The sequence below is a fragment of the Streptomyces sp. NPDC048275 genome (assembly GCF_040652275.1).
GTDB lineage: Bacteria > Actinomycetota > Actinomycetes > Streptomycetales > Streptomycetaceae > Streptomyces.
Genome location: NZ_JBEZLR010000022.1, coordinates 57672 through 108444, shown reverse-complemented (window position 1 = coordinate 108444; position 50773 = coordinate 57672). Strand labels below are relative to the sequence as shown.

Annotated in this window: 46 protein-coding genes and 7 pseudogenes (1 of these 53 running past the window's edge); 23 read left to right on the top strand and 30 right to left on the bottom strand. The window is 70.0% G+C overall.

What is annotated here, in order from left to right; all coding sequences use genetic code 11:
• Both AB0D57_RS16205 and AB0D57_RS16200 read right to left on the bottom strand, forming a co-directional pair.
• A pseudogene (locus AB0D57_RS16205) lies at positions 1–191 on the bottom strand (hypothetical protein); the annotation flags it as partial.
• Between the two features lie 621 nt (positions 192–812).
• A complete protein-coding gene (locus tag AB0D57_RS16200) occupies positions 813–2363 on the bottom strand; it encodes an MFS transporter (protein WP_362072170.1) in 1551 nt (516 codons plus the stop codon).
• 66 nt (positions 2364–2429) lie between these two features.
• Between AB0D57_RS16200 and AB0D57_RS16195 the strand changes: the two genes are divergently transcribed.
• Positions 2430–2831, top strand: coding sequence for a helix-turn-helix domain-containing protein (locus AB0D57_RS16195; protein WP_266473687.1), 402 nt, complete (start codon positions 2430–2432; stop codon positions 2829–2831).
• 57 nt (positions 2832–2888) lie between these two features.
• Here the strand turns inward: AB0D57_RS16195 and AB0D57_RS16190 are convergent, their stop codons facing one another.
• From AB0D57_RS16190 to AB0D57_RS16175, 4 genes are all read right to left on the bottom strand, one after another.
• Positions 2889–3311, bottom strand: coding sequence for an acyl-CoA thioesterase (locus AB0D57_RS16190; RefSeq protein WP_362072167.1), 423 nt, complete (start codon positions 3309–3311; stop codon positions 2889–2891).
• A gap of 58 nt (positions 3312–3369) precedes the next feature.
• Positions 3370–4008 (bottom strand): hypothetical protein, encoded by a 639-nt coding sequence (locus AB0D57_RS16185; RefSeq protein ID WP_362072165.1) that lies wholly within the window; start codon positions 4006–4008, stop codon positions 3370–3372.
• Between the two features lie 50 nt (positions 4009–4058).
• Positions 4059–4658, bottom strand: a complete 600-nt coding sequence (locus AB0D57_RS16180) for a histidine phosphatase family protein (protein WP_362072163.1) — start codon at positions 4656–4658, stop codon at positions 4059–4061.
• Between the two features lie 323 nt (positions 4659–4981).
• Entirely contained in the window at positions 4982–6190 is a 1209-nt protein-coding gene (locus tag AB0D57_RS16175) for a pyridoxal phosphate-dependent aminotransferase (RefSeq protein ID WP_362072160.1), read from the bottom strand.
• A gap of 86 nt (positions 6191–6276) precedes the next feature.
• Here AB0D57_RS16175 and AB0D57_RS16170 point away from each other — a divergent pair, with 86 nt between their 5' ends.
• Complete coding sequence (locus AB0D57_RS16170) at positions 6277–6909, top strand: helix-turn-helix domain-containing protein (RefSeq protein WP_362072158.1); 633 nt, start codon at positions 6277–6279, stop codon at positions 6907–6909.
• 1083 nt (positions 6910–7992) lie between these two features.
• Positions 7993–9204: an FAD-dependent oxidoreductase gene (locus AB0D57_RS16165; protein WP_362072156.1), complete on the top strand. Its 1212-nt coding sequence runs from the start codon at positions 7993–7995 to the stop codon at positions 9202–9204.
• 458 nt (positions 9205–9662) lie between these two features.
• Here the strand turns inward: AB0D57_RS16165 and AB0D57_RS16160 are convergent, their stop codons facing one another.
• The 3 genes from AB0D57_RS16160 to AB0D57_RS16150 are packed head-to-tail and all read right to left on the bottom strand — an operon-like array spanning position 9663 to position 13299.
• The gene (locus AB0D57_RS16160) at positions 9663–10499 is read right to left on the bottom strand and encodes a hypothetical protein (protein WP_362072154.1); all 837 of its coding nucleotides are present in this window, start codon (positions 10497–10499) and stop codon (positions 9663–9665) included.
• Positions 10499–11764 carry a VWA domain-containing protein gene (locus AB0D57_RS16155; RefSeq protein WP_362072152.1) on the bottom strand — a complete coding sequence of 422 codons (1266 nt, stop codon included), beginning with the start codon at positions 11762–11764 and terminating at the stop codon, positions 10499–10501. The genes AB0D57_RS16160 and AB0D57_RS16155 overlap by 1 nt, the downstream gene beginning before the upstream one ends.
• 32 nt (positions 11765–11796) lie before the next feature.
• Positions 11797–13299 (bottom strand): IucA/IucC family protein, encoded by a 1503-nt coding sequence (locus AB0D57_RS16150; protein ID WP_362072150.1) that lies wholly within the window; start codon positions 13297–13299, stop codon positions 11797–11799.
• Between the two features lie 114 nt (positions 13300–13413).
• Between AB0D57_RS16150 and AB0D57_RS16145 the strand changes: the two genes are divergently transcribed.
• The gene (locus AB0D57_RS16145; RefSeq protein WP_362072147.1) at positions 13414–14928 is read left to right on the top strand and encodes an IucA/IucC family protein; all 1515 of its coding nucleotides are present in this window, start codon (positions 13414–13416) and stop codon (positions 14926–14928) included.
• A 259-nt stretch (positions 14929–15187) separates the two neighbouring features.
• Here AB0D57_RS16145 and AB0D57_RS16140 read toward each other — a convergent pair whose 3' ends face one another.
• Entirely contained in the window at positions 15188–15760 is a 573-nt protein-coding gene (locus AB0D57_RS16140; RefSeq protein WP_362072145.1) for an ester cyclase, read from the bottom strand.
• Between the two features lie 162 nt (positions 15761–15922).
• Here AB0D57_RS16140 and AB0D57_RS16135 point away from each other — a divergent pair, with 162 nt between their 5' ends.
• On the top strand, positions 15923–16534 hold the full coding sequence (locus tag AB0D57_RS16135) for a TetR family transcriptional regulator (RefSeq protein ID WP_362072143.1): 612 nt from the start codon (positions 15923–15925) through the stop codon (positions 16532–16534).
• A gap of 266 nt (positions 16535–16800) precedes the next feature.
• Here the strand turns inward: AB0D57_RS16135 and AB0D57_RS16130 are convergent, their stop codons facing one another.
• The 4 genes from AB0D57_RS16130 to AB0D57_RS16115 all read right to left on the bottom strand — a co-directional run bounded on the left by AB0D57_RS16130 (position 16801) and on the right by AB0D57_RS16115 (position 20026).
• A complete protein-coding gene (locus AB0D57_RS16130; protein WP_362072184.1) occupies positions 16801–17088 on the bottom strand; it encodes an ANTAR domain-containing protein in 288 nt (95 codons plus the stop codon).
• Between the two features lie 200 nt (positions 17089–17288).
• Positions 17289–17660, bottom strand: a complete 372-nt coding sequence (locus tag AB0D57_RS16125; protein WP_362072141.1) for a winged helix-turn-helix domain-containing protein — start codon at positions 17658–17660, stop codon at positions 17289–17291.
• Between the two features lie 399 nt (positions 17661–18059).
• Entirely contained in the window at positions 18060–19088 is a 1029-nt protein-coding gene (locus AB0D57_RS16120) for an SDR family oxidoreductase (protein WP_362072139.1), read from the bottom strand.
• Between the two features lie 65 nt (positions 19089–19153).
• A complete protein-coding gene (locus AB0D57_RS16115) occupies positions 19154–20026 on the bottom strand; it encodes an SDR family oxidoreductase (RefSeq protein WP_362072137.1) in 873 nt (290 codons plus the stop codon).
• Between the two features lie 473 nt (positions 20027–20499).
• On the opposite strand from AB0D57_RS16115, the gene AB0D57_RS16110 reads away from it, so the two are divergent.
• The 3 genes and pseudogenes from AB0D57_RS16110 to ligD all read left to right on the top strand — a co-directional run bounded on the left by AB0D57_RS16110 (position 20500) and on the right by ligD (position 22210).
• Entirely contained in the window at positions 20500–20823 is a 324-nt protein-coding gene (locus tag AB0D57_RS16110; protein ID WP_362072182.1) for a DUF6479 family protein, read from the top strand.
• Between the two features lie 63 nt (positions 20824–20886).
• Positions 20887–21069: pseudogene (locus AB0D57_RS16105) on the top strand (uracil-DNA glycosylase); the annotation flags it as partial.
• 118 nt (positions 21070–21187) lie between these two features.
• Positions 21188–22210 carry a non-homologous end-joining DNA ligase gene (ligD, locus tag AB0D57_RS16100; protein ID WP_362072135.1) on the top strand — a complete coding sequence of 341 codons (1023 nt, stop codon included), beginning with the start codon at positions 21188–21190 and terminating at the stop codon, positions 22208–22210.
• A 393-nt stretch (positions 22211–22603) separates the two neighbouring features.
• On the opposite strand, the gene AB0D57_RS16095 is transcribed toward ligD, so the two are convergent.
• Positions 22604–23167 carry a hemerythrin domain-containing protein gene (locus tag AB0D57_RS16095; protein WP_362072133.1) on the bottom strand — a complete coding sequence of 188 codons (564 nt, stop codon included), beginning with the start codon at positions 23165–23167 and terminating at the stop codon, positions 22604–22606.
• 237 nt (positions 23168–23404) lie between these two features.
• On the opposite strand from AB0D57_RS16095, the gene AB0D57_RS16090 reads away from it, so the two are divergent.
• Positions 23405–23944, top strand: a complete 540-nt coding sequence (locus AB0D57_RS16090) for a hypothetical protein (RefSeq protein WP_362072131.1) — start codon at positions 23405–23407, stop codon at positions 23942–23944.
• A 232-nt stretch (positions 23945–24176) separates the two neighbouring features.
• Here the strand turns inward: AB0D57_RS16090 and AB0D57_RS16085 are convergent, their stop codons facing one another.
• The gene (locus AB0D57_RS16085) at positions 24177–24503 is read right to left on the bottom strand and encodes a plasmid stabilization protein (protein WP_362072129.1); all 327 of its coding nucleotides are present in this window, start codon (positions 24501–24503) and stop codon (positions 24177–24179) included.
• A 74-nt stretch (positions 24504–24577) separates the two neighbouring features.
• A complete protein-coding gene (locus AB0D57_RS16080) occupies positions 24578–24994 on the bottom strand; it encodes a CBS domain-containing protein (RefSeq protein WP_362072127.1) in 417 nt (138 codons plus the stop codon).
• A 637-nt stretch (positions 24995–25631) separates the two neighbouring features.
• Here AB0D57_RS16080 and AB0D57_RS16075 point away from each other — a divergent pair.
• Positions 25632–25883 (top strand): annotated as a pseudogene (locus AB0D57_RS16075) (IS630 family transposase); the annotation flags it as partial.
• Here AB0D57_RS16075 and AB0D57_RS16070 read toward each other — a convergent pair.
• The 5 genes and pseudogenes from AB0D57_RS16070 to AB0D57_RS16050 form a co-directional block, all read right to left on the bottom strand.
• On the bottom strand, positions 25884–26351 hold the full coding sequence (locus tag AB0D57_RS16070; RefSeq protein ID WP_362072180.1) for a GNAT family N-acetyltransferase: 468 nt from the start codon (positions 26349–26351) through the stop codon (positions 25884–25886).
• A 491-nt stretch (positions 26352–26842) separates the two neighbouring features.
• Positions 26843–27514 (bottom strand): HAD family hydrolase, encoded by a 672-nt coding sequence (locus tag AB0D57_RS16065; RefSeq protein ID WP_362072125.1) that lies wholly within the window; start codon positions 27512–27514, stop codon positions 26843–26845.
• Positions 27515–27533: 19 nt separating this feature from the next.
• On the bottom strand, positions 27534–28499 hold the full coding sequence (locus AB0D57_RS16060; protein WP_362072123.1) for an LLM class F420-dependent oxidoreductase: 966 nt from the start codon (positions 28497–28499) through the stop codon (positions 27534–27536).
• A gap of 67 nt (positions 28500–28566) precedes the next feature.
• Positions 28567–28914 (bottom strand): hypothetical protein, encoded by a 348-nt coding sequence (locus AB0D57_RS16055; protein WP_362072121.1) that lies wholly within the window; start codon positions 28912–28914, stop codon positions 28567–28569.
• Positions 28915–28919: 5 nt separating this feature from the next.
• Positions 28920–29033: pseudogene (locus AB0D57_RS16050) on the bottom strand (polysulfide reductase); the annotation flags it as partial.
• A 515-nt stretch (positions 29034–29548) separates the two neighbouring features.
• On the opposite strand from AB0D57_RS16050, the pseudogene AB0D57_RS16045 reads away from it, so the two are divergent.
• Positions 29549–29638: pseudogene (locus AB0D57_RS16045) on the top strand (NADPH-dependent oxidoreductase); the annotation flags it as partial.
• 462 nt (positions 29639–30100) lie between these two features.
• Here AB0D57_RS16045 and AB0D57_RS16040 read toward each other — a convergent pair.
• Complete coding sequence (locus AB0D57_RS16040) at positions 30101–31657, bottom strand: CYTH and CHAD domain-containing protein (RefSeq protein ID WP_362072119.1); 1557 nt, start codon at positions 31655–31657, stop codon at positions 30101–30103.
• A gap of 178 nt (positions 31658–31835) precedes the next feature.
• Between AB0D57_RS16040 and AB0D57_RS16035 the strand changes: the two genes are divergently transcribed.
• Complete coding sequence (locus AB0D57_RS16035) at positions 31836–33062, top strand: peptide ligase PGM1-related protein (protein ID WP_362072117.1); 1227 nt, start codon at positions 31836–31838, stop codon at positions 33060–33062.
• 182 nt (positions 33063–33244) lie between these two features.
• Here the strand turns inward: AB0D57_RS16035 and AB0D57_RS16030 are convergent, their stop codons facing one another.
• The 3 genes and pseudogenes from AB0D57_RS16030 to AB0D57_RS16020 form a co-directional block, all read right to left on the bottom strand.
• The gene (locus tag AB0D57_RS16030) at positions 33245–33511 is read right to left on the bottom strand and encodes a DUF4235 domain-containing protein (protein WP_362072115.1); all 267 of its coding nucleotides are present in this window, start codon (positions 33509–33511) and stop codon (positions 33245–33247) included.
• 483 nt (positions 33512–33994) lie between these two features.
• Positions 33995–35059 carry a YihY/virulence factor BrkB family protein gene (locus AB0D57_RS16025; RefSeq protein ID WP_362072178.1) on the bottom strand — a complete coding sequence of 355 codons (1065 nt, stop codon included), beginning with the start codon at positions 35057–35059 and terminating at the stop codon, positions 33995–33997.
• A gap of 306 nt (positions 35060–35365) precedes the next feature.
• A pseudogene (locus AB0D57_RS16020) lies at positions 35366–35455 on the bottom strand (hypothetical protein); the annotation flags it as partial.
• A gap of 217 nt (positions 35456–35672) precedes the next feature.
• Between AB0D57_RS16020 and AB0D57_RS16015 the strand changes: the two are divergent.
• Both AB0D57_RS16015 and AB0D57_RS16010 read left to right on the top strand, forming a co-directional pair.
• A complete protein-coding gene (locus tag AB0D57_RS16015; RefSeq protein WP_362072113.1) occupies positions 35673–36587 on the top strand; it encodes a HipA family kinase in 915 nt (304 codons plus the stop codon).
• A complete protein-coding gene (locus AB0D57_RS16010) occupies positions 36584–36865 on the top strand; it encodes a SelT/SelW/SelH family protein (protein ID WP_362072111.1) in 282 nt (93 codons plus the stop codon). Before AB0D57_RS16015 ends, AB0D57_RS16010 begins: the two co-directional genes overlap by 4 nt.
• Before the next feature lie 12 nt (positions 36866–36877).
• Here AB0D57_RS16010 and aceB read toward each other — a convergent pair whose 3' ends face one another.
• Both aceB and AB0D57_RS16000 read right to left on the bottom strand, forming a co-directional pair.
• Positions 36878–38503 carry a malate synthase A gene (aceB, locus tag AB0D57_RS16005; protein WP_362072109.1) on the bottom strand — a complete coding sequence of 542 codons (1626 nt, stop codon included), beginning with the start codon at positions 38501–38503 and terminating at the stop codon, positions 36878–36880.
• A 133-nt stretch (positions 38504–38636) separates the two neighbouring features.
• Entirely contained in the window at positions 38637–39236 is a 600-nt protein-coding gene (locus AB0D57_RS16000; RefSeq protein ID WP_362072107.1) for a nucleotidyltransferase family protein, read from the bottom strand.
• Positions 39237–39467: 231 nt separating this feature from the next.
• Here AB0D57_RS16000 and AB0D57_RS15995 point away from each other — a divergent pair, with 231 nt between their 5' ends.
• On the top strand, positions 39468–39782 hold the full coding sequence (locus tag AB0D57_RS15995) for a DUF5955 family protein (RefSeq protein WP_362072105.1): 315 nt from the start codon (positions 39468–39470) through the stop codon (positions 39780–39782).
• Positions 39783–39898: 116 nt separating this feature from the next.
• On the opposite strand, the gene AB0D57_RS15990 is transcribed toward AB0D57_RS15995, so the two are convergent.
• Complete coding sequence (locus AB0D57_RS15990) at positions 39899–40708, bottom strand: IclR family transcriptional regulator (protein ID WP_362072103.1); 810 nt, start codon at positions 40706–40708, stop codon at positions 39899–39901.
• A 277-nt stretch (positions 40709–40985) separates the two neighbouring features.
• Between AB0D57_RS15990 and allB the strand changes: the two genes are divergently transcribed.
• Together allB and alc are read left to right on the top strand one after the other, a co-directional pair.
• Positions 40986–42323, top strand: coding sequence for an allantoinase AllB (allB, locus tag AB0D57_RS15985; RefSeq protein ID WP_362072101.1), 1338 nt, complete (start codon positions 40986–40988; stop codon positions 42321–42323).
• 51 nt (positions 42324–42374) lie between these two features.
• Positions 42375–43490 carry an allantoicase gene (alc, locus tag AB0D57_RS15980; RefSeq protein ID WP_362072099.1) on the top strand — a complete coding sequence of 372 codons (1116 nt, stop codon included), beginning with the start codon at positions 42375–42377 and terminating at the stop codon, positions 43488–43490.
• A gap of 172 nt (positions 43491–43662) precedes the next feature.
• Here alc and AB0D57_RS15975 read toward each other — a convergent pair whose 3' ends face one another.
• Positions 43663–44412: an SDR family oxidoreductase gene (locus AB0D57_RS15975; protein WP_362072097.1), complete on the bottom strand. Its 750-nt coding sequence runs from the start codon at positions 44410–44412 to the stop codon at positions 43663–43665.
• A gap of 244 nt (positions 44413–44656) precedes the next feature.
• On the opposite strand from AB0D57_RS15975, the gene AB0D57_RS15970 reads away from it, so the two are divergent.
• From AB0D57_RS15970 to AB0D57_RS15945, 6 genes and pseudogenes are all read left to right on the top strand, one after another.
• Entirely contained in the window at positions 44657–45265 is a 609-nt protein-coding gene (locus AB0D57_RS15970) for a dihydrofolate reductase family protein (protein ID WP_362072095.1), read from the top strand.
• A 197-nt stretch (positions 45266–45462) separates the two neighbouring features.
• Positions 45463–46875, top strand: coding sequence for an alpha/beta hydrolase (locus tag AB0D57_RS15965; RefSeq protein WP_362072093.1), 1413 nt, complete (start codon positions 45463–45465; stop codon positions 46873–46875).
• 180 nt (positions 46876–47055) lie between these two features.
• Positions 47056–47961, top strand: coding sequence for a DMT family transporter (locus AB0D57_RS15960; protein WP_362072091.1), 906 nt, complete (start codon positions 47056–47058; stop codon positions 47959–47961).
• 80 nt (positions 47962–48041) lie between these two features.
• A pseudogene (locus AB0D57_RS15955) lies at positions 48042–48209 on the top strand (ribonuclease); the annotation flags it as partial.
• Between the two features lie 277 nt (positions 48210–48486).
• Positions 48487–49473, top strand: coding sequence for a hypothetical protein (locus AB0D57_RS15950; protein WP_362072089.1), 987 nt, complete (start codon positions 48487–48489; stop codon positions 49471–49473).
• Positions 49474–49584: 111 nt separating this feature from the next.
• Positions 49585–50773, top strand: the 5' portion of a protein-coding gene (locus AB0D57_RS15945) for an HSP90 family protein (protein ID WP_362072087.1). 704 nt of this gene lie beyond the right edge of the window; the window shows 1189 of its 1893 coding nt (coding positions 1–1189); it begins with the start codon at positions 49585–49587; the stop codon falls past the right edge of the window.

Here is a 50773-nt window from a genome sequence, read left to right as displayed (position 1 = left end):
GGGAGACCGGCGAGTGCGCTGAAGGAGAGGTTCGCGAGATATACCTGCTTGCCCTGATGCAGGAGGGAGAGAGCCAACGGCAGGCCGGAGTAGATGTCGAAGCCGCCACCCGCGCCCGCGACGAGGATCCGTTCGGCATCGTCGAGCCGGGTGAAGAGCGGGTTGGAGTGGAGGGACGTCCTGACGATCATTGTCCGGGGACCCGGCCTCGGGCGCTCCCGATTTCTCGACGCGACGACGGAGCCACGGAGTAACCGGAATCAAGACCTCTGACCCTCGACCGCCCAGAGTCAACCTGTTGCGGTGATGGCCCTGACTGGCGCCCGCTCATGAGACGTCTGTAGCAGATCGCAGAAGGAGATGCCCGGCGCACCGCCCTCCCTCTCCCACAGCTCGCGAAGTCCGGGAGCCGTGCTTCCCGTGTGGCAGTCGCTCAGGGCGGGGACGTCCACGGACAGGGGCGGGAGGACGACCGGCTCCCCGATGTCGCCCACGCGCCGCAGGTGTCCAGGAGGGACTTGTAGTCGCTCGGCAGTTGCGTACCCAGCGCGGCTTCCGCCGCCGCCCAGTCAATGCGCTCTTCGCCCCGGTGCTCCGCGGGGACTATCCGAAGCGGAGCTTCAACATCGGCATGAATGGTCATAGCTCTGGCTCCTTGAGTGCGGCGACCGCTCACAGTAACCACAGGGTCTGACGCGGCGCCGGACCAGATCAACCCGCCTGCAGAGCGGTCTGGCCCGGTGGTTGGTTGAGGGCGATCGGGTGCCAACGGCACCCGGTCGATTCGAGGGCCGAGGTGATCTGTCGGTGGGTCAGGTGTTCTGGCGCCGCAGGCGCTCGTTCTGGGAGGCGTTCGCGTGGGACCTGCGGCCGGCCTCGGGTGTCTCCTCCGTCGCCGGGGTGCTCTCTTCCTCCGCGGTAAAGACGCGTCCCGGCCGCAGCAGCACCGCAGCCAGCACCAGCGCGGCCGCGGTGATCCCCATGCTCACGGTGAACGCCAGCCGATAGCCGTCCGCCGTCGCCGCGACCAGTCGCTCGCCCTCGCCGAGCAGCCGCTCCGTACGGCTTGCCGCCAGCGTCGTGAGGACCGCCAGGCCCAGTGAACCACCCACCACCTGCGTGGTGTTGAAGAGCCCGGAGGCCAGTCCCGCGTCCTCCTCGCGGGCGCCCGACATGGCGAGCCCTGTGACTGCGGGCATCGCCGCCGCGAAACCGGCGGCCAGGAGGAGCAGCGGAGGCAGGACGTCGGCGACGTACGTGCCGTCGGCCGGGGCCCGGCTCAACAGCGCCATGCCCGCGGTGATGAGGACGAGCCCGGCGAGCAGCACCCGGTACGGGCCGAAGCGGGCGATCGTCCGCGCCGACAGGCTCAGCATCAGCACCCCGATCGCGATCGGCGCGGGCAGGAACGCCGTGCCGGTGAGCAACTCGCTGTAGCCCAGGACACGTTGGAGATAGAGCGCGCCGATGAACTGGAACCCGTACATTCCCGCGATCATCAGGATCTGGACGCCGTTCGCACCCGTCAGGGCGCGGGAGCGGAAGAGTCGCAGTCGCAGCAGGGGGCGTGCGGCCCACGCCTGCCGCACGGTGAAGCCGGTGAAGAGAGCGAGCGACACGGCGGCGAGCGCGAGCGTGACGCCCAGCGTGCGGTCGCCGGCGCCGACGATCGCGTACACGGTCAGCATCAGCGCGCTCGTGACCAGCGCCGCCCCGGGGTAGTCGGCGCCCTTGCCGAGGCCGACTCCCTTGTCGGTGGCGAGGATACGCAGCGCGGCGACCAACGCCACCATCCCGATCGGCAGGTTGATCAGGAAGATCCAGTGCCAGCCGATCGCCTGCGTCAGCGCCCCGCCGAGGAAGGTGCCGAGCGCCCCGCCCGCCGCGCCGACCGCGCTGAACACCGCGATGGCGCGGGCCTGTTCGCGAGGCTCGGGGAAGAGCGAGACCAGCATGCCGAGGACGACGGCCGAGGTCATCGCCCCGCCGACACCCTGCAGCGCGCGGGCCGCGACCAGCATGCCCTGGCTGGTGGCGACCCCGCACAGTACGGACGCCGCGGTGAACACGGCGAGCCCGGCGACGAACATCCGCTTGCGGCCCACCAGGTCCCCGAGCCGCCCCACGAGCAGGAGCAGCCCGCCGAACGGAATCAGATACGCGTTCACGACCCAGGCGAGGCCGGGACCCGAGAAGCCGAGGTCGCTCTGGATCGCGGGCATCGCGACCGTGACGATGTTCCCGTCCAGGATCGTCATCAGCGTGCCCGCGCAGAGCACGACCAGGGACGCCCAGCGGGAGTATGTTCGTGGTGCCGGTGACGCGGTGGGGAAATGCATGGCGATGACCTCGGCGTTCTCCATAGGTGCACGGCTTGTAACGGGGTACATCGTGGGTGACCATGGAGTTCGGCATAAGGAGGCACTTCGATGTCCCAGAGGAACACCGGTGTTACCGCGCAGGCAGTGCTCGCGCAGGCGTGCCCGGTCCGCGAAGTTCTTGACAGGGTCGCCGGGAAATGGAGCGTGCTGATCATCGTGGCGGCCGCCCACGGCCCGATCCGGTTCACCGAACTGGAGCGCAGCGTGGAGGGCATCAGCCGCCGCATGCTGTCCCTCACCCTGCGCAATCTGGAGCGCGACGGACTCGTCACGCGCACCGTCCATCCGACGGTGCCGCCGAAGGTGGAGTACGAACTCACCCCCGTTGCCCGCGAGTTGCACGAGACGCTGCTGTCCCTGACGGACTGGGCGGAGCGGCACCGCGTCACGATCGCCGAGTCGCGAGCGGCCTACGACGTCCAGCACCGGCCGGAGCTGCTGGACGCGTAGGCCGCACCTCGGCTCTACGGGGTGGCCAATGCCTCGGTCAGGACACGGCCAGACCGGTCAGAGGCCCAATATCAGCGGGTCGGTGGCCAGCGCCCGGAAGTACTCCCGCGGGTCCGCGACCAGCCTGCGCTCCTTGAGGTCCAGCAGTCCGCCGACCACGGTGAATTCGGCGGCGACCGTGCCGTCCGCCTTCCGTATCGTCTGCTCGACCCGGTGGGTCTTGCCCTCGCCCCAGATGAAGCCGCAGGTCACCTCAGTCTCTTCACCCGCCCGCAGCTCCCGCAGAAAGCGGATGGTCGTCTCCAGGACCACCGGTCCCACACCCTTGGCGATCAGGTCGGCCTGGCCAATTCCGGCCTCGGCTATCAAGCACCAGCGGGCATGCTCGGCGTACTGCAGGTACACGCTCTGATTCAGGTGCCCTTGGACGTCGGTCTCGTACCCTCGGACGGTCACGGGAACGGAAAACGGCTTGGTCACAAATTCCCCTTCTGCGACGGCAGTTGGACGGATGTCAGCCTACTGATCGGCTCGGCCCTCATGCGCGCCGAGGTGACGCCAGCACATACCGCGCCCCCGTGCGCGGCTCGGTGTGCTCGCCGACCTGCCAGCCCGCCTTCTCCAGCGTGGCCGCACAGGCCCGCAGCGCCTCGGGATCCGACTCGCGCACGGCAACCGCCTCGGGCTGCGGCGTCGCCCGCACCCGATAGCCACCACCCTGGGCGGCCGCGGGGCGATGACCGGCCGCCTCCAGGGCGAGTGCGGCGGCCCGCACCAGATGCGTACGCTCCCATCCGCACGGACGGTCCATCGCGCCGTCCGGATGGGTCATCCGGCGCAGCTCCAGGAGCCCCTGCCAGGCGCTCTGCACCTCGCGTATTCGGGACGGCCCGCCGGCGGGTTCCTCCTCGCCGCCGACCCGCGCGGCGAACACCCCGGAGTCCGACTCGGAGGCGACGGAAGCGGGCGTCTCCGGGACGGCCTCGGGCTCAGGAGCCTCGCGCACCCGATGCCCGGCCGGGGTCAGAAAGTGGTCGTGCGGCGGCCGGGGGTGCCGGAACGCGAGCCCCCGCGTCACCAGCGCGGCGTGCTGAGCCTCCGTGCCCTTCAGCCGCCCGGTCACGGGGTCGGCGGCGTCGATGACACGCCGCTGCGCGGCCGTCGGCGGTCGTGTCACAGCGCACCCCTTCCTCCATGGTCCGGCCTTCTGGCCCGTCCACTCGAAGACTACGAGGCGGGTCTGACATTCCATCCGGCCACGACATGGCGGCGGTGCTCGGTGCTCAGCCGGCTCACCGTTCCGGTGGCGAGCTGGAACAGCGCGCCCTGCGAGGCGGGCAGCCCCAGTCGCCGGGCGGTCAGCACCCGCAGGAAGTGCCCGTGGGAGAAGAGGACGACACTGCCCTCCGACTCGCCCAGGGCCGCGTCGATCTTGGCCAGCATCCGTTCCGCTCGTTCCCCGACCTCCTCAGGGCTCTCTCCCGGATGCTCCGGCGGACCGGGCGCGACACCGTCGTCGAACAGGAACCAGTCGGGGCGCGTCCGGTGGATCTCCACGGTCGTGACCCCCTCGTATCCGCCGTAGTCCCACTCGCACAGGTCCGCGTCGACCCGTGCCCCCTCTGCCCCGGCCAGTCGCGCCGTCTCCAGCGCCCGCTGCATCGGGCTGACGAACGCCGCCGCGATCCGATGCGAGGCGATCAGCGGGGCCAGCCGACGCGCCTGCTCACGGCCGTTCTCGGTCAACGGGATGTCGGTCGATCCGGTGTGCTGCCCGGACAAGGACCACTCGGTCTCGCCGTGCCGCACGAGAAGGAGGTCGCCCATGCGTGATGTTCCTCTGTTCGCCGAAGGTGCGCGCCGACGTGAACGGCACGGCGCTCAGGCTACGAGTCCGGACCTCAAACTCGGCGCAGGCGTGTCACGAAGGCCTGGACCTCGTCGTGTCCCACCGTGCGACGAACGCGCCGCCGCACGGCCGGGAGACGGCCAGGGACTTCCGGCTGTGCTCCACGGCGCACGCCGATGCCAGGCTCCATATCGAGGTGACGGATCCCCGACCGGACCGCCGCCCGCCCGCCCGAGCCGAGCCGAGTCGAGCCGGGCCGGTCCGGCCCCAACCGGCCTCGCCCGAGGCGGAGTCGGGCCTGCTACTGCCGGTACCCGCTCAGGAACCGCCCGATCCGACTGATCGCCGTGTCCAGCTGGTCGGCCTGCGGGAGGGTGAGGATGCGGAAGTGGTCGGGGCGGGGCCAGTTGAAGCCGGTGCCCTGGACGACCTGGATCTTCTCGCGCAGGAGGAGGTCGAGGACGAACTTCTCGTCGTCGTGGATCTTGTGTACCTCGGGGTCGATGCGCGGGAACGCGTACAGCGCGCCCTTCGGCTTGACGCAGGAGACGCCGGGGATCTCGTTGAGCTTCTCCCAGGCGCGGTTGCGCTGTTCGTGGAGGCGGCCACCGGGCGCGGTCAGTTCATGGATGGACTGGCGGCCGCCGAGAGCGGCCTGAATGGCGTACTGGGCGGGTGCGTTGGCGCACAGCCGCATGGAGGCGAGCATCGTCAGGCCCTCCAGGTAGTTGCGCGCGTGCTGCTTCGGGCCCGTCACCACCAGCCAGCCCGAGCGGAAGCCCGACACTCGGTAGGTCTTCGACAGGCCGCAGAAGGTGAGGACCACCAGGTCGGGGGCGAGGGCGGCGGCCGAGTGGTGGACCGCGTCGTCGTACAGGATCTGGTCGTAGATCTCGTCCGCGAAGACCATCAGGCCGTGCCGGCGGGCGAGGTCGAGGATGCCCTCGACGATCTCCTTCGGGTAGACGGCGCCGGTGGGGTTGTTCGGGTTGATGATGACGACGGCACGCGTCCGGTCGGTGATCTTCGCGGCCATGTCGGTCAAGTCCGGGTACCACTCGGACTGTTCGTCGCAGAGGTAGTGCACCGCCTTGCCGCCGGCGAGCGTGGTGACGGCCGTCCAGAGGGGGAAGTCCGGGGCGGGGATGAGGACTTCGTCGCCGTCCTCGATCAGTGCCTGGACCGCCATCGAGACCAGTTCCGATACGCCGTTGCCGAGGAAGACGTCGTCGACGCCGACCTCCAGGCCCCGGTCCTGGTAGCGCTGGGCGACGGCGCGGCGGGCGGAGAGGATGCCGCGCGAGTCGGTGTAGCCGTGCGCCCGCGGCAGCATGCGGATCATGTCCTGGAGGATCTCCTCCGGCGCCTCGAAGCCGAAGAGCGCGGGGTTGCCGGTGTTGAGGCGCAGCACGCTGTGGCCCGCCGCCTCCAGTGCGTCGGCGTGCTCGATCACCGGGCCCCGGATCTCGTAACAGACCTCGCTGAGTTTGCTCGACTGCCGGAACTCCATGCGTCGCACCCCTCCGGTTCGTTGTGTTGCTTGGTTTTACCAAGTAGGCGCTTGGAAAGTCCAACAAGATAGCTAGACTGCGTCGCATGTCACCTCGCCGAAGCTACGACCAGTACTGTTCCGCTGCCCGGGCGCTCGACGCCGTCGGTGACCGCTGGACTCTCCTGATCGTCCGTGAACTGCTCGGCGGCCCACGCCGCTACACCGATCTGCACGCGGACCTGCCGGGCGTGAGCACGGACGTCCTGGCGTCCCGGCTCAAGGACATGGAGCGCGACGGGCTGACGACACGGCGCCGGCTGCCGCCGCCCGGTGCGGTGTACGTCTACGAACTCACCCGCCGGGGGCGGGAGTTGCTGCCCGTCCTGCAGGCGCTGGGGGAGTGGGGCGCGCCGGCGCTGGGGGAACCGCGGGTCACGGATGCCGTACGGGCGCACTGGTTCGCGCTTCCGCTGCTGCGAGGGCTGGCGGGGGAGACCGAGGGGCTGCTCGAAGTCCGCCTGGACGAAGGGGAGTTCCATGTGTGGCTGGGGTCCGAGGAGGGACCGGTCTACGGGGACGGACCCGCACAGGAGGAGCCGGACGTCCGGCTGCGCCTCGACACCGAGACGTGTGCGGCGGTGAGCGGCGGGACCTCGACCGTGTGGGAGGCGGTGCGTGACGGACGTATCGAGGTCATGGGGGAGGGCACTCTCGCCAAGGTGCTGCGGGGGGAGTGACGCGGATACCCGGTCGAGGGGCGAGGCGTATCGGATCGTAGGTATCGACCCTTCGTGGCGAGCCGTCAGCTGACACGGCGGCGACCAAGATCCCCGACAGGATCAAGCTCGCAGACCGTCCTCCGGGTCTTCGGCCTGAGCTGACGCCGCGTCCCGGTTGACGGGGGGCGGTGTCGCGGCCGCGTGGCGCCCCCCGGGGGGGTAGGCGGGAGCACCTCAAGTACCGCGCCAACGCCACCGTGCGCGGCTTGGACCGTGCAGCCAACGAGATGATCGGGCCCGCGCGGCCGCCGTATCCCGTGGCCCTCATCAAAGTTCGGTACGCCAACATGCGGTGGGACCGGCACCTCGGATGGCGAAGTCGGTCCCGACCCCCGCCGGGCACGGGGCTCTCCCGCCGCTCACGGCTGCCCGCCGTTCGCCGCCGGCAAGGTGAACGCGGACCGCACCGACTCCCTCAGCCCCGGGAAGGTGTCCCAACTCCGCTCGGATCTCGGCCGGCGTCTGGGCTTCGAGGGCCTCATGCCAGGCCTGCTCGGCGCGGCGCATGGCGGAGTTGACGGCGCACGGCCCCGTGGGCGGCGGTGACAGCTCACCGAGCTTCCCGCAGCCGCGGATCTCGGTGCAGCGGAAGGCCTGAGTGCTGCCCTCGATGGCCTCCACGACGTCCAGCAGGTCTCCTGGTCGGACGGAAGTCTGCCTTGGCGAGTTGCTGCAACTGCTTGCTCGGATACGCGGCCGGCGGGCCGTGGGCCTCGGCCGGTTGACCGCTTCCCGCGGGGCCGCCTCCGACCAGGTCCAGGTTGAGCAGTGTGTGCAGGGCCCACTCGACACCTCTGGCCATTCGCATGATGCGGACATTGCCTATCCGGGATCCGGCCGCCCAACGGCCCGGCGCGCCGACAGCCGGACCGGCAACGCCCGCGCCCGCCTCCGGAGCCCTCGAGTAAGATCTTGACATTCAATATCCAGGATAGTTAGTGTCCATGATCAAGGCCCTGACGTGGCCCAAAGCGCTCTACCAGAGGCTCGCGTTGAAGTGAGAGTCGAGGTCGCCGCGCAACTTCTATGAGGGAGAGGCCAATGAAGAATGTCCTGATCATCGGTGGCGGGTTCGCCGGCGTGTGGAGCGCGGCGGGCGCGGTACGTGCTGCCCGTGCGGCGGGTGACGCGGGCAAGGAGCTGCGGGTGACGCTGGTCAGCGGCGGTGACGACCTGGTGATCCGTCCGCGTATGTACGAGGAGGCGCCGGAGGGGATGCGGGTGGCGCTGGACCGCATACTCGGCCCTATCGGCGTGCGCCGGGTGACCGCGACCGTGACCGGGATCGACACCGAGACCCGTAGCGTCCGCGCCGTCACCCGCACCGGCGAGGACCTGGAACTCTCCTATGACAAGCTCGTGCTGGCCACCGGCAGCCGGTCGGTCAGCCCCAATCTGCCCGGCGCCGAGCACATCTTCAACGTCGACACCATGCCCGCCGCGGCCGCCCTCAATGGCCACCTGAAGCTGCTGCCCGAACAGGCGGCGCCCCAGGGCCGCTACACCGCCGTCGTGGTCGGAGCCAGCTTCACCGGCCTGGAGATCGGCACCGCCCTCGGTGAACGCCTCACCGCGATCGCCGCACAGGACGGCGCGGCCGAGGACGTGCGGGTCGTCATGGTGGACCGCGCCGATGCGGTCGGCCCCGAACTCGGCGAGAACCCCCGGCCGCTCATCGACAGTGCCTTGGACGAACTGAAGATCGAGCGGCGACTGGGACGCACGGTGGCGTCGGTGACCGACAAGGTCGTCACCCTGTCCGACGGAGAGGTGATCCCCGCCGCCACCGTGGTGTGGACGGCCGGCATGGTCGCCAGCCCGCTCACCGCGCAGATCCCCGGCGAGCGCGACCGGCTGGGGCGGCTGACGGTGGACGAGCACCTCCGCGTGGTCGGCGTCCCCGACGTCTACGCGGCCGGCGACACCGGTGCGGCTTCCGTGGAGGATGGCCACGTCACGACGCAGAGCTGCCAGTACGCCATTCCCATGGGCAAGTTCGCCGGTCACAACGTGGCCGCCGAACTGGTCGGCAAGGACCTGCTGCCCTTCACCCCCGACCCCTACGGCACCTGCCTGGACCTCGGGCCGGCCGGTGCCGTCGTCACGATGGGCTGGGACCGGGACCGTCAGGTCGTCATGAGCGGGGAGGAGGCCAAGACCCTCAAGCAGAACATCAACTCGCTGTGGGCCTACCCGCCGGTCGACGACGCCGAACAGATCCTCGCCCAGGCCGGCCGCTTCTCCAACGGCTGACGGACTGCGGCCCGCCCCCTCCATGCCCTGCGGGCCGCGTTTGGTGAACCGTTCCGGGTTTGGCCAAACCCGGAACGGCTCATTTGTCTTGGGCGGAGATCACTCCCGACTTCGGCCGAGCCCGCGTCCTGCTCGCCGTCACCATGAGTCAAGCTGACAACCGCGCTTCTGGCCCCTGCGGGGCTTGCGTGGTGCCCCCCAGGGGCCATCAGGTCGTTCTTGCCGGACCCTCAGCACGCGCACCCCTCTCGGCCTCTCCTGGAGTCAGCAAGCGAGGCGGGCATACGCAGGCCCGAGGTCCGTCGGTCTCGCCAAGGCGTGCGCCGCAGTCGCCCGGCCGCGTGATCGCGACCGAGCGACTGCTTGACTTTCTGTGCCGCACGTCAGAGATCACGCGTGGCGACGACCACTGGAATCCGCCGGGGGTACGGCGGGCCCCGGGCGTCACACGCGCCGGGTTACGCGCCCGGCGGCACCTGCGTAGGCCGCCCCGAGCCGCGGGTCAGCGCGTACCCGCCGATGCCCGCGAGCGCCGCGAGGAAGCCGCCGATCGCGGTCCACACCCAGCGGTCGGACCACCAGCCGGAGGCCCACCCGTCGTCGGGCTCGATCGACGACAGCACGGCGGTCGACGACGTGGAGTCCTCGGACCCGGAATCGGAATCGGCATCGGATTGCTCCGCGGACGTAGCGATTCCCGGAACCAGCGGCTTCCCCAGCGAGCCGTCCACCGCCGCCGAACCGCCGATGTCCTTGGAGCCGACCTCGACCTCGGTGTCGAACGGCAGACCGAGGTCGGAGGCCTGGAGCCCGGTGGCGGTCAGCCGGATGTAGTACGTGCCCGGCAGCGGGTCGTTGGCCCAGGTCTCCGACCAGGCGCGCACGGTGCGCAGCGTGCAGGACAACTCCACGGACGCCGCGTCCTGCGCCGCCGTCCGTGTCTGTGCCCCGTACTGGCACGCCTGGCGCCGCCGCAGGCCGTCGTACACATCGAGTTGCCAGGTCTCGGCGGCGGCCCGCGCCGAGGCCTCCGGCAGCTTCACCGTCGCCTTCACGGTGGGCCGCTGCCCGGCGTCCGCGGGGAACGACCAGTAGAGATAGTCGCCCGTGGACCCGCCGGCGGTGGCCTGCTGGCCCTGCTCGACCTCGGTGGCCGTACGGAACGACGTACCGGCCTCGGTGGGCGCGCCGCTGTCGCCCGAAGGGCTCGCGGAGGGCGAGGAGTCGGCCATGGCGGGTGCCGCGGCAACCCCGAGCAGCAGCAAGGCGCTACTCAACACACGTCTGATACGCATCAGTTGGTCCTCCAGACCGCGACCCGCCAACGTGAGATCCAGCCCCACAGCACACCGGCGAGGAAGCCGGTGAGCACCAGGGCGCCGAGCAGCCACCAGCCGCGACCGAGCCCGAACGAGGCAACGTCGCCCGCCTGGTCGGCCCCGTCCACGACGTCGACCGTGAGCTCCACCGGCATGCCCGGCGTGGTCTTCACACCCGCCGCCGCCGAGAAGGAGTTGGACACCTCGAGGCACACGACCTCGGCGGCGGCATTCTCGTCGTCGCTCTCGGCCTTCGGGTAGCGCAGGCCGGTCGAGATGACATCGGTGCGGCCGTTGCCCGCCGCCTCACCGCGGACGATCTCGCGTCCGTGCACGGTGACGGCGCGCAGCAACACCCCGTAGTCCGGGTTGACGTCGCGGTCGGCCGCGACGCTCACCGAGGCGCGCAGTTCCTGGCCCGGCTCGACGTCCACGCGGTAGAAGCGGTGCTGCCCGAACTCCTCCCGGTCCGTGTACAGCCCGGACTCCAGCGTCGGGGCCTTCGCGCAGGCGGTGGCACCGTCGACGGCGACCGGCGTCACCACCGGATCAGCCGCGCGGTCCACCAACTGGTTGACCTTGTCGGTGAGTTCGTCCGTGTGCTCCACCGACGTGTACGTCCCGCCGGTGGCCTCGGCGATGCAGCTCAGCTGCTCGCGCATCTTGGTGTTCGGCACCAGGCCGAGCGTGTCGATGGTGAGGCCGATCCCCTTGGCCGCGATCTCCCGGGCCACCTCGCACGGGTCGAGCGGGGCGCAGGTGTCCTCGCCGTCACTGATGAGGACGATGCGCTTCGACCCGTTGCCGCCGTCGAGGTCGTCGGCCGCCTTGAGCAGCGCGGGCCCGATCGGCGTCCAGCCGGTGGGGGCGAGCGTCGCCACGGCGGTCTTCGCCTCGGTCCGGTCCAGCGGGCCGACCGGGTACAGCTGTGCGGTGTCCTTGCACCCCGTCTTCTGGTTGTCGCCGGCGTAGTCGGCGCCGAGCGTGCGTATCCCGAGCTGGACCTCCTCGGGCGTCGCGTCGAGCACCTCGTTGAACGCCTGTTTCGCCGCGGCCATCCGCGATTTGCCGTCGATGTCCGTGGCCCGCATCGAACCGCTGACGTCCAGCACGAGGTTGACCTTGGGAGCGGCCTGCTCCGCCGTTTCGTCGGCGACCGCTCCGGCCGGGAAGGCCATCCCGGCCGTCAGGGTGGCGAGCAGGGCGCAGACCCCTGCCGCCAGCCGTTGTCTTGTGATCATCGCCGGATCCTATTGATCAAAGGTGCCGGGCTTCAAAACGAACGGCGAACGAGGGGGTTGGGCAGCTCGGCCCAGATGTCCCTGGGAGTCTGCGGAGACAGCCGCATCAAGGTCAACGCCTTCGTCGGGAGCGGCCCGTCGAGGAGCGCCGGCAGGTCCGGGGTGCGTGGCAGATCCCGTACGACACTCTCCAGGGCCTCGCGCAGGACGGCCGACGAGCCCGCGGTCGCCCCCAGCGTGCCGCCGATCAGGGAGCCGAACAGCTTGCGGCGCAGGGTGGTCTCGTCGTCCGTGACGATCCGCCCGGCCATCGCCGGGGCCGGGATGCCGTGGCGGGCCAGGCGCGTCGGGCTGACACGGATGTCGGCGAGGTCGCGGTAGACGAGCCGGACCGGAGCGCCCGTGGCAGACAGCACGACGAGGAGATTCTGGCCGTGCGCCTCCAGGGCCACCCCCAGGTCGAGCAGCCGCAGACAGACGGTGAGGGCGAGGCGGGTGAAGTCCGCGAGCCAGGAGGACGACAGGGGCACTTCGGCGGTCGCGAGGGCGGCCACCGGGACGACACGCTCGCCCCCATGCGCGTACGCGTCCGGGGACTCGCGCAACACCGCCGCCAGGTCGGGGGAGTGGGCGGTGACGGCGCCCAGGGTGCGGGTGACGTGCAGGAGCCCGTCCGTCCGGGCGGCCATGTTCTCCGCGAACGCCGAGACCGTCGCCGACGTCTCGATCGAGTAGACCGAGATGTCCCGCACGGAGGAGGTCAGCCGGGCGCTCAGGGCGGTCTTGACGTGCGGGCCGTCCGGGAGGGCGAGGGTGCGCAGCGACATCAACGGATGGGCACCCAGGCCCTCTTGGCGAGGCAGGTCCAGGACGTGCGCGGCCTGCCACGGATGGACCGGGATCAGCACCCGGTCCTCGTCCCGCAGCCACTTCGGCCACTCGCCCCGCACGAGGCAGTCGTCCACGGCGGCGAGACCCAGCTCCACGACCGGCCGGTGCTCCGGCCCGTACGCGAGCTGCTCGGCCACCGAAAATCCGGGCCGGGAACGGCAGTTGGGGTGGTACGGATGCCCGTCGACCACCCGCTGCTCCCACTCCCAGCTCGTCCCGGGCTCGCGGTCGGCGACGGGCTGATCGGCACGCGAGAGGGCCAACGAGGCGACACTGTGCTCGAGTTCGGCGGCGAAGACCACGGAGTGGGGGACGCCCAGGGCCCTGATGAGCCGGGCCGGATGGTCGTACGTCCGGCCGTCCAGGCGTACTTCGGTGACATACGCGGCGGTGGCGTACGGGTCCGCGTGCGGGCCGTGCAGCCGGCGCCCGTCGGTCAGATGGAGCGTGAGACCGTCGTTGCCCGCCTCGCGGCGCGCGATCCAGGGCATCGGCTCATGGGCCAGTGCACGCCACAGGCGGGTCAGCACGGCCGCCCGGGCGCCGGGCAGCCCGGCCGCGTACGGAGCCGACAACTCCGGGCGTACGGCGCTCAGCTCGTCGGCTAGAGCGGCCTCGGCCTCGGGTGTGGGGGGATGGTGCACGGTCGGGCTCCTTGGGTACGGGGACTGCGACTGCGGCTGCGTCGCGATAGCCCGCGCCGACAGACATACTGATCACCAGTGCACCGTATGGAACGAACGGATCGTGTGGACTCCATGCCCCCCATGCTCCCCCCGCTCGCCAGGGGCGACATAGAAGAGGCCGCCGACGCCTGTGCCGCCGCGCCGCTGCTCAATTGTCTGCTGCGGGAGGTGGGCGAGCCGACCGGGGACCCGGGTGTGCACCGGCTCCACGCCGGTGGACGGCTGTTGAGAGTGCGCGGCGAGCGGCGGCCCGCGCGGCCCGAGGTGTACGCCGACGGCGGCTGGCACCGGCTCACCCACCCCGAGTTGGTCAAACTCGCGGCCGAGGAACTGCGCCGCCACACCGGCCTGTCCAACTCCGAGCTGCCCACCGAGATCATCGACAGCCGCGACGCGGTGGCCGCGCTGCTCGCCGCGCGCGCCCGCGCCACGCCACCCGCCGGCCCGTATCTGCGCTCCGAGCAGTCCCTGATCACCGGGCATCCGCACCACCCCGCGCCCAAGGCCCGCGGCGGCGGTCCGGTCACCGGCTGGCTGCCGTACGCGCCCGAGGCGTACGCCCGCTTTCCGCTGGAGCTGCTCGGCGTGCGCGAGGACACGGTCGTCGAGGAGGGCGACACGACAGCGCTCGACACCTTCGGGGAAGCCCCGCCCGGCTACCGACTGCTCCCGGCCCACCCCTGGCAGCTCGACCTGGTCGGCGCCCGCCCCGAGATCCGGGACGCCTTCGCGGACGGCCGGCTGATCCGCCTGGGCCGCACCGCCGGCCCCCTGTGGCCGACGGCCGCCATCCGGACGCTGTACGCCCCCGAGGACGACCTCTTCGTCAAGTTCAGCCTCGACGTGCGCATCACCAACGACATCCGTCGGCTGTGGCGCCACGACCTGCTGAAACTCCGCCGTACGGACGCGGCGACCGCGTCGGCCTTCGGGGCCGTGCCGGGGTCCGCGGCCTGGCTGAGCGACCGCGGCTACCGCACCGCCGACTTCGCCTTCGAGGAACTCGCGGTCCTCGTCCGTGACGGACTGCGCGAGCACGTCGTCCCCGGCGCGACGCCGCTCCTCGCGGCCGCCCTCGTGGAGGAGAGTTTCGACGGCAGCCCGCTGAACGGTCTCACCGACCCGTCCGCCTGGTGGACGGCGTATCTGCGCCAGGTCGTGCCGCCCGTCCTGGATGCCTTCGCGCGGCACGGCGTCGTCATCGAGGCGCACCTGCAGAACGCGCTGGTGGCGATCGACGCCGACGGGATGCCCGTACAGGCACTCTTCCGGGATGCGGAAGGCGTGAAGCTGCTGCCTCAGGTGACCCGGGCGGCCGGCTGGGAACGGCTGGTGTACTGCCTGATCGTCAACCACCTCATGGAACTCGCCGCGCTCCTCGCCGAGCGCCATCCTGGCATGGACCCGTGGCCCGCCGTACGACGGGAGTTGACGCGTTACGACACGGACCACGGCCTTCCCGAGATCGCCGACCTGCTCACCTCACCCACGGTCCCCGGCAAGACGAACCTTCTGCTGCGCTGGACGGGCGCTGACGGCGCGGACGCGCGGTATGTGCCGCTGCCCAACCCGCTGGCCAGGCATTGAGTCCGCCGGCCACGCATGGGTCCCGGTTCGTCGGCGAGGTTTGTGGGCAGCCGACCGCAGGCGTCTGATCGGGTACCGACATACGCCGGCAATCGGTGCAAGACCTCCCAGGTGCGTCGGGCGACAGCGTGGGCCGCGCGCTCGATGCCGGAATCGCCCCGGCCTGGCCCGCGGCCGCATTCATCAGCGACACCCTCACTGCCCGCTACGCCCAGACCCTCAGCCGCGCGGACAAGGGCGAAGCGAGCGAGCCTTGGGATCAGTGGCTGTGTCCCGGGTTGCCCTGCAGCAGGCTCGCCGCCTCGGCGGCTTCTGCGGTCACGTGGGCGGCGGCGCGTGCCGCTCTGCCGGTCACCCGCCAGGCGAGCATGCGCAGCGCGGTGGCCGGGGCGGGCGGGAAGACACCGAGCTGGCCGAGCATGGTGATGTCGTCGCGCACTGCTTCGTGTCCGACCACCTTGCCATCGCGCAGTTCGAGCACGTGGATCTGTTCGAAGTCGATGTCTCGCCCGGTGGGGGGTATGGCCTGGTCGAGCGCGCCGTCACGAAAGCGGACGAAGGGGCCTGTGTGGCGGCCCTGCATGCGAAGTCGCACCCAGACCTGCTCGTCGTTGGAGGCGATGCCCAGGACGGGGAAGCGCAAGTCGTCGAAGGCGGAGCGCATCCACGCGCCGGAGGCGAGAACTCCCGGCGGCCCGGGGATCGCGCAGGCCGTGGGTGACACGGCTGCCTCGCGGTTGCGGAAGTCCTGGTGGACCACGTCGGTGGCCAGAGCCGGATCCCCTGTCTCGAGGATCCGGAAGAGTCCGTGGGCCAGGTCCGTCGTGCTCATTCCCATTGCGTTGATCCCTTTCGTCGGCTGTGTGATCTGTGCGGTGACGCCGATCGATCCGATGAGCGGGCGGCGCGGTTGCGGCCCGCGCCGCGTGCGAGGTCGATCACGCTATTGAGGTTATAGCACGCCTAATGAATTCATCGGCCTAGAATGGGTGTCATGCCGTCCAAGCGCTCGTACGTCTCCCCGCTGCGCGAGCAGGCTGCCGCACGGACGCGTGCACTGATCCTTCGTCATGCCACCGAGCTGTTCGCCGAGCGCGGCTACGGGCGGGTGACCGTCGCCGGCATCGCTGCGGCGGCCGGCGTCGCCTCGAAGACCGTCTTCGCGAGCGTCGGGAGCAAGGGCGACATCCTCAATCGCATCGTTGACCAGGGCGTGATCGCCTCTGGCTACGAGCAGGCCATGAAGGACCTGCTCGCCCTGCGAACACCGGAATCGGTCCTGGAGGCCCTGGCCCATGGCACGCGGATGGGCAACGAGGGGCAGTTCGCAGTGCACGAGGCCATCCGCAAGGCACTGCCCGTCCACGAGAGCGGCGAGGCCCTGTGGGAGCGCGCAACCGCGGCCTACCGGGACGCACTCCTCACTGCCGCCCAGCACCTGCACACCCTGACTCCGCCGCCCCCCTACTCGGTGAAGGAGACAGCTGACCTTCTCTGGTACTGGTTCGGTCCCACCGGCTGGCGAACGCTCGTGGTCGACAACGGCTGGTCATGGGACCGCGCCGAGGACGTCCTGTGCCGCATTGCGGTCGCCGCATTTCGCTGACACCGATCGCCGGAAGTCGTCTGTACGGCGCCCCTCGTCCGGACGCCGGACGCCGGACGCAGGTCGGTGGCATGGCATCGTGAGGAGCCGGTACGATCCGGTGGCCTCCAGGCCGGCGGCGTCGTGGGTGGACCCGGCTCCCCTCATCTCTGTGTGGTCCATGGTTCTTTGTGTGGTCCATGGTCCGAAGCGCCTGGCGTCACGATCACCGCTCGGCGCCTCATGCGGTGAGCCAAGCGGGACCGCCGCACGGTGCAAACGAGCAGCTACTCGCGTTCCCCCATGGTGCTGTCGAGGTCGAGTTGGTGTTCCAGCTGGCTGCGAATCTCGGTGGGCAGTTCGCCTGTTCGCGCCCAGTCGACGATCAGTTCGGCCACGTGCCGCAGCTTGATGTTGGTGTTCTGCGAGGTGCTCCGCAGCACGTCCCAGCCCTGGTCGGGAGTCAGCTGTCCTACTGCCAGGACGACCCCGATGGCCTGATCGACAACGGCGTGCGAGCGCACTGCCTCTTTGAGCTGGAGGTTTTCGCCTTCCAGCCGCAGCACCGTGTCCATGGAGGTCTCCGGGCGCGCGGGGAGCTGGGGGAGTTGCTGCGTCGTGTCCGCTTCGGACGTCAACGTCGCCTCCGGGGTATACGGAAGTCCGGCGTCAGTTCGATTCATCTCATGCCCTGGAATTCGGTGCCGTCACGCCGGCTACGAAAGGCGGTCCGGTGCTGCGGCGTGTCCGTCACCCAGGGGTCGTGTCGACGTCGTCACCGGGCACCTTCCGGGGTGCGTGCATGCGGGGGTGTCGTCTGCAACTGTTCGTTCCGGCTGCCGTGTTCGGCGTCGTGATGAGCAAGGAGGGCGAGGAGGTCCGCCACCGTCGGCCCGGAGTCTGCCGGGTGCCGCAGGTTGGTCCCCCCTTCGATCCGGTACTCGTTGGAGCGTCCCTGCCGGGTGTGGGTGAGATACCCGTCCTCCTCCAAATCCGAAATGATCTTCTGGACGGCCCGCTCGGTGAGCTGGCAGCGTGCGGCGATGTCGCGGATGCGGGTGGTGCGGTCCTCGGCGATCGCGGCCAGCACACGGGTGTGATTGGTCAGGAATATCCAGCCTTTATGTGATTCGGGTACTCCGCGCATCACCTCAGGATAGGCGGAGTATTCGCGTATAGGAAAGGGTGAAAAGTATTTCCGGTATCTCTTGACGGGTGAAGGGTGGGGCGTGGACGTTTGCGGGGTCAGACTCCGGCGGATGCCTTGGGAGCGGCGGCCATGTCAGAGCGTGCGCCTACCGCGCAGGCCGGGAGCGATGAGAGGTCCACGCTCGCGTCGTCCACAGGCCGCCATCCCCCGACGGAGGACACCGCGGCCGGCGAGGCCATGCCAGGTGACCTACACGGACTCCACGGGCATCAACGCCCTCATCGGGGCTCACCAGCACGCCACCGCCATCCAGGGCCGGGTACGCATGGTCGGCCCCACCCCATCAGGTCCGGGACCGGGGAGGATGGGAGCGTCGCGGGCCTTACCAGGGCGTGGTCAGCCCACCTTGTGCCCCTGGAGTGGTTCCGTGTTTGCTCCCGCTCCCTGCTGCACACCGTGGAGGAATTCCTCCAGTACGTGCCCGGCCGTGCGCTCCGGCTGCCAGCGAAGCTCTGTGAGGGCCCGCGAGCAGTCCATGAGGGGCAGCCTCAGTACCGCGTCGAAGAGGTGGGGCGAGGCGGGCAGGAGACGCAGCCCCCACGCGGCGGCGACCGCCGAACGCGCGGCCGTGCGCGGCAGCCGCACCGGACGGGCCCCCAACAGCTCGCCCAGCATCTCCGCATCGACGGGCGGTTCGCTCGCCAGGTTGAACGCGCCCCGGGCGGCCCCGTGCACCGCGAGCCGGTACGCCCTGGCCGCGTCGTCGGTGTGCAGGACCTGCACCCGCAGCCCGGGGATGTCGGGCAAGAAGGGCAGCAGCTCGGGCCGGGCCAGAGGTCCCGGCAGGAAGCGCCCACCGAAGATGCGCCGCTGCTCACTCGCCGACTCTCGCTTGAAGAGGAAAGCCGGCCGCATCCGCACCACCCGCGTTCCGGGGTGCTCGTGCTCGAACGAGTCGAGCGCGCGTTCCAGATAAGCCTTCTCACGGCAGTACGCGGCATCCGGCCAGCCGTGGGTCGGCCACGACTCGTCCACTGCGTGATCCTTGGGGCCCGGTGAGTAGGCGCCTACCGAAGATGCGTGCACCAGCGTCGGCACCTTCGCCGTGGCCACCGCCTCGAAGACCCGGATGCCGCAGAGCACGTTCGTGCGCCAGGTCGCGGCTGGATCATGCGTGGGCTGGAATGCCCATGCCAGATGGACGACGGCATCGGCACCTTCGAACTCCCTGGTCAAATCCGTCTCGTCGGACGCCAAGTCCACAGCTGACCACTCTGTCTTGGCAGGCGACCAATCGGGGACGCGGCGGGCCATGCCCAATATCGAGCCGACGTGTGCGTCTTCCGCGAGTAGGCATACCAGGCTGGTTCCCACATTGCCGGTAGCGCCGGTGATGACGATCCTAGGGCCGGATTCGCTGCTCATTTTCGGCTCCTTTCAAAGAAGATCTGAGCCCTTCGCCCGACGTCCGCGTCACGCCACGCTCCCCTTCAGGGCAGCGGTGTGCCGCCCGTGGCGTTGACGATCTCCGCGGTGATGAAACTTGCCCGCGGTGAGGCGAGGAAGACATAGGCGGGGGCCATTTCGGCGGGCTGGGCAGGCCGTCCGAGGGGCGTCTTCTTGCCGAACTCGGCGGTGTCCGGCAGTGTCGCCGGAATCAGCGGCGTCCATACGGGCCCGGGGGCCACGGCGTTGACGCGGATGCCGTCGGAGGCCACCATCTGCGCGAGCCCCTGGGTGAACGTCACGATGGCGCCCTTTGTCATCGCGTAGTCGAGCAGGTGGGGACTCGGCTTGTACGCCTGTACGGACGTGGTGTTGATGATGGAGCCGCCCGCGGGAATGTGCGGCAGGGCCAGCTTGCACAGCCAGAACATGCCGTACAGGTTCGTGCGCACGACGCGGTCGAACTGCTCGGTCGAAATGGCAGAGATCCCGTCCGGCTGGGACATCTGGTAAGCGGCGTTGTTGACCAGGATATCGATCCGGCCGAACTCCGCGACGGCGAGTTCCACCAAGCGGCGGCACTGCTCCTCCTCACGGATGTCGCACGGCACCGCGACCCCCTTGCGTCCGGCGTCGTCGACCAGCCGCGTGGTCTCGTGAGCTTCCTCGGCCTCCTCCGGAAGGTGTGTGAAGAGGACGTCTGCGCCTTCGCGGGCGTAGGCGAGCGCCACTGCCCGCCCGATGCCGGAGTCGCCGCCGGTCACCACCGCCTTGCGGTCCAGGAGAAGGAGGCTGCCTTCGTACGAGTCCTCGCCGTGGTCGGGGGGCGGATCCATGGGCCCGGTCCAGCCAGGGTGCTCCTGATCCTGTTGCGGGAGGTCAGGGCGGGGGTGCTTGTCCGTGGGGTCTTCAGGCATGGGGGTGTACCTCCCTTGTCAGGTAGGTGCGTCGAAGGAGGTGGTGAGCGCCGCGCGGCGCGTTTTGGACGATGACCTTGCGTAGGTCGACTCACCCGCGTTGTACGACATGGCTGACGAGTTCCACGAGGGGTTTGGGCGAAACGGTTCGGCTCCGTGGCCGTACGTCGTGGCGCGGGCCCAGGAGGTGGGAAAAGTGGCGTCAGCGGAACCCGCCTGAACTGCGGCGTTGGGAGAAATTCGAATCAGCAAGGACCACGCCACCGATGACCGCCCGGAGCCGCGCTCTGGGTGGCGTCGCTGTCGCCGTGACCCGCGAGATCCGCCCTTGCCACGCGTTCGTGCGGAACGGCAGCGACGTTCGGATCAAAGGAGCGGACGGAAGTCGGAAGATCGATTTTCGGAGAGTCACCATTCGCGCAGAGCATTCGGGCCGGTTGGCTTTTTGGAGAGCCGGGTACTCGGCGCTCATGATGACGACACACAGCGCAGCTCATAACCTGGCTATTCCGGACGCGGCCATAGGGACGATCGTCGCCTTCGTCGGAGGTCTCGTCATCGTCGGCGTGTTGATATGGGCGGTCCGGTTGGGTGTGAAGGTGCAGCGGCGGGAGCCGAGGCGGCCCAGGCCGGACGAGCAGCCCAAGGTGCCGGATTCCGGCCCGGTCCGGGAAGTCCGCGAGGTGCGGGAGCCGGACGACGTGCCACAGGCCGCCGACGAGAGTGAGCGGCTGAGGCCGCACAACCTCCACGCTTCGGGAAGTAAACGCAGCGAGAACCAGGACGTTCCTCGATAGGCACCCGCCCCCAGGGGCTTCTTCGGAAGCGGCGGCCCTGGCAGGACGTGACCAGGTGGGAAAATGAGCCGATCCGGCGACGCCCACGCCCACGCCGACCAGGACTCCCGGGCCGACGCGTACGATGCCACCCCTTACCTGCCGAAACGGGGCGGCCTCCCCGCGCTCCGACGTGCGGCGGCGGAGTGCCGCGGCTGCCCCCTCCACGAGAACGCCACCCAGACCGTCTTCGGCAAAGGCGCAGCCACACGTGTTACTCGCCGATATCGAGGGGACCGGTTCGTAGCCGAGACACGGCAGCACGTGTGCGCAGTGGCCGTACGCTCCACCAGGTCGCCGCGGAAAGCCAAGGAGCTGAGGGGCGATGACCGATCTGCTGGGCACGCTGCCCGCGCAGGAGGCCGCACTGCTGCGCGAGGCACGGCCGGGCTGGGAGCTGGCCGCGGATCCCATGCTCGCCACGCTCAGCGACAAGCGGGACTTCCCCGGCGAGTGGATCTTCGAGCGGAAACTGGACGGTATCCGTGTCCTCGCCGTCCGCGACGGGAACGGTGTCACGCTGTTCTCCCGCACCGGCAGACGCCTGAACGCCACGTATCCCGAGATCGTCGACGCGCTCGCCGCGCAGCTGCGCAAGGACTTCACCGTCGACGGCGAGCTCGTGGCGTTCTCGCACGGCCGCACGGATTTCGCCCGCCTCCAACAGCGTATGGGGCTGAGCAGGCGCCGGGACATCGAAGCGAGCGGTGTCGCCGTGACGTACTACGTCTTCGATCTCCTGCGGCTGGAGGGCGCGGACACGAGGTCGCTGCCGCTGCGCACCCGAAAGTCCCTGCTGCGCCGTGCCCTGACTTGTCGCGCCCCGCTGCGTATGACGACCCACCGGAACGAGGGCGGCGCGGAACTGCTGGCCGACGCCTGCGCTCGCGGCTGGGAAGGCCTGATCGCCAAACGCGCGAACAGCCGCTACCGGCCGGGCCGTTCCGCGGACTGGCTGAAGCTCAAGTGCTCGCTGGGCCAGGAGTTCGTCATCGGCGGCTTCACCGAACCGGGCGGCAGCCGGGTCGGTTTCGGTGCGCTGCTGCTGGGCTACTACGAGGGCGACCGCCTCCGCTACGCGGGCAAGGTCGGCACCGGCTTCGACCGCCGCACCCTCCTCGGCCTGCGCGCCCGTCTCGATGAACTGAGCACCTCCGAGCCCCCGTTCGCCGACCGCGTTCGCGAAGTGCGTCCCCACTGGGTCGAGCCCGCTCTCGTCGGGCAGATCGCATTCACCGAGTGGACCCGAGACGGCATGCTGCGCCACCCACGCTTCGTCGGCCTGCGCGACGACAAGCCCGCGGGGGACGTCGTCCGAGAAGGTCCCTCCGCGCTCACCGCGGAATGAACGGACTCAGGGCGGAGTGAACGGACTCACGGGCCGAACCGACTCGCGTGCCGCCATCGACGCACCCGGACACGGCGACCGGTGTCGATCCGCGGTCGCGCGGCACCTCCGGGCAGGTGGCGCGCGCCCGACGGCCGCCCGGTTGGCCGGCCCGCCGCGGGTCGCCGAGAGCGTGCCGGCCAGCGGGGCGCGAGTGGGGCCTCACGGGACGCCGGGGCGGTCACGGGGGGCGAACCGGGGGTCGCTCCCGCAGGGCCGGGGAAGCGAGGACCGGGACAGTCGGTGGCGCGGAAACCCGGCCCTCGCTGCTGCTGATGCTGGTCGGCGCTTGAGCAACGGGCATTCCGTCCTCCGCGAACGTTCGATCACGCCGTCCTGCACCGCCGTGCGGCTTCAGCTGTCCTTGCCGCGGCCGGAGAGTGCGTCGCGCATGCGGTCGACCATTCCGACGCCTGGGGCGAGGAGTTTGTTGGCGGGCGGCTTGTCGGGAGCGGACGGGTGAGGACGTGTGGGTGCGGTCTTCTTGGCCTGGCGGACTTTGTCGCCCAGCTCGTTCAGAACCTCAGCGGAACAGGAGTCACGCAACCGGGGGAAGAGGTTGCCCTCCTCGTCGGCGATATGCGTCCTGATCTCCGTCATCAGCTGGGCGATCAGCCGGTCGAATTCGGGGTCGTCCGCCTGGCACCGTTCCAGGTCCTTCATGGTGCGCTCGGCCGTGGCGTGGTCCTCCAGCTCCCGGTCGGCGAGTGCATCGCCGCCGGGAACGTGCGTGCGGACCGCCGGGTAGAGATAGGCCTCCTCCGCGACCGAGTGCCGGACCAATTCGATGGTGGCCTGGTCCGCGTACAGCTTTCGCTGCGGATCGCCGGGAGGCAATTCCTCGAGATGGGTGAACAGCTCCTCCACTTCCTGGTGGTCAGTGGTCAATTCAGCGATGACATCTCCGCCGTGTCCCATTCACTTGCTCCTTTGTGTGTGGTGACGTGGCCTTTTCGGTCTTGCAAAGGCTCTTCTGGACGCCAGTGAAACTCCTCGGGGCCTGCCCCCGGCGCATTGCCGCACGTGCGGGCGCGGCGACTCGGCGATGTGGCCGAAGCCACTTCTTTTCCGTGGTCTGCGTCATTTCCCTGCCGGAAGCCAAGGACTACCGTCTTACCGTCTGTCTCCACGCTCCCCAGTAATTCGGACGGTCCAGTGCTCGCAGATCTCTCCCCGCTCATCGCAGCGACCGCTCAGTGGCTGACGTGTTCCTATCCGTCGGGCGAGAGCGCAATGGACCGCGTTCTTTCCGAGGCGCAGGCCCGGCAGGCCGTGACCGTCGCGGCATGGCTGCGCTATCCGACGCCGATGGACGCCGAGCTGGTCGTCATGGCCGGGCCCCGGGGCTCCGCGCGGCTTGACTGGGTCACCGGCGCGGATGGGGGAGCGTATAAGCCCGCAGCCGACGCCGCGGGCGGCCAGGCATGGCGCACCTGGGTGGACGAGGTCGTGGCGAGCTGGGCCGGGTGCCTGCTTATCGACTCCGAGCTGGCCGATAAGGCGGTCGCCGCGCTCGCGGAAGGCAGCCGTACGAGCGGAGTTCCGGTCGACTTCCGGCGTTTGGTCGCACCCGGCGACCGCGATCGGGAGGCAGCCGCCCTGCTGCGCCATCCGGACCTCCTCGCGCCTATAGCCGAACTGCACCGGGAAGGCCTCCTCGACCTTCTTGCGCCGGGACGGGCGCTGACCGCCTGATCCGTGACACCGGGCTGGTTGAAGGAGGCAGTCAGGATCTGCCGTCGATGGAGCGGTCGGCCGCACGAATACGGGCCGCCCGACAGGGCGAGCCGCGCGCCCTCGGGGAGAGCGGACCTGTTCAGCTCAGGCTGGTGGGCGGCCGAGCCCGGCGCCCGTACGGCGTACGGGCCGCCGCGGTCTCCGCGGACCGGCGGACTTCAACGGTGCGCGAACGGCCGGCGGCGGGTGATCAGCGGCCGAGCGCCCTTTGCAGCTGCTCCTTGTTCATGGAGGATCGGCCGTCGATGTTGCGCTTCTTCGCTTCCTCGTAGAGCTGGTCCTTGGTCGGCCCCTGAGCACCCCCGTGCGAGCGTTCTCCACCGCGTTGGGAGGCGGACTTCGGATCGTGGGTGGATGTCTTGCTGGAGCTCTTCGCCTCGCCGGAACGGGCACGCTCCTTGTTGACCGTGCGGGACGCGATCTCCTTCGCTCGACGCTGGGATTCGCCCCGCTCTTCGGCGCTTTCCTTGATGTGCTCGTACTGCCGTTCGCGCTTCTTGTCCGATCCTGCGGGCATCGCGTCGTCCTTTCCTCGGGCAGTGGCTGATCGGCGGCTTCGTTCGGCAGGGTCGAGCCGAGCTTTCGAGCCTCTCAGTCGGTGGACAGGGCCTGGAGCAGGTCACCCACCTTGGGGTCGGGGAGGGCGCGGGCCACATCGGCCTGGGCGACTATGCCGACCAGGTCATGCCCGTCGATGACAGGGAGACGGCGGACCTTGTGTTCCGACATCGTGCGCAGGATCTCTTCCGCGTCGTCGTCCGCTCCGATCGTCACCGCTTCGCCCTGGGCGAGTTCGCCTGCCGAAGCGGCGGACGGGTCCTTGCCCGCTCCCAGGACCTTCACCACGATGTCGCGATCCGTCAGCATGCCCTTGAGCTTGTTGTCGGTGCCGCAGATGGGCAGTGCTCCCACCCCGAGCTCGGTCATCTTCCGCGCCGCCTCAAGGACACTGGCGTCCGCGCCGATGCACTCTGCGCCGGGTGTCATGATCTCTCGAGCCTTCGTCATTGTTCCGCTTCCTCATCTGGCTTTGCGGGCCCCTGGTGTGTTGTACCTGGAACGAGGGGGGCCTAGTGGACGGTCCACGAGTCCCCGCACCGCGGATCGCATAAACCGCGGTGGCGAACCCTCTGAAGAATGGACGCGGTCGGTCGGCGGCTGCCCATTCGGACGCGCAGTGATGTCGCCTGGCGCGGCCGGAGGGCGCTGGTGGGGGTACGCACGACCCGGTTTTCGGCGTCCTGACGCTGCTCGGCGGCCTCGCCCCGATCAACCCGGTCTGGGCATACGGCCCCTACCGCCCGGACCAGGTGTCGACCGGTCACCGAGTCCGGCGCGCGGCAAGTCCAAGGGGGTGCTGTCCGGCGCCGCCGAGACCATCTCCGAAGCTTTCACACAGGTACCGATTGCGGCGGCGATGCCCGCGAGGTAGCCGCGCGACAGCGGCCGCTCGCGGGGCACGAGGCGCCACGCGCCCGGGTCCGTCGCTTCGAAACCGACGGCCTGGTGAAACGGCGAGGTCGGTGCTGTGACCGCATAGGTTCGCGGGTTGGCGGTTAGGTGGGAGGTGAGGAGTCGCCCGACCCTGAGCGCGGCGCCAAGCTCCACCGCATCGAGCAGGTGCTGGACTGCTTCCCGGACCGGGTTCACCCCGACCTCCGCCTCCTGGGCCAACCGCATCGAGGCGGACTTCGGCCTGCTGCGGCAGTTCACCCTGGCCGACTCCCACCACTACAGCCATCCCGCGCAGACCCAGGCCCTGCACCGCTACCTGCGCCGGCGCCACGCCGACGCAGGTAGCGTCAAAGTGCTCGCTGCCCAGCGCAAGGAACGCGCCCGCATCCGCAGCGAGAAAGGCATCCGCTGGGGAGGCCGGCCGCTTCCAACAGCAGCTTGATCAGACAGGAACTTCAAATATGAGTTCGAGGCCATCGTTTTCGTCCCATTGCTCTCCGACCCGCACGAAGCCGAACCCGGAAGTCGTGGCCAGAGATGCGGTGTTGTCAGGACTGATCGTCACCCGCGCGGTCCTGACTCGGGCTTCGGCAACGGCCCGATCCACCAATGCGGTCAGCATCGCCCTGGCGTAACCCTGGCGACGGTAGACGGGGACCACCGAATAACCGAGCTCCACCATGCCCGCCTCATCCGGCGGCCCATGGAACCCGGCATACCCCACGACGGCACCTTCCGGCTCGGCTACCACGATCTGCGTGAGCCACCCCGCGCAACCCGGGTCCGAGGTCAGCTGATTGACCCGATACTGCCACACCCACTTTGCCCTGTCGGTGACGAAGTACTCGGTGAGAGCGACACCTGCTTCGGCACTGGCTTGAGCCAGGTCGTCCTTCAGCAAGGCGATCATGGCCGTGCTCGATAACTCAACAAATCGTACGGACTTCGGGCTCGTGGAGGCCGGGGTCCGGCGCTCGGCTTTGTCTGTCACGGCGTGAATCGTCGTGGAGAGTCCGGGACGTGTCCAACTGTTTTCGCAGTGGCCGATGCAGGCCCCGACCAGATTCGACCCCATCCACTCGTCCCTACCTGCGCCCCGGTGAACCTTCCCGGTCGGAGCACTGGACAACCTGCGCTCCATCACGCGCACCCTGAACTACGCCATCGACAGCAAGGGGCTCGAAGACCTGCCCGGCTTCCTCCGCTCCCGTTTCAGGTCCCTGCTTCGCCCGTTGTCCTGTTGGCGTTCGGGTGCGTCCTCGCCCAGCCGCAGGGCATTGAAGTCGCCGTACGGCACGCCCATCATCTCTGCCCGACCGCCCGTCCGCCGCCAGGTTCGGCAGGCACGGGCAAGCATCAAGCAGCGAAGCGCACCTGCACGCTGCCCCTATGGAGCTCCGGTCACTCCCGGTCGGCAAAGACGCTGGTATCCAGGCGTGCCAGGAGGTCCGCGGGGTCTCGGTACACCGCGCAAGCGCCGACTGCCTCCAGGTCTGCACGCGGGATCCCGCCGGACAGCACCGCTACGGGGGCTACGCCGTCTCGTACGGCGGCTTTCATGTCCCAGACGGTGTCGCCGACGAACACGGCCCGTTCGCTCGGTACGCCGGCGAGTTCCCTGGCCTGTTCGACGGGGTCGGGGGCGGGTTTGCCGTCGGCGACGTCGTCCGCGCAGGCTGATCCGAGGATGACGTCGTCCGCGTCGATGGCACTTCGTAGCGCGGCGAGTTCCGCGCCGCTCGCCGAGGTGGCCAGTACGATCGCCCAGCCTCGCGCGGCCAGAGCGCGCAGCAGGTCGCCCGCCGAGTCCAGTGACGGCAGTCGCTCGAAGTACGTCGCGTAGAGGGCGTGGTGGGCCGCGGTGAGCTGCTCGTCGTCGTCAGGGTCTCGGTCGTCGCCGAGCAGGTGGTCGATCAGGTCGCCGCCGCTGAGGCCCACGGCCCGGTGGATCTCATGCATGGGGATGTGGTGGCCGGCCTGCCGGAAGGCCTCCCACCAGGTGACGACATGCAGGTGATTGGTGTCGACAAGTGTTCCGTCGACATCGAAGATCGCAGCACGTTCCGTGGTCATCTCAGGTGTCCTCGGCCCTTCACAGTTCGCGCAGGGCGGGAAGCAGCTTCTGCTGGGCCCACTCCAGGTACGGTTCCTGGTGGTCGCCGCCGATCTGGACGAGTGCGACCTCGGTGAACCCCGCATCGACGTAGGTGGATACGGCCTCGATGACGGCGTCCACGTCGTCGCCGCAGGGAATGGACCGGGCCACGTCCTCGGGCCGTACGAACTGGGTGGCACCGGCGAATCCGGCGGGTCCGGGCAGTTCGGAGTTGACCGGCCAGCTGCCGCCGAACCAGCGGAACTGGTCGTGGGCGCGGGCGATCGCCGCGTCGCGGTCGGTGTCGTAACAGATCGGCAGTTGGCCGACCTTGGGCTTGCCCGCGCCGCCGTGCCGATCGAACGCGGAGATCAGTGCCTGCTCGGGTTCAGTGGCGATCACAAGGTCGGCGAGATGACCGGCGAGTTCGCACGAGCGGTCACCGGAGACGGCGACACCGATCGGCGGGGGCGTGTCGGGCAGATCCCATAGTCTGGCGTTCTGGACGTCGAAGTGGACACCATGGTGGTTGACGTTGTCTCCCGTGAAGAGCGAGCGGATGATCTCCACCGCCTCCTCCAGCATCTCCAGCCGGACGTGCGCGGCGGGCCATCCGCCTCCCACCACATGCTCGTTGAGGTTCTCCCCGGAGCCGAGTCCCAGGCGGAAGCGTCCCTGGGAGAGGAGTTGCATGGTGGCGGCCTTCTGGGCAACCACCGCCGGGTGGTAGCGGGTCGTCGGACACGTCACGTACGTCATCAGGGGAATGCGTCCGGTGGCCTGCGCGGCGGCGCCGAGTACGCTCCATGCGTATGGGGCGTGTCCCTGGGATTCCAGCCAGGGGAAGTAGTGATCGGATGTGACGGAGAAGTCGAAGCCGGCGCGCTCGGCGCCGCACACATGGCCGACCAGCTCCCGCGGGCCGGCCTGCTCGGTCATCATCGTGTACCCGATCTGCACCATGTCGCTCTTCTCCTCGTGGTCGGGGGCCGCGCAGGCGCGCAGGGCGCCGCGAAACGCGGTCTCCGTGTCAGTACCGCTTCCCCTGGAGCTGCAGGTCGACCTCCTTCTCCTGGTCTCCCGACGCCGTGCCCCGCTCGTCTACGGCGAAGGCTGCTCTCAGGGCTTCGCAGAGTTGGTCCACGGCGACGTAGCCGCCCTGCAGCGTGGCGCTGAGCGAACCCTCCAGCGGGGTGGGCCCAATGGGTACGCGCTTCTGCGTCGGCTCGAACTCCGCGGTCCACACGGCAGGGCGGTCCCCCGGCTGCTCATGGGGCACGACGTCGGCGGGCCGATCGATGGGGAACGCCGTCCGCAGGACGTCGAAGACGGTGGCAGCGTCCTGCTTGGACGCTCCGGTGAGAGACACAGTGACCATGGGGGTCACACTCCTTTCGGCTGAGGTACGACGGTGTACTTCGGGTCCTCCGCGGAGGCGATGCCCGCCGTGAGGACCCCGAAGCGGGTGCAGACCGAACCCGCCAGCAGTGCGAGCCCACCCGGATACGGCCGCCCCGGCCACGCGCCGGCGGTCGGCTCCGGTCAGCTGTAGGCAGACGGGCCAGTCGCTGACCCAGGTGCGTACACCCATGACGTGTCCTCTCGGGCGGCCGGACTCCTGTCGACAGTCGCGGGCATCCCTCCCAGCGTCACCCGTCGGGGCTCCCGCGGCGCGCGGAGCGTCAGGCGGGCGGTTCGTCGGGCATGGGATGCCCCGGACGTCGACTGCGGTCAGGGCTGCGCGGCGGGGGCGGGAGCGAGTAGGCAGCCGCCGTCGGCGAAGAACGCGGCGCCGGTCGAGTGTCCCGCGTCGTTCGACGCGGAACAGTATGAGGCTGCTGATCTCGTTCGGCCCGACGCGGGATCGGCTGGTGGTTGACGCTGACGATCAGCTCGCCGGTGGCGGGGTCGTAGGCCAGCGGGGTCCCGCTGACGCCGGGGGGTAAGCCGTTGACACGGTGTTTCTCCCGGCCGAGCTCATTCACGGTGATCTTGGTGAACCCGCGGACCAAGAGGTCAGCGCCGACCTCTCCCAGGGCCTCCACGACGTCGGGTTCTTCCCCACCCCGAACGCCGTCACCTACCGGGTCGGCGAAGCCATGGCGCTGGAGACTCAAACGTGCCGTCACCACACCTCAGGCCCGCCGCCGTGCCACTCGATGACCGGCGAGTCCGCCACATCGATCTCATCCATACCAGCCCAGCCCGCCCGCCGCATGATCTCGGACAAGTCACGCAGACTGCAGGCCGCCCCCATGGGCTCCCCGTCCACGCGCACTTGGCGCCCCTCCCCCTGGACGGGTGGGCAAACGATCACGGAACGCTCGGTCATTCGGCAAGCATCGCTCGCAGCCACAGCCCGCGCATCCGGACGTAGCCCTGTCGCGCTCGATGCCTTCGCCGAGGCGGCCGAGGGCCGACGGGGTCTCATCAACGCTGTCCAGGGCGAGTGGCGTCCTCGGCAAGCCGGGCGTGCTCCTCTCCACCGACCGCCCGGTGAACGGCAGCGGCCGGCGGCACGGGGCTCTCGACGCCGATCACTCACGGCCCGCCAGAACGACCTCTCAGTGAACGAGCGCCTTGCGCAGCCCGGGCTTCGATGCATCGGCCCACGCAGTCGGCAGTTCCCGTTCGCGCCCTTCGGCCACGGCTTGCTCCTGGCCGTACAACAGGCCCCAGGTGAAACCGGGCTCTCCTGCCGCGTGCGCCGCCAGGGCCAGGTGCCGGAGGGCGTCCCGCGCCACGACGCTGTCCTGATGGTCCCCGAGCACCTTCTGCACGGCCTTGACGCGCTTGCCGAGCCGCTTGGCGGGTTTGCCGAGCGAGGCGCGCGCCGGTTCGGTGGCATACCGCGTCTTCTTCGCCGCCTTGCGGGCCTGATGGAGGGCCGCGTCGCGTTCCGTCCCCGGGGAGAGCTCCAGCGCGTGTGCTACCCGGCCGGCCAGCTGGTCGTACTCCTTGAGGGTTGCCTTGACCATCACTTTCTCCGGCTTGCGAGCGGCTTTACGACGCAGCGGGGGCTGCAGCGTGAGCGTGGCCAAAGAATTCAGAAGGGCCAGGTAACGGGGTGAGAGCAGGGCGTCGAGGGTGCGCTGCCGCGCCTCGGAGGTGCGGGAGACGTTCCACACCTGCAACCGGGCTTCGACGGGCCCAAGGACCAGCTCTCGGGGCGAGGCCCCGACGTGCGCGCCGAGCCGTTCCATGAGGACCTCCTGGTCGCGTTCGGCGCCCAGCTCGCCGCCCAGCCACTTGAGCTCCTCGCGGATCGGATCGGTGACCTCACGCTCCAGCACCGCTCGGTAGGAACGCAGGGTGCTGCGCAGTCGACGGCAGGCGACGCGCATCCTGTGCACCGAGTCCGGCAGGCCGCGACGTACCGCGGGATCGAGGTCAACCAGGGCGTGGACCTGCCCGTCCACGTACCTGAGGACCTCTTCGGCGGCCGAGCCGGGTACGACGGACTCGGCACGCGTGTCCGGCAGGTGCGGCGCTCCCGTTCCTGTTTCCTCCAGGGCCCGGCTCAGCTTGGACGGACTGTCCGCACGGTCGATGCCGTTCTTGCGCAGGGCCTTGTCCACGAGGTCGAGCAGCAAGGGATCGGCGTCCTCGGCGAGCTCGACCTCCATCTCGGTCCATGAGGCCCGTGTGGTCGATGAGGCCCGTGTGGTCGTGGCGAGCAGGGACTCGGCGCGGACCGCGTCGAGGCTCAGCTCGGCGAGGACCCCGCCTTCGGAATCGACGAGGTGCCGTGTGCTGCGGGTGGACCAGATACGGACAACTGGCCTCAGCTCTCCCCCTCGGGTGCGGGAAAGGGCCAAGTCACGCAGGGTGTCCGGAACCGTGTCGGACAACGGGGCCTGCACCTCCTCCCGGCTGTCCCCGGACGTGGGCAGTTTGAGTTGCCAGCCCGCGTCAGCCCCGCCGGTCCTTCGCCGGAGCGTTGCCGACGTGCCGGCCAGGCGCAGGTCGTCTGTGTCGTAGTACACGGCGTCCAGTTCGTCGAGGCCCTTTCCCACGACCGATGCAATGCCGGCCACGCTGGTGAGTTCCGGCAGCCATGAGGTGTCTTGGGCCGACGGGGCTTCGTACTTTCGCTCTGTCTCTCGCTTCGAATGGGTCATACCGGCCGCGTGCACGCCTCAGCGCTGCTCAAACACTTGTGAGGCAACATATGCAGCAGACCCTCTCGGGCCAGGGAAAGCGTCTCGGCAGCGCCGTAGACGGCGACGGCGGAGCGGAAAAGCGGTGAACAAGGGAAGTATTTTGATTATTTTTGCAAACTTCCTTTCGGACCTGGCAGTGGATTTCGACGAGGGCGAGGTGCTGGCGCAGTGGGCACAGCAGGCGCCGCGCAAGGCGTGGCTTCTGCGGCCCGGAGACGTGCTGGTGAGTCCCGTACCTCTGGGAAGGCAGTTCCTGGAATATGTGACCGGTCTGACGGGGGTGCCCAGCGAGAGCGTGACGGTGATCGCGGTGCCGCCGGTCGGTGCCGTCCCCCTGGCGCAGGCGGTGCGCCAGGCTGGGCTCACCGACCGACTACAGGCTCTTGCCGACGAACCGGGTGCCGTCCTGCTGCCGACAGCGCTGGATGTGTCGGCGGTCGGCTTCGCGCGGGATCTCGGCCTCACGGTCCATCCCTACCCCACGGTTGACGACGCCGCAGCCGCGCTGAAGATGACCAGGCTGCTGAACACGAAGGCCGGGTTTCGCGAGGTGGCCGAGCGCCTGGCGATGCGTTTGCCGGCGGGGCGGGTGTGCCGACGCCCTGAGGTGGACGGGGTCGTACGCGAGTTTCTGGGGCAGTACGAGCGAGTGGTGATCAAGCCCGACCGCTCTGCCGGAGGTCACGGGATGCGCTTCATCGCGCGCGGCGACCTGGAAGGCGGGGCAGCCTTGGAGCTGGATGTGATCGGTGGTCCCGCGGGGACGTGGGTGGTGGAGGAGTACGTGGACGTGGCCGCGTCGGTCAGCATCCAGCTGGAGACCACCACCTGCGGGACGCGAGTCCTGTTCAGCGGTGCGATGCGCACAGCTCGGGGCTCCTTCACGGGATATGTTTCGCCGCTGCCGCCTTCCTGCGCGCACGTGGCCGGGGAGTTGGAGCAGTGGGGACTCCATCTGGGCCGCCACTTGGCCGGCCACGGCTACGCGGGGCCGTTCGGAGTGGACGCGCTGGTGAGTACGGACGGCTCGGTGTATGCCGACGAGAGCAACATCCGCCGTACCGCGACCACGACGCCCCACGCGATGGTCACCCGGCTGACGGCGGGGACGGCGGTCGCCCGGCCGGCATGGTCGGTGTCCACGGGGTATACACGACGGCCCTTCTCCTTCGAAGAAGCCCTCGCCCGGCTACGGGAACAGCGCCTCGCCTTCGACCCGGCGCGCGGTGAAGGCGTCGTCCTCTACGCGGATGCGCCGTCGGATGGCCGTTCCTGGCGCTACGCGGTGATCTCTGCCGACGCCGACGGCGTAGCTGAGTGGGATGCCCGGCTGTCCCGAGCCATGGAATTCGAATCGACCTGACCAGGTACCTGCGCGCGGTAGCCGGCGAGCGAGCCCGATCGGCCGGGGTGCACGGCCACCGGCCAAGCGCTGACGGCCGCCGCGACCATGGCGAGAGCCAGATGAGCGCTCACGGGCCCTTCCTCGGGGAGAGCGGGCTGCCCGTCGGCGTCCGCAGAGCTGGGGTGAGGCCGGCCGAATGGTCACCCGGGCCAGGTGCCGGTCAGGCGGCGGGCTACTACGGCGCCGCCTCGGTCGACCGCGGCCTTGACTCCGGCGAAGATCGCGCCCTGCAGGACAGCCGCCGACAGGGTCTCGCGCCAGTCGCGCTGCTCGTCGGTGGCGTCGGGGGCGTCCTCTTCGTGCCCGAGCTTCTTCCAGACCTGCTTGAACACTTTGCCGGCCAGCACGCCGCTCACGGTGCCCAGAACCAGCCCCACAGGCTTGTAGACGATCTTCGAGGCTTTCATCGCCGCCTCCCGACACGACGTACGACCGGCAGTGCGATCAGCGTTGTCGTGCTGATCGGTTACCCGAGTACCCCCGACGCCTCGCCTCACCGGTCGTCAGAGCAATCGTCGCCGAAGGATCGTGGTGTGGTGCGGTGCGCCCGGAGGGAAAGCAGGAGCTGTCCGGGCGTTCCCGGACGTCTTCCGGCGGCACCCACTCCCGCGGCGGGCGACGCCGCTCATACAGCTGCTTGGCGACCCCGTTGGTCAGCACCTCGGCCGCTGCCCTCGCGGCCACGCCGGCGGCAGCAGCCCTCAGGCCGAGCCGGCCATCGACAGCGGCCATCGTCCCAGCCGCCGCCCACCACAGCTTGGTGCGCTCGGCCGACTCCTCCAGCGCGAGGCCGCCTGGCCGCAGCCAGGTCGCCCCCACGCGATCGCCCGCCTGGCCGGCCGACGATCCCCCTCGCCCAGCGCACCCGCCACGCGCACGTGCTCCTCCACTCAGGACCCGAGGCGGCGGCGGTCCTGCTCGTCCCACTTCCGGGTGTCGCGCGGCTGGACGTAAGGCTCATCCTCGGCAGGAAGGCCGCCGGCGATGGCGCGCTGGCGTGCCAGCTCCGCGTCGAACTCCAGGCCGAGCAGGATCGCCAGGTTGGTGATCCACAGCCACACCAGGAAGACGATCACCCCGGCGACGGTTCCGTAGATCTTGTTGTACGAGGCGAAGTTGGCTACGTAGAGCGCGAACCCGGCGGAGGCGATCATCCAGATCAGCAGCGCGAGGAGGCTGCCGGGAGTGATCCAGCGGAAGCCGCGGACCTTCGCGTTCGGGGTCGCCCAGTACAGGATCGCGATCATGACGGTGACCAGGACCACCAGCACCGGCCACTTCGCGATCGACCATGCCGTCAGCCCCGCGTCGCCGACCCCGAGCGCGGTGCCTGCCTGCCGTGCGAGACCGCCGGTGAACACGACGATCAGCGCGCTGATCACGGCCATCACCATCAGCACCACGGTCACCCCGACCCGCACCGGCAGCACCTTCCACACCGGACGGCCCTCGGGGATGTCGTAGACCGCGTTGGCGCTGCGGATGAACGCGGCGACATAACCGGACGCCGTCCACACCGCGAGCATCAGGCCCACAATCGCCATGACCGAGCCCAGCCCGGCGTTGCCCTGCATCTGCTGCACCGCGTTGCGCAGGATGTCCTGCGCGGGGCCCGGAGCGAGCTTTTGGATGTTGTCCAGTACCTGCTGCGTCGCCGACTGTCCGACGATGCCCAGCAGCGACACGAGCGTGAGCAGCGCGGGGAACAGCGCCAGGATCCCGTAGTAGGTCAGGGCCGCTGCCCGGTCGGCCAGTTCGTCCTTCTTGAACTCCTTCAGGGTGCCTTTCAGCACCGCCCCCCAGGAGCGTCTGGGCAGGTCGGTCGGACTCTCCGGCGCCCGCCGCTCCACCTGCTCATCCGGCCCGGCGGCGGCCGGAGCCTGTACGGTCTCGCTCTCCCGGTCGGCCGCGAGGCGCCCGCTGTGCCGTCCATGCCGCATCAATGTCCGTACCATTCCGCACGGGTATCCGGCCAGGCGCTGCCCATGCGCGGATGTGTGGCATATCGGACTTTTCTTCTCTGTGCGGTCGCGGGACGGCTCTGTCGCACTCCTCGGAGGTGATCTCGTCGAAGGGGGCGAAGGCACTGGTGAACGCGGAGTTGATCCGGACGTCGATGGGGTCGAAGGACTGCTCGGCGGCCTCGGTGGCCGTCTCGACCTGGTGCGCGTCGGCGGTAGCGGCGACTTGGACGGGCGGCCGCCGAGGGATTCCACCTCCTTCGCGGCGCCCTCCGGACCGGCCCGACCGCGAGCGATCAGCACAAGGTTGGCGCCGCGCTCGCCGTAGAGGCGGGCGGTGGCGCGGCCGATGCCGGCGCTGGCTCCGATGATGGCGACGGTCTCGGGCATGGTCCTCGCCGGCTGTCTTACTATGCTCACTTCATGCCGGAAGCCGGGAGTAAGGGCGCACCGTCATTGACGGGACGTTCGGGAGGCAGGGAGATCGGCAAGCCAGTCGAAAACTCCCCAGTTTCTCCCCAGGGCTGATCGCGGCAGACTCCCTAGAGCGTGAGCGTCTGGAGTTGATCGTGGATTATAAGGTCAAAGAGTCGGATGGCCTGGGAAAATGTTGACCGAGGTCACCGCAACCCGCTACGTCACACCCCTCCGGTCCGGCGGCTCCGTCCCCGGAGTCGTCGAGGCCGACGACCTGGGGACGTACGTCGTGAAGTTCACCGGTTCCGCGCAGGGCCACAAGGCGCTGGTCGCCGAGGTGATCGTCGGCGAGCTGGCGCGCGCCCTCGGGCTGCGGTTCCCCGAACTGGTCCTTGTGCACTTCGACCCGGCGGTCGCGGAGCACGAGCCGCACCAGGAGGTGCAGGACCTGCTGCGCGCCAGTTCCGGGCTCAATCTCGGCATGGACTATCTGCCGGGCGCGAAGGACTTCACCCCGGAGATCGCGGCGACCTTCCCCGTGGACCCGCTGGAAGCGGGCAAGGTGATCTGGCTGGACGCTCTCACCGCCAACGTGGACCGCACGGTGCACAGCTCGAACCTGATGATCTGGCCCACGTTCGGCATCGCGCCCCCGCGTCTGTGGCTGATCGACCACGGCGCCGCCCTCGTCTTCCACCACCGCTGGGACGCGTCCGCGCCGGACAAGGCGTACGACTTCCGGCACCACGCGCTCGGCGGCTACACCCCGGACACACGCGCGGCCGACGCCGAGCTGGCACCCAGGGTGACCGAGGAACTGCTGCGCGAGGTCACGGCCGAGGTGCCGGACGCCTGGCTGGCGGAGGAGCCCGGTTTCGCGACCCCGGACGAGGCGCGCGAGGCGTACGTCGGCTACCTCCTCGCCCGGGTGAAGGCGTCCGCGGCATGGCTGCCCACGGATTTCCCGAGCCGCGAACAGCTCGCAGCGGAAGAAGCGGATCGCGCGGCGAAAACCCAGCAGGGCCGACCGAACTGGCTCAAGCGGGTCCCTGACCTGCACGGCAAACCGGCGGCGGAACAGGATTGGTCGGTGCACCTCGGATGACCACGGAAAACACGCACAGGGTGCAGATCGAGTACTGCACCCAGTGCCGCTGGCTGCCGCGCGCCGCGTGGCTGGCCCAGGAGCTCCTCACCACGTTCGAGACCGAGCTGACGGAGCTGGCGCTCAAGCCCGGCACCGGCGGTGTCTTCGTCGTACGCGTCGACGACGAGGTCGTCTGGGACCGGCGGGAGCAGGGCTTCCCGGAGCCGACCGCGGTGAAGCGCCTCGTACGCGACCGAGTGGCCCCGGAAAAATCCCTGGGCCACTCGGAGAAGTGAGACCGGACCGGCTCAGCCGACCAGCTGCTCGTACGCCGGCAGGGTGAGGAAGTCCGCGTAGTCCTCGTCCAGCGCCACCTTCAGCAGCAGGTCGTGGGCCTGCTGCCAGGTGCCCGCCGCGAAGGCCTCCTCGCCGATCTCGGCGCGGATGGCGGCGAGCTCCTCGGCGGCGACCTTGCGGGCCAGCTCCGGCGTGGCCTTCTCGCCGTTCTCGAACTCCACACCCGCGTTGATCCACTGCCAGATCTGCGAGCGTGAGATCTCCGCCGTCGCCGCGTCCTCCATGAGGTTGAAGATCGCGACCGCGCCGAGGCCGCGCAGCCAGGCCTCGATGTAGCGGATGCCGACCTGGACGGCGTTGACCAGGCCGTTGTACGTCGGCTTGGCGTCGAGGGAGTCGACGGCGATCAGGTCACCGGCGGCGACGGAGACGTCCTCGCGCAGCCGGTCCTTCTGGTGGGGCCTGTCGCCGAGGACCGCGTCGAAGGACGCCATCGCGATCGGGACCAGGTCCGGGTGGGCCACCCACGATCCGTCGAAGCCGTCGCCCGCCTCGCGGTCCTTGTCGGCCTTCACCTTCTCGAAGGCGACCTTGTTGACCTCTTCGTCGCGGCGGGACGGGATGAACGCCGCCATGCCGCCGATCGCGTGCGCGCCGCGCTTGTGGCAGGTGCGGACGAGGAGTTCGGTGTACGCGCGCATGAACGGGGCCGTCATCGTCACCAGGTTGCGGTCCGGCAGCACGAACTTCTGCCCGCCGTCACGGAAGTTCTTGACGATGGAGAAGAGGTAGTCCCAGCGGCCGGCGTTCAACCCGGAGGCGTGGTCGCGGAGTTCGTAGAGGATCTCCTCCATCTCGTAGGCCGCCGTGATCGTCTCGATCAGGACGGTCGCGCGGACCGTGCCCTGCGGGATGCCGACGTAGTCCTGCGCGAAGACGAAGACGTCGTTCCAGAGCCGGGCCTCCAGGTGCGACTCCGTCTTCGGGAGGTAGAAGTACGGGCCCTTGCCGAGGTCGATCAGCCGCTGCGCGTTGTGGAAGAAGTACAGGCCGAAGTCGACGAGCGCGCCGGGGACGGGCTTGCCGTCGGCGTCGACGAGGTGGCGCTCGTTGAGGTGCCAGCCGCGCGGCCGCATGACGACGGTCGCCAGCTCGTCATTGGCCTTCAGGGCGTACGACTTGCCGGACTTCGGGTCGGTGAAGTCGATGCCGCGGGTGTACGCGTCGGTCAGGTTGAGCTGGCCGAGGATCACGTTCTCCCAGGTGGGCGCGGAGGCGTCCTCGAAGTCGGCGAGCCAGGTCCGGGCGCCCGAGTTGAGGGCGTTGATGGTCATCTTGCGGTCGGTGGGGCCGGTGATCTCGACCCGGCGGTCATTCAGGGCGGCGGGGGCGGGGGCCACTCGCCAGGAGTCGTCCGCGCGGATCGCGGCGGTTTCCGGGAGGAAGTCGAGCGTGGAGGTACGGGCGATCTCGGCGCGGCGCTCGGCACGGCGGGCGAGGAGCTCGTCACGCCGGGGCGTGAACAGCCGGTGCAGCTCGGCCACGAAGGCGAGGGCCGCGTCCGTGAGGACCTCATCCTGCCGGGGCAGGGGCTCGGCGTCGACGATGGCCAGCGGGGACGGCGCTGGTGCGGACATGAGCTGTCACTTCCTTCGGATGGCACGGGGTGCAGTGGATATTAGTTTCCTCATGGTGGAAGTTCAATGATTTGTTGATGTCGAGACGTAGCTGATCGAGACAGAACTGGTCGAGACAGAACTGCTCAAGGTGTCACTCAAGATGGACCAGGTCCGCGTCCGTGTCGATGTCGAACGCCTGCGCCACATCCCCGCACTCGACGAGGGTGATGGCGCCCTCATGGGCCTTCAGATAGGCGCGTGCCCCCCGGTCGCCCGTGGCGGTCGCGGCCATCCCGGCCCAGTGGTCGGCGCCGAAGAGCACCGGGTGGCCGCGCTCCCCGTCGTACGCCGCCGCGGCGAGCGACAGCGGCGATTCGTACGCGGCGAGCACCCGGGCCACCGCCTCCCGGCCGATTCCGGGCTGGTCGACGAGCGACACCAGCGCCGCCCGCGCGCCCGTGCCGACCAGTGAGTCGAGCCCCGCCCGCAGCGAGGAGCCCATGCCCTCCTCCCACTGAGGGTTGTCCACGAGGACGCAGCCGGGCAGCTGCGCCCTTTCCCGTACGGCATCGGCCTGGGCGCCCAGGACCACATGGACCCGGGTGCAGCCGCCCGCGCGCAGGACCGCGACCGCGTGTTCGACCAGGGGCCGTCCTCGGTGGGGCAGGAGCGCCTTGGGGCGTCCGCCGAGCCGCCGTCCACCGCCGGCCGCCAGTAGCAGCCCGGCCACCTGGGGCTTGTTCTCCGTCATGTCCCCTGCATACCCGATGCGTACCGGACCCGGTCGGGGCGCGCGCCGTAATCCGGGTGGGCCTTGCGGTGTCTGTGGACTGAATTTCGGTCATCGGAGTGGCGCCCACCGCGCCGGGTGGCGTTTACTGGCCCGCGTCCCACGGCGCCCGACCACCGCCACGGGGTGTTGGTCCGGCATGCGAACGGCATGTGAACGACTTGCGCACAAGGGCGTGCGAGGGGGAGAGCTGTGTTGCGGAGCTTGGGGCAGAGGTCAGTGACCGGCAGTGACGAGGACCCGAGGGTGGCGGAACTGCGTACGGCCGTCTCCCGGCTGCGCCGTGAACTCGCAGCGCACCCGGCGGAGTTCCCCGACCGGGGCATCGCCGAGGACGAGCTCGCGGCGCTCGCCGCGATGGCCGTCGGCGGCGTCCCCGAGATTCCGCGGCTGCGCCGCTCCCTGCTGCTGATCGCGGGCGCGATCGGCTCGGTCAGCGCGCTGGCGACGCGCCTCGCGGACGTGCGCAGCGCGGTGGAACTGTTCGGGGAGCCGCCGCGCCGGTGACACGGTCGGCGGTGGTGCCCCGGTCGGCGATGGTTCCCCGGTCATGGCCGGCCGCGCGCCGGGCCGATGTGGACGGCGACGGGTCCGCGTCTGCGGCGTGATCCGCCGGACAGGTCCTATGCCTGGGTCGTCGGCCCCGAGCTCGCCAGTGCCTCCGACAGCTCCGCCGCGACCTGTTGCAGCACGGGCACGATCTTCTCCGTGGCCGCGTCGGTGACACGACCCGCGGGGCCGGAGATCGAAATGGCGGCGGCGGTGGGGGAGTCGGGCACGGAGACGGCGAGGCAGCGGACGCCGATCTCCTGCTCGTTGTCGTCGACCGCGTAGCCGAGCCGGCGCACCTCCTCGAGCGCGGTGAGGAAGCCGTCCGGCGTGGTGATCGTCTTCTCCGTCGCGGCGGGCATGCCGGTACGGGAGAGCAGTGCGCGCACCTCGTCAGCCGGGGTGTTCGCGAGCAGCGCCTTGCCCACGCCCGTGGAGTGCGGCAGCACCCGGCGGCCGACCTCGGTGAACATACGCATCGAGTGCTTGGAGGGCACCTGGGCCACGTACACGATCTCGTCCCCGTCGAGCAGCGCCATGTTCGCGGTCTCGCCGGTCTCCTCGACCAGGCGCGCGAGGTAGGGGCGGGCCCAGGTGCCGAGCAGCCGGGACGCGGACTCGCCGAGGCGGATCAGACGGGGGCCGAGCGCGTACCGGCGGTTGGGCTGCTGGCGTACATAACCGCAGACCACCAGCGTGCGCATCAGGCGGTGGATGGTGGGCAGCGGCAGTCCACTGCTGGCCGAGAGCTCGCTCAGGCCGACCTCGCCCCCGGCGTCGGCCATTCGCTCGAGCAGATCGAAGGCGCGCTCGAGTGACTGGACACCACCGCTCGGGGCGGATGACTTGGCGGCGTCGGTGGTGCTGGCGCTGGACGTCGGCACGGCGCGGTCCTTTCACGACTGACAGGCAGTGATGCAGCCTACCCGGCGGTCGGTTGACTCCTTGGTTGCGCACGGTTACGTTCTGCTGTGTGGAATTGTAATTCCACGTTACGGAAACGTCCAGGGGGGCGCATCGCGGGCAGAGTGGGTAAGGGTGCTCTTGACGGCGCGAGGGCTGGAGTGAAGACTCCTTCAACAGAACGTTGAATTCCGTTACGTGGAAGTTAACAGTGTTAACAGCGGTATCGGGAGTCAACAGCGGCAGAGAGGGGTCCGGGTGTCCGACGTCGAACTGGTGCTGCGCTCGACGCGCGTCATCACTCCCGAAGGGACACGCGCCGCCTCGGTCGCGGTCGCCGCCGGGAGGATCACGGCCGTACTCGCGCACGACGCCGCGGTACCGGCCGGTGCCCGCCTGGAGGACTTCGGCGACGACGTCCTCCTCCCCGGCCTCGTCGACACCCACGTGCACGTCAACGATCCCGGCCGCACGGAATGGGAGGGCTTTTGGACCGCGACGCGCGCCGCGGCCGCCGGCGGCATCACGACCTTGATCGACATGCCGCTCAACTCCCTCCCGCCGACGACGACGGTCGACAACCTCCGTACGAAGCGGGAAGTCGCCCGCTCCAAGGCTCACATCGACGTCGGCTTCTGGGGCGGCGCACTGCCCGACAACGTCAAGGACCTGCGCCCCCTGCACGACGCGGGCGTCTTCGGCTTCAAGGCGTTCCTGTCGCCGTCCGGCGTGGACGAGTTCCCGCACCTCGACCAGGACCGGCTCGCCCGGTCCCTCACCGAGATCGCCGGATTCGGCGGCCTGCTGATCGTGCACGCCGAGGACCCGCACCACCTCGCCGCCGCACCCCAGAAGGCCGGCCAGAAGTACGCCGACTTCCTCGCCTCGCGCCCGCGCCACGCCGAGGACGCCGCCATCGCGAACCTCGTCGCCCAGGCCGAACGCCTGCACGCGCGCGTGCACGTGCTGCACCTCTCGTCCTCCGACGCGCTGCCGCTGATCGCCGCGGCCAAGGCCGAGGGGGTGCGGATCACCGTGGAGACCTGCCCGCACTACCTCACCCTCACCGCTGAGGAAGTCCCGGACGGCGCCAGCGAGTTCAAGTGCTGCCCGCCCATTCGCGAGGCCGCCAACCAGGACCTGCTGTGGCAGGCGCTGGCCGACGGCACGATCGACTGCGTCGTCACCGACCACTCGCCGTCCACGGCCGACCTGAAGACCGACGACTTCGCGACCGCCTGGGGCGGCATCTCCGGCCTCCAGCTGAGCCTTTCGGCGGTCTGGACGGAGGCCCGGACGCGCGGCCACGACCTCGAGGACGTCGTCCGCTGGATGTCCGAGCGGACGGCGCGGCTGGTGGGACTCCGTCAGAAGGGCGCCATCGAGGCGGGCCGCGACGCCGACTTCGCGGTCCTCGCGCCCGACGAGACGTTCACTGTCGACCCGGCGGCCCTCCAGCACCGCAACCGCGTCACGGCGTACGCGGGCAAGACCCTCAGCGGTGTCGTGAAGTCCACCTGGCTGCGCGGTCAACGCATCGTGGCCGACGGTGAGTTCACCGAGCCGAAGGGCCAACTGCTCGCTCGTGGCACCTGATCGAATCCCGCACCCGCAGCGGCCGACACCTGAAAGGCAGACCTGATCACCGTGACGGCGATTCCCAGCTTCACCGGCGACGCGAACCCCTACGGAGGCGGCGACCCGTACGCGGACCACCGCACCGCCGACTTCCCGTTCACGCAGTACGCCAACCTCGCGGACCGGCAGCTCGGCGCCGGCGTCATCGCCGCCAACGACGAGTTCTTCGCCCAGCGCGAGAACCTGCTCGTGCCCGAGCGCGCCGAGTTCGACCCCGAGCGCTTCGGGCACAAGGGCAAGATCATGGACGGCTGGGAGACCCGCCGCCGGCGCGGCGCCTCGGCCGAGCATCCGTGGCCGACGGCCGAGGACCACGACTGGGCCCTGATCCGCCTCGGCGCTCCCGGCGTCGTACGAGGGCTGGTGGTCGACACGGCCCATTTCCGCGGCAACTACCCGCAGGCGGTATCGGTCGAGGGCGTGTCGTTCCCCGGCTCCCCGTCGCCCGAGGAACTCCTCGCCGACGACGTGAAGTGGACGACGCTCGTCCCGCGCACGGCGGTCGGCGGTCACGCGGCGAACGGCTTCGCCGTGTCCGTCGAACAGCGTTTCACGCACCTGCGCCTCAATCAGCACCCCGACGGCGGCATCGCCCGCCTGCGCGTGTACGGCGAGGTCGTACCCGACCCGAAGTGGCTCTCCGCGCTCGGCACCTTCGACGTCGTCTCCCTGGAGAACGGCGGCCAGGTCGAAGACGCCTCCAACCTCTTCTACTCGCCCGCCACGAACACCATCCAGCCGGGCCGCTCCCGCAAGATGGACGACGGCTGGGAGACGCGCCGGCGCCGCGACACCGGCAACGACTGGATCCGCTACCAGCTGGTCGCGCAGTCCGAGATCCGCGCGATCGAGATCGACACGGCGTACCTGAAGGGCAACGCGGCGGGCTGGGCCTCGGTGTCGGTGAAGGACGGCGAGAGCGGCGACTGGACCGAGCTCCTGCCCCGCACCCGCCTCCAGCCCGACACCAACCACCGCTTCGTCCTCGCCGCACCCTCCGTCGCCACCCACGCGCGCGTGGACATCTTCCCCGACGGCGGCATCTCGCGACTGCGACTGTTCGGCTCGCTGACGGAGGAGGGCGCGGCAGGTCTGACGGTTCGGCACCAGGAGCTGGGCGGCTGACCGCCCCGACACCGTGGGGCGCACCGGCTGTACGGCCTGGGCGCGCCCTACGTGTTGTCGCGTTCCGTCAGGTTGAACCACCGTCGGCAGGCGGGCCGTTCATGCCCGCGACGACCACGACTTCAGCCATGTGCACCGGGTGGAGCGGGGCCTGTCCTGAAAACTGGGGCCCTCAGGCGGCATGCCCGCCGTCGACCGCGAACTCCGCCCCCGTGACGTACCCGCCCCCGGCTCCCGCCAGATGCGCGACCATCGACGCCACCTCCCCCGCGGTCCCGAAGCGTCCCAGGGCGGTCATCGCCGCCTGGGCCGGAGCGTACGGCCCGTCGGCCGGATTCATGTCCGTGTCGATCGGGCCGGGGTGGACGATGTTCGCGGTGATCCCGCGCCCACCCAACTCTCGCGCCAGCGCCTTGGTCAGACCGATCAGCGCCGACTTGCTCATGGCGTAGAGCGTCCCGCCCGGCCCCGGTACCCGCTGCGTCATGCACGTGCCGATGGTGACGATCCGGCCACCGTCTTCCATACGGGCGGCCGCGGCCCGGGAGGCCAGGAAGACCCCGCGGACGTTGACGGAGAGCACCCGGTCCACGTCGGCGAGGGACAGCGAGTCCAGGGGGCCGAGCACCCCCACCCCCACGTTGTTGACGAGCACGTCGAGCCGCCCGAACACCTCGACCGCCCGCCCCACCGCCCCGGCGGCCTCCTCCGCGTCCGAGGAGTCCGCACACAGGGCGAGCCCCCGTCGCCCGAGCGCCTCCATCCTCCGTACGACGTCCGCCGCGGCTTCTTTGTCCCGCACATACGTGACCGCCACGTCCGCGCCCTCCGCGGCGAGCCGCAGCGCGGTCGCGGCCCCGATCCCCCGGCTGCCACCGGTCACCAGGGCCACCTTGCCGTTCATGGTTCCTTGAGAAGTCATGCACCCATCCCAGCGGCCGAGGCGCCCGGACGCCGGCGGCCATTGGACACCGCATTCTCGCTGGGCTGGAACTCCTTCCTCCGCTTCCGGCGTTCGAGTAGGGCGGCGACAAGCAGGGTCCGACGGGCGGGCTGTTCTCGACGCACGCGGGGTGAGTCGGCGTACGGCCGACCGATGAGTTATGGGCGCCGGTGGGGTCTGAGCTGATGACGACAGACCCCACCGAAGGAAGAAGGCACCCGTCATGGGCAAGCTCACCCTCACCAGCTTCGTCACCCTCGACGGCGTCTACCAGGCCCCAGGCGGCCCTCAGGAGGACCCCCGCGGCGGCTTCGAGCAGGGCGGCTGGAGCGTCCCGTACGGGGACGACGACTTCGGACGTTTCATGATCGACGTCTTCTCCCGTGTCGACGCCTTCCTGCTGGGCAGGCGCACGTACGAGATCTTCGCCGGCTACTGGCCGAAGGTCACCGACCCCGCCGACCCGATCGCCTCCAGGCTCAACACCCTGCCGAAGTACGTCGCCTCGTCGAGCCTCACCCAGGCCGACTGGAACGCCACGACAGTGATCAGCGGCGACCTCGACAAGGAGGTCACGGCGATCAAGGACGCCACCGCACGCGAGCTCCAGGTCCACGGCAGCGGAGCCCTCGCCCAGTCCCTGTTCGCGCTCGACCTGGTCGACACCCTGCACCTGCTGACCTTCCCGGTCGTACTCGGCGCCGGCCGTCGCCTCTTCGCCGAGGGCGCGGTCCCCACCGCGTTCCGGCACCTCGGGGGCAGCACCACCGGCTCGGGCGTCGCCATCCACACGTACGAGCGGGAAGGCCGCCCCACGTACGGCAGTTACTAGCTGTATCGATCACGGGGCGAGCGGCGGCGCATCCGGCGGCGCATCCGGCGGCGGATGCGCCCGGCTGAAGGCCGCCGCGCTCGGCCGTTCGCGCGCACGAACCCCACCGGCCCGCAGGGGAACCCGTGGCCCCGTTCGGGGGAGGCCGGTGCGTGGCGCGCGGGGGTCCGGTTACCGGAGTCGTACGTTCACGTCGTATGACGGACGTATTCGGAGACCGTGCGCACACGCCCACCCGTCGCACCGCGCTAGCCGGGCTCGTCGGCGGAGCCGGGGCCGCGTTGGCCGCCGGGTGCACCCCGCTGGGGGCGACGCCCGCGAGCGCGCCCACACCCAGTCCCACGGCGACGGCCTCCGGCCCGGCGGGCGGGCCCACGCCGGGGGTGATGACGCTGTTCAAGGAGCCGGCGTTCAACTTCAGCGGGCTCATGGCGCTGGGCGGCTCCGGTTCGGGCGCCGGTGAGGTGGGCGAGGTGCTCACCGCCGTGAACGCGATCAACAAGGCGGGCCTCTCCTCGCAGTCGTACGTCGAGACCTTCAGGAAGCTCGGCGACCAGCTCATGGCGGCGCCCGACGGCAGCAAGCCCGACGACCGGACCACGCGCCTGCGTGCCCTGCGGGCCGCGCAGTACTACGGCCAGGCACTGTTCTTCGTTCTCGGCTCCGACGACCCCGGCAGCGAGGAGCAGCTGTACAAGGCCGGACGCGGCGCCTGGGACAAGTTCTGTGCCCTGTGCGACCCGGCGCCGGTGAAGACGAACGTCCCGTACGAGAAGACGCCGCTGCCCGTGTGGTTCTTCCGGCCGGACGAGTCCGAGCGGCGCCGCCCCACCGTGATCCTCACGAACGGCAGCGACGGTCAGAACGTCGACATGTGGACCTACGGCGTCCCGGCCGCCCTGGACCGCGGCTGGAACGCCCTCGTGTACGACGGGCCGGGCCAGGGGCAGCTGCTCTTCGTGGACCAGGTGGTCTTCACGCCGACCTGGGAGAAGGTCGTCACCCCGCTCGTCGACTGGCTGGTCGCCCGCCCGGACGTGGACACCGAGAAGATCGCCCTGACCGGGCTGAGCATGGCGGGCGACCTGGCGCCCCGGGCCGCGGCCTTCGAGGACAGGCTCGCCGCCGTGGTGGCGATGCCCGGCTGCCTGACGCCCTGGCTGGGCTTCCCTCCGGAGATCCGGGAGATCCTTACCCCGAGCAAGGAGGAGACCAACAACATCTGGAACAAGGAGGTCGTTCCCGAGTTGCCTGCGGCCGATGCCGCGACGTTGAAGAAGCGCTTCGAGCCCTTCTCCGTGCCGGCGATGCTCGACGCCCGCAAGGGCAAGATCTTCACCGACTTCTACACCCCCGCGAAGGGCGTCGAGGCGCTGGACATCACGGATGTCGTCGGCCGCATCAAGACGCCCACGCTGGTCCTGGACTACGAGGACGAGCAGTTCTATCCCGGCCAGGCACGCCAGATGTTCGACAAGCTGACCTCTCCCAAGGACTACGTGAAACTCACCGCGGCCACCGGTGCGCAGCTGCATTGCTCCCCGATGGCCCCGCAGCAGCACTGCGAGGTCGTCTTCGACTGGCTGGACGAGACGCTGTCAGCCCGCTGACCTCCGCGCCATGTGCCTGCGCCGGCGCGACCACAGCCACTTCCGATCCGCCACGCCACCGCAGGCACCCGCCGAACAAAACGGTGTAGCCCGCACGCACTCCCGCCGGTACGGTGATCGTCCCCGTGCGAGCCGCCGCCGTCTCCACGCCTGCCCGCACGCACGCTGGAGACCGCTCTCATGTCGTCGATCGCCGTACCCGGCACGCTCGCGCCCCGTCGCGCCTGGCTCACCGACCTGCCCGTACTGTTCGTCGCGGTCGTGTGGGGAGCCAGTTATCTCGCGGCCAAGGACATCACCACCGCGCAGACGGTGATCGCCGTCCTGGTGCTGCGTTTCGGGATCGTGCTGCCGGTGCTGGTGATCGCGGGGTGGCGGGCGCTGCGTGCGCTGACCGCCGCGCAGTGCCGCGGGGCCGCGGTGCTCGGGCTGATCCTGAGCGGGATCTTCCTTCTGGAGACGTACGGCGTCGTGCACACCTCGGCGACCAACGCGGGCCTCATCATCAGCCTCACCATGATCTTCACGCCGCTCGCCGAAGCGGCCATGACCCGCGTCCGACCCCCGCGTGCCTTCCTCGCCGCGGCCGGGGTCTCCGTGCTCGGCGTGGTCCTGCTCACCCAGGGCGGCGGCTTCACCCGCCCCTCGCTCGGTGACCTGCTGATGCTGCTCGCGGCGCTGGCCCGGACCGTGCATGTGCTCGCCATGTCCCGTATCAAGTCCGTCCAGGGAGCCGACGCACTGCCGCTGACCACGGTCCAACTCGGCGCCGCGGTCGTCGTGTTCGCGGTGCTCGCGACCGGGGCCGACGCCACGCCGTGGGGCACGGCGGCGGGGTTCGGGGCCCGGGAGTGGGGCGGGTTGCTGTTCCTCGCCGCCTTCTGCACGCTCTTCGCGTTCTTCGTGCAGATGTGGGCCGTGCGCCGGACCTCACCGTCCCGGGTCAGCCTGCTGCTCGGCACCGAGCCGCTGTGGGCCGCCGCCGCGGGGATCGCCCTCGGCGGGGAACGCCTCGGCGCGTTGGGGCTGGTGGGCGGCGCCCTCGTCCTCGCCGGGACCGCGTGGGGGCGCCGCGCTGCGGGTTGACTCCCTGAAGTTTCATCGGACTTGGCGGGAGAAATCCTCTACATCGACATGCCAGGGCCTGCGCGCGTCATTCCGTAGCCATGAGATTCCCCGCACGAATCACTCGCATCGGCGCCGTGGTCGCCCTCATGTCCGCCCTGCTCATCGGCGGCACCGCCGTGGTCCCTGCCGACACGGCGGCGACTGCCGTGGGCAGCGTCTGCTATGGCGCGCTGCCGTCGCAGGCGTACACCACGCTCCGCCTGCTTTGAAGCCGGCGGCGTTGTACGGCTGCGACCTGCCGGGTCCGCCCTCCGGGCGGCCGCGCCGGTTGTGGAGCCACGTCCACCTGTCCACGTGCTCGGCCGTCAGGGCCCACAACAGCTCGATCACGAGCCGGAGTCATAGAGGCGTCGGCCGGGACCGGGAGGGGCGAGAGGGCGGGACCGGGCCCATGAAGCGCCGGTGAAAACCCTGTGGAAGTGGTGTCGGTGGGGCCGTTTATGCTGCACCGGACGATCACGCGGGACCAGGGGAGGGCGCGGCATGTTCGGCAAGCTGTTCGGCAGGGATGCGGAGAGACCGGAGGCGGATCCGCACGCCCTTCCCGTCCCGCGCAGGCAGAAGAACGGGATGTACACGCTGCGCGCGCTCGGGGACACGCGGGTGCTCGCGCTGGTGGAGGCCGCCGACGCGGGTGACTGGGAGGCGGTCAAGGCGGCGCTGGCTCCCTTCGACCTCGGCCGCGACCACCAAGTCCTCGGTGAGCTGGCCGACTTGGACGGTGTGCAGGACTGGATCGGCCGGGCGGTCGAGGAGGACAAGGAGCACCGGGCGACGGCCCTGCTGATATCCGGGACGCGCCACATCAGCTGGGGCTGGGAGGCGCGCACCGCCGAGCGCGCCGTGAACGTCACGCAGGAGCAGTGGCGGGTCTTCCGCGAGCGGCTCCACATCGCAGAGGAGCAGCTGCTCGAGGCCGCCGAGTTGCGGCCGGACTGGGTCACGCCGTGGCGCCGCCTCCTCACCTCCGGGCGCGGCATGTCGCTCGGCCCGGCCGTCAACGAGACCCGCCGCGACGCCGCCCTGCGCCGCGATCCGCTGGACCTCGAGACCCACGTCGAGTGGGTGTCGCAGCTGCAGCCCCGCTGGGGCGGCAAGCCGGGCCAGGCCCTGGCGTTCGCCCAGGAGGCGGTTGCCCGCGCCCCGCAGGGGCACCGCCTCGGCTGCGCGATCGCCATGGCGTACATCGAGGAGTGGGTCGAGTCGGAGCGTGGGGACTACCTCGAAACCTCCGAGATCCAGGCGCAGTTGCGGGAAGCGGCGGACCACAGCATCCTCCACCCCGCCTACGTGTGGCGCCCGGGCTGGCAGCACGACTTCAACATGTTCGCCATGGCGCTGTCGCTGGCCGGTGAGCGCCACACGGTCAAGCGCGTCTTCCGAACGCTGGACGGTGCCTACACCAAGTGGCCCTGGACCTATTTCGCGGAGCCAGAGAAGGCGTTCGCCCGCCACCACCGCCGTGCCTGAGCACCCGTTGATCCCAGCCCCGTGCGCCCTCGCCACCGCCGTGCCCGAGTACCCGCCGGCCCCGGTGCCGCCGACCCGCCACCCGTCGCCCCTCCCACTCCGGACTGCCCGATGACTCTGCCTGACACCGCCGCGAACCCGGCCGGCGCCGACCGCACCTTCCAGGTGGATCTGCGCGGCCTCGTCGATCTCCTCTCCCACCACCTTTACTCCAGCCCCCGCGTCTACCTGCGCGAACTCCTGCAGAACGCGGTGGACGCGCTGACCGCCCGGCACGCCCTCGAACCGCCCGCGCCCGCCGACGCCTTCGGCATTCGCCTGTACGCCGACGGTTCGGTGGTACGCGTCGAGGACGACGGCGTCGGTCTCACCGAGGCCGACGTGCACACCTTCCTCGCCACGATCGGCCGCAGCAGCAAGCGCGCGATGGGGGTCCCCCCGGCCGAGCCCATTCGAGGCTGGGGGAGGATCGCCGAGCAACGCGCGGACTTCATCGGCCAGTTCGGGATCGGCCTGCTCTCGTGCTTCCTGGTCGCGGACGAGATCCACGTCCTGAGCCGCTCCGCCCGCACTTCTGACGCCCCCACTGTGGAGTGGCGGGGACGCGGCGACGGCAGCTACACCGTCCGCACCCTGCCCGCCACCGCCCGCCCCCGGCCCGGCACCACCGTCACGCTGACGCCGCGCGCCGACGCGGGCGAGTGGACCCGCCCGGCCCAGGTGCACGCGCTGGCCCGGCACTTCGGCTCGCTGCTGCGCCACCCGGTGACCTTCGACGACGGCACAGGCGGCACGGGCGGCCCTGGTGCGCCCGTCAACCCCGAGCCCGCAGCCTGGGCACGTACGTACCCCACACCGGGAGCCCGCTCCCGTGCGCTGGCCGCGTACGGCCAGGAGGTCTTCGGGTTCACGCCGCTGGACACCATCGAGCTGGACCTGCCGGCCGTGGGCCTGAAGGGCATCGCGTGCGTGCTGCCCGAGACGGTGCCGGCCGGGCGCCGCCACGGCCACCGCGTGCACGTCAAGGGCATGCTGCTGTCCGAGCAGGCCGAGGAGATCCTGCCCGAGTGGGCCTTCTTCGTCCGCTGCGTCGTCGACGCCGAGAGCCTGCGCCCGACGGCGTCCCGCGAGTCCCTGTACGAGGACGACACCCTCGCCGCCGTCCGCGACGCCCTCGCCGAGCGGCTGCGCGCGTGGATCGCCCGGGCCGCCGCCAGCGACCCGGACCTGCTCGCCCGCTTCCTTCAGGCCCACCATCTGGCCGTGAAGTCGCTCGCGGTGCACGACGACGAGATCCTGC

Bases quoted from the DNA above. Each gene is read 5' to 3' on its own strand.
- AB0D57_RS16000 (WP_362072107.1), bottom strand. From the start codon at position 39,236: ATGACGGAGAACAAGCCCCAGGTGGCCGGGCTGCTACTGGCGGCCGGC.
- AB0D57_RS16080 (WP_362072127.1), bottom strand. From the start codon at position 24,994: ATGACGAAGGCTCGAGAGATCATGACACCCGGCGCAGAGTGCATCGGC.
- AB0D57_RS16040 (WP_362072119.1), bottom strand. From the start codon at position 31,657: ATGACCCATTCGAAGCGAGAGACAGAGCGAAAGTACGAAGCCCCGTCG.
- AB0D57_RS16160 (WP_362072154.1), bottom strand. From the start codon at position 10,499: ATGCGTATCAGACGTGTGTTGAGTAGCGCCTTGCTGCTGCTCGGGGTT.
- AB0D57_RS16125 (WP_362072141.1), bottom strand. From the start codon at position 17,660: ATGCGCGGAGTACCCGAATCACATAAAGGCTGGATATTCCTGACCAAT.
- AB0D57_RS16115 (WP_362072137.1), bottom strand. From the start codon at position 20,026: ATGCCTGAAGACCCCACGGACAAGCACCCCCGCCCTGACCTCCCGCAA.
- AB0D57_RS16130 (WP_362072184.1), bottom strand. From the start codon at position 17,088: ATGGACACGGTGCTGCGGCTGGAAGGCGAAAACCTCCAGCTCAAAGAG.
- AB0D57_RS16010 (WP_362072111.1), top strand. From the start codon at position 36,584: ATGACCACGGAAAACACGCACAGGGTGCAGATCGAGTACTGCACCCAG.
- AB0D57_RS16120 (WP_362072139.1), bottom strand. From the start codon at position 19,088: ATGAGCAGCGAATCCGGCCCTAGGATCGTCATCACCGGCGCTACCGGC.
- AB0D57_RS16165 (WP_362072156.1), top strand. From the start codon at position 7,993: ATGAAGAATGTCCTGATCATCGGTGGCGGGTTCGCCGGCGTGTGGAGC.
- AB0D57_RS16155 (WP_362072152.1), bottom strand. From the start codon at position 11,764: ATGATCACAAGACAACGGCTGGCGGCAGGGGTCTGCGCCCTGCTCGCC.
- aceB (WP_362072109.1), bottom strand. From the start codon at position 38,503: ATGTCCGCACCAGCGCCGTCCCCGCTGGCCATCGTCGACGCCGAGCCC.
- AB0D57_RS16200 (WP_362072170.1), bottom strand. From the start codon at position 2,363: ATGGAGAACGCCGAGGTCATCGCCATGCATTTCCCCACCGCGTCACCG.
- AB0D57_RS16060 (WP_362072123.1), bottom strand. From the start codon at position 28,499: ATGGTGCAGATCGGGTACACGATGATGACCGAGCAGGCCGGCCCGCGG.
- AB0D57_RS16065 (WP_362072125.1), bottom strand. From the start codon at position 27,514: ATGACCACGGAACGTGCTGCGATCTTCGATGTCGACGGAACACTTGTC.
- AB0D57_RS16135 (WP_362072143.1), top strand. From the start codon at position 15,923: ATGCCGTCCAAGCGCTCGTACGTCTCCCCGCTGCGCGAGCAGGCTGCC.
- AB0D57_RS16110 (WP_362072182.1), top strand. From the start codon at position 20,500: ATGACGACACACAGCGCAGCTCATAACCTGGCTATTCCGGACGCGGCC.
- AB0D57_RS16170 (WP_362072158.1), top strand. From the start codon at position 6,277: ATGTCACCTCGCCGAAGCTACGACCAGTACTGTTCCGCTGCCCGGGCG.
- AB0D57_RS15960 (WP_362072091.1), top strand. From the start codon at position 47,056: ATGTCGTCGATCGCCGTACCCGGCACGCTCGCGCCCCGTCGCGCCTGG.
- AB0D57_RS16085 (WP_362072129.1), bottom strand. From the start codon at position 24,503: ATGCCCGCAGGATCGGACAAGAAGCGCGAACGGCAGTACGAGCACATC.
- AB0D57_RS15975 (WP_362072097.1), bottom strand. From the start codon at position 44,412: ATGACTTCTCAAGGAACCATGAACGGCAAGGTGGCCCTGGTGACCGGT.
- AB0D57_RS16030 (WP_362072115.1), bottom strand. From the start codon at position 33,511: ATGAAAGCCTCGAAGATCGTCTACAAGCCTGTGGGGCTGGTTCTGGGC.
- AB0D57_RS16145 (WP_362072147.1), top strand. From the start codon at position 13,414: ATGCCCCCCATGCTCCCCCCGCTCGCCAGGGGCGACATAGAAGAGGCC.
- AB0D57_RS16095 (WP_362072133.1), bottom strand. From the start codon at position 23,167: ATGGGACACGGCGGAGATGTCATCGCTGAATTGACCACTGACCACCAG.
- AB0D57_RS15950 (WP_362072089.1), top strand. From the start codon at position 48,487: ATGTTCGGCAAGCTGTTCGGCAGGGATGCGGAGAGACCGGAGGCGGAT.
- AB0D57_RS16195 (WP_266473687.1), top strand. From the start codon at position 2,430: ATGTCCCAGAGGAACACCGGTGTTACCGCGCAGGCAGTGCTCGCGCAG.
- AB0D57_RS16180 (WP_362072163.1), bottom strand. From the start codon at position 4,658: ATGGGCGACCTCCTTCTCGTGCGGCACGGCGAGACCGAGTGGTCCTTG.
- AB0D57_RS15970 (WP_362072095.1), top strand. From the start codon at position 44,657: ATGGGCAAGCTCACCCTCACCAGCTTCGTCACCCTCGACGGCGTCTAC.
- AB0D57_RS16140 (WP_362072145.1), bottom strand. From the start codon at position 15,760: ATGAGCACGACGGACCTGGCCCACGGACTCTTCCGGATCCTCGAGACA.
- AB0D57_RS16055 (WP_362072121.1), bottom strand. From the start codon at position 28,914: ATGGTCACTGTGTCTCTCACCGGAGCGTCCAAGCAGGACGCTGCCACC.
- AB0D57_RS15965 (WP_362072093.1), top strand. From the start codon at position 45,463: ATGACGGACGTATTCGGAGACCGTGCGCACACGCCCACCCGTCGCACC.
- AB0D57_RS16015 (WP_362072113.1), top strand. From the start codon at position 35,673: ATGTTGACCGAGGTCACCGCAACCCGCTACGTCACACCCCTCCGGTCC.
- ligD (WP_362072135.1), top strand. From the start codon at position 21,188: ATGACCGATCTGCTGGGCACGCTGCCCGCGCAGGAGGCCGCACTGCTG.
- AB0D57_RS16175 (WP_362072160.1), bottom strand. From the start codon at position 6,190: ATGGAGTTCCGGCAGTCGAGCAAACTCAGCGAGGTCTGTTACGAGATC.
- AB0D57_RS16070 (WP_362072180.1), bottom strand. From the start codon at position 26,351: ATGATCGCCTTGCTGAAGGACGACCTGGCTCAAGCCAGTGCCGAAGCA.
- AB0D57_RS16025 (WP_362072178.1), bottom strand. From the start codon at position 35,059: ATGGTACGGACATTGATGCGGCATGGACGGCACAGCGGGCGCCTCGCG.